Origin of the sequence: Pseudomonas sp. P1.8 (genome assembly GCF_001269805.1) — a bacterium.
Lineage (GTDB): Bacteria > Pseudomonadota > Gammaproteobacteria > Pseudomonadales > Pseudomonadaceae > Aquipseudomonas.
The window spans coordinates 515,526-573,196 of sequence record NZ_LHVM01000016.1; the positions used below are offsets into that span (position 1 = coordinate 515,526).

At 58.8% G+C, this 57,671-nt stretch carries 47 protein-coding genes and 1 pseudogene (2 of these 48 cut by a window edge); 34 read left to right on the forward strand and 14 right to left on the reverse strand.

The genetic code is table 11. The features are described 5' to 3' along the window. Window positions 1-451 carry the start of an acyl-CoA dehydrogenase family protein gene (locus AD668_RS18890; RefSeq protein WP_053161172.1) on the reverse strand. 713 nt of this gene lie to the left of the window's left edge, so only the first 451 of its 1,164 coding nucleotides appear in the window; the start codon lies at window positions 449-451; the stop codon falls past the left edge of the window. A gap of 351 nt (window positions 452-802) precedes the next feature. Here AD668_RS18890 and AD668_RS18895 point away from each other — a divergent pair, with 351 nt between their 5' ends. The 8 genes from AD668_RS18895 to AD668_RS18935 all read left to right on the forward strand — a co-directional run bounded on the left by AD668_RS18895 (window position 803) and on the right by AD668_RS18935 (window position 7,527). Further along, the gene (locus AD668_RS18895; RefSeq protein ID WP_053161174.1) at window positions 803-2,275 is read left to right on the forward strand and encodes a nitrogen regulation protein NR(II); all 1,473 of its coding nucleotides are present in this window, start codon (window positions 803-805) and stop codon (window positions 2,273-2,275) included. 254 nt (window positions 2,276-2,529) lie between these two features. Further along, entirely contained in the window at window positions 2,530-3,678 is a 1,149-nt protein-coding gene (locus AD668_RS18900) for an amine dehydrogenase large subunit (protein ID WP_053161176.1), read from the forward strand. Between the two features lie 11 nt (window positions 3,679-3,689). Continuing rightward, on the forward strand, window positions 3,690-4,229 hold the full coding sequence (locus tag AD668_RS18905; RefSeq protein WP_053161178.1) for a MauE/DoxX family redox-associated membrane protein: 540 nt from the start codon (window positions 3,690-3,692) through the stop codon (window positions 4,227-4,229). A gap of 5 nt (window positions 4,230-4,234) precedes the next feature. Beyond that, window positions 4,235-4,861, forward strand: a complete 627-nt coding sequence (gene mauD, locus AD668_RS18910; RefSeq protein WP_053161180.1) for a methylamine dehydrogenase accessory protein MauD — start codon at window positions 4,235-4,237, stop codon at window positions 4,859-4,861. Between the two features lie 18 nt (window positions 4,862-4,879). Next, window positions 4,880-5,401, forward strand: a complete 522-nt coding sequence (locus AD668_RS18915; RefSeq protein WP_008050506.1) for a methylamine dehydrogenase light chain — start codon at window positions 4,880-4,882, stop codon at window positions 5,399-5,401. A gap of 264 nt (window positions 5,402-5,665) precedes the next feature. Beyond that, window positions 5,666-6,187: a hypothetical protein gene (locus tag AD668_RS18925; protein WP_053161184.1), complete on the forward strand. Its 522-nt coding sequence runs from the start codon at window positions 5,666-5,668 to the stop codon at window positions 6,185-6,187. A gap of 221 nt (window positions 6,188-6,408) precedes the next feature. Beyond that, window positions 6,409-6,882 carry a hemerythrin domain-containing protein gene (locus AD668_RS18930; RefSeq protein ID WP_053161186.1) on the forward strand — a complete coding sequence of 158 codons (474 nt, stop codon included), beginning with the start codon at window positions 6,409-6,411 and terminating at the stop codon, window positions 6,880-6,882. A 126-nt stretch (window positions 6,883-7,008) separates the two neighbouring features. Then, window positions 7,009-7,527: a cupin domain-containing protein gene (locus AD668_RS18935; protein ID WP_053161188.1), complete on the forward strand. Its 519-nt coding sequence runs from the start codon at window positions 7,009-7,011 to the stop codon at window positions 7,525-7,527. Window positions 7,528-7,546: 19 nt separating this feature from the next. Here AD668_RS18935 and AD668_RS18940 read toward each other — a convergent pair whose 3' ends face one another. Continuing rightward, window positions 7,547-8,503 (reverse strand): threonine dehydratase, encoded by a 957-nt coding sequence (locus AD668_RS18940; protein WP_053161190.1) that lies wholly within the window; start codon window positions 8,501-8,503, stop codon window positions 7,547-7,549. A gap of 104 nt (window positions 8,504-8,607) precedes the next feature. On the opposite strand from AD668_RS18940, the gene AD668_RS18945 reads away from it, so the two are divergent. Beyond that, window positions 8,608-9,414, forward strand: a complete 807-nt coding sequence (locus AD668_RS18945; protein ID WP_053161192.1) for a helix-turn-helix transcriptional regulator — start codon at window positions 8,608-8,610, stop codon at window positions 9,412-9,414. A 72-nt stretch (window positions 9,415-9,486) separates the two neighbouring features. On the opposite strand, the gene AD668_RS18950 is transcribed toward AD668_RS18945, so the two are convergent. The 8 genes from AD668_RS18950 to AD668_RS18985 all read right to left on the reverse strand — a co-directional run bounded on the left by AD668_RS18950 (window position 9,487) and on the right by AD668_RS18985 (window position 16,332). Then, entirely contained in the window at window positions 9,487-9,930 is a 444-nt protein-coding gene (locus tag AD668_RS18950) for a hypothetical protein (RefSeq protein ID WP_053161193.1), read from the reverse strand. 107 nt (window positions 9,931-10,037) lie between these two features. Further along, window positions 10,038-11,405 (reverse strand): HAMP domain-containing sensor histidine kinase, encoded by a 1,368-nt coding sequence (locus AD668_RS18955; RefSeq protein ID WP_053161194.1) that lies wholly within the window; start codon window positions 11,403-11,405, stop codon window positions 10,038-10,040. Further along, complete coding sequence (locus AD668_RS18960; protein WP_053161195.1) at window positions 11,402-12,064, reverse strand: response regulator; 663 nt, start codon at window positions 12,062-12,064, stop codon at window positions 11,402-11,404. The genes AD668_RS18955 and AD668_RS18960 overlap by 4 nt, the downstream gene beginning before the upstream one ends. An 11-nt stretch (window positions 12,065-12,075) precedes the next feature. After that, entirely contained in the window at window positions 12,076-12,720 is a 645-nt protein-coding gene (locus AD668_RS18965) for a tetratricopeptide repeat protein (RefSeq protein ID WP_053161196.1), read from the reverse strand. Next, complete coding sequence (locus AD668_RS18970; protein ID WP_053161197.1) at window positions 12,717-13,526, reverse strand: SDR family oxidoreductase; 810 nt, start codon at window positions 13,524-13,526, stop codon at window positions 12,717-12,719. The genes AD668_RS18965 and AD668_RS18970 overlap by 4 nt, the downstream gene beginning before the upstream one ends. Further along, window positions 13,513-14,187, reverse strand: a complete 675-nt coding sequence (locus tag AD668_RS18975; RefSeq protein WP_053161199.1) for a TenA family transcriptional regulator — start codon at window positions 14,185-14,187, stop codon at window positions 13,513-13,515. The genes AD668_RS18970 and AD668_RS18975 overlap by 14 nt, the downstream gene beginning before the upstream one ends. Beyond that, a complete protein-coding gene (locus AD668_RS18980) occupies window positions 14,184-15,665 on the reverse strand; it encodes an AMP-binding protein (RefSeq protein ID WP_053161200.1) in 1,482 nt (493 codons plus the stop codon). The genes AD668_RS18975 and AD668_RS18980 overlap by 4 nt, the downstream gene beginning before the upstream one ends. Beyond that, the gene (locus AD668_RS18985; protein ID WP_053161202.1) at window positions 15,655-16,332 is read right to left on the reverse strand and encodes a thermostable hemolysin; all 678 of its coding nucleotides are present in this window, start codon (window positions 16,330-16,332) and stop codon (window positions 15,655-15,657) included. Before AD668_RS18985 ends, AD668_RS18980 begins: the two co-directional genes overlap by 11 nt. Window positions 16,333-16,587: 255 nt before the next feature. On the opposite strand from AD668_RS18985, the gene pcaQ reads away from it, so the two are divergent. The 3 genes from pcaQ to pcaG all read left to right on the forward strand — a co-directional run bounded on the left by pcaQ (window position 16,588) and on the right by pcaG (window position 18,977). Then, window positions 16,588-17,517 carry a pca operon transcription factor PcaQ gene (gene pcaQ, locus AD668_RS18990; protein WP_053161205.1) on the forward strand — a complete coding sequence of 310 codons (930 nt, stop codon included), beginning with the start codon at window positions 16,588-16,590 and terminating at the stop codon, window positions 17,515-17,517. Window positions 17,518-17,642: 125 nt separating this feature from the next. Continuing rightward, window positions 17,643-18,362, forward strand: coding sequence for a protocatechuate 3,4-dioxygenase subunit beta (pcaH, locus tag AD668_RS18995; protein ID WP_053161206.1), 720 nt, complete (start codon window positions 17,643-17,645; stop codon window positions 18,360-18,362). A gap of 12 nt (window positions 18,363-18,374) precedes the next feature. Beyond that, window positions 18,375-18,977 carry a protocatechuate 3,4-dioxygenase subunit alpha gene (gene pcaG, locus AD668_RS19000; RefSeq protein ID WP_053161209.1) on the forward strand — a complete coding sequence of 201 codons (603 nt, stop codon included), beginning with the start codon at window positions 18,375-18,377 and terminating at the stop codon, window positions 18,975-18,977. A gap of 54 nt (window positions 18,978-19,031) precedes the next feature. Here the strand turns inward: pcaG and AD668_RS19005 are convergent, their stop codons facing one another. Beyond that, on the reverse strand, window positions 19,032-20,423 hold the full coding sequence (locus AD668_RS19005) for an MFS transporter (RefSeq protein ID WP_053161211.1): 1,392 nt from the start codon (window positions 20,421-20,423) through the stop codon (window positions 19,032-19,034). Window positions 20,424-20,500: 77 nt separating this feature from the next. Beyond that, complete coding sequence (locus tag AD668_RS19010; RefSeq protein ID WP_053161213.1) at window positions 20,501-21,385, reverse strand: LysR family transcriptional regulator; 885 nt, start codon at window positions 21,383-21,385, stop codon at window positions 20,501-20,503. A gap of 167 nt (window positions 21,386-21,552) precedes the next feature. Between AD668_RS19010 and AD668_RS19015 the strand changes: the two genes are divergently transcribed. The 8 genes from AD668_RS19015 (at window position 21,553) to AD668_RS19045 (ending at window position 28,004) form a co-directional block, all read left to right on the forward strand. After that, window positions 21,553-22,908, forward strand: coding sequence for an MFS transporter (locus AD668_RS19015; RefSeq protein ID WP_053161215.1), 1,356 nt, complete (start codon window positions 21,553-21,555; stop codon window positions 22,906-22,908). Between the two features lie 15 nt (window positions 22,909-22,923). Beyond that, the gene (locus AD668_RS19020) at window positions 22,924-23,379 is read left to right on the forward strand and encodes a type II 3-dehydroquinate dehydratase (RefSeq protein ID WP_053161217.1); all 456 of its coding nucleotides are present in this window, start codon (window positions 22,924-22,926) and stop codon (window positions 23,377-23,379) included. Window positions 23,380-23,511: 132 nt separating this feature from the next. After that, the gene (locus AD668_RS19025) at window positions 23,512-24,807 is read left to right on the forward strand and encodes an OprD family porin (protein WP_082344516.1); all 1,296 of its coding nucleotides are present in this window, start codon (window positions 23,512-23,514) and stop codon (window positions 24,805-24,807) included. Between the two features lie 133 nt (window positions 24,808-24,940). Beyond that, a complete protein-coding gene (locus AD668_RS19030; RefSeq protein ID WP_053161219.1) occupies window positions 24,941-25,837 on the forward strand; it encodes a serine hydrolase in 897 nt (298 codons plus the stop codon). Between the two features lie 69 nt (window positions 25,838-25,906). Then, a complete protein-coding gene (locus AD668_RS28915; RefSeq protein ID WP_082344517.1) occupies window positions 25,907-26,074 on the forward strand; it encodes a DUF2986 domain-containing protein in 168 nt (55 codons plus the stop codon). Between the two features lie 193 nt (window positions 26,075-26,267). Next, complete coding sequence (locus AD668_RS19035; protein WP_053161220.1) at window positions 26,268-26,570, forward strand: two-component system response regulator; 303 nt, start codon at window positions 26,268-26,270, stop codon at window positions 26,568-26,570. A gap of 68 nt (window positions 26,571-26,638) precedes the next feature. Beyond that, window positions 26,639-27,511 (forward strand): transcriptional regulator, encoded by an 873-nt coding sequence (locus AD668_RS19040; protein WP_053161222.1) that lies wholly within the window; start codon window positions 26,639-26,641, stop codon window positions 27,509-27,511. Beyond that, a complete protein-coding gene (locus tag AD668_RS19045) occupies window positions 27,504-28,004 on the forward strand; it encodes a hypothetical protein (RefSeq protein ID WP_053161223.1) in 501 nt (166 codons plus the stop codon). Before AD668_RS19040 ends, AD668_RS19045 begins: the two co-directional genes overlap by 8 nt. 132 nt (window positions 28,005-28,136) lie before the next feature. On the opposite strand, the gene AD668_RS29555 is transcribed toward AD668_RS19045, so the two are convergent. Then, the gene (locus AD668_RS29555) at window positions 28,137-28,340 is read right to left on the reverse strand and encodes a hypothetical protein (protein WP_156322370.1); all 204 of its coding nucleotides are present in this window, start codon (window positions 28,338-28,340) and stop codon (window positions 28,137-28,139) included. Window positions 28,341-28,730: 390 nt separating this feature from the next. Between AD668_RS29555 and AD668_RS19050 the strand changes: the two genes are divergently transcribed. The 6 genes and pseudogenes from AD668_RS19050 (at window position 28,731) to cysC (ending at window position 37,079) form a co-directional block, all read left to right on the forward strand. Then, the gene (locus AD668_RS19050) at window positions 28,731-29,534 is read left to right on the forward strand and encodes a sulfotransferase (protein WP_053161225.1); all 804 of its coding nucleotides are present in this window, start codon (window positions 28,731-28,733) and stop codon (window positions 29,532-29,534) included. A gap of 43 nt (window positions 29,535-29,577) precedes the next feature. Beyond that, window positions 29,578-29,700: pseudogene (locus AD668_RS30390) on the forward strand (ESPR-type extended signal peptide-containing protein); the annotation flags it as partial. 30 nt (window positions 29,701-29,730) lie between these two features. Continuing rightward, window positions 29,731-33,372 (forward strand): autotransporter outer membrane beta-barrel domain-containing protein, encoded by a 3,642-nt coding sequence (locus AD668_RS30200; RefSeq protein ID WP_305729000.1) that lies wholly within the window; start codon window positions 29,731-29,733, stop codon window positions 33,370-33,372. Window positions 33,373-33,500: 128 nt separating this feature from the next. Further along, entirely contained in the window at window positions 33,501-35,597 is a 2,097-nt protein-coding gene (locus AD668_RS19060) for a sulfotransferase (RefSeq protein ID WP_053161229.1), read from the forward strand. A 44-nt stretch (window positions 35,598-35,641) separates the two neighbouring features. After that, the gene (locus AD668_RS19065; protein WP_053161232.1) at window positions 35,642-36,463 is read left to right on the forward strand and encodes a S9 family peptidase; all 822 of its coding nucleotides are present in this window, start codon (window positions 35,642-35,644) and stop codon (window positions 36,461-36,463) included. Then, complete coding sequence (gene cysC / locus AD668_RS19070) at window positions 36,447-37,079, forward strand: adenylyl-sulfate kinase (RefSeq protein ID WP_371259816.1); 633 nt, start codon at window positions 36,447-36,449, stop codon at window positions 37,077-37,079. The genes AD668_RS19065 and cysC overlap by 17 nt, the downstream gene beginning before the upstream one ends. Window positions 37,080-37,151: 72 nt before the next feature. Here cysC and AD668_RS19075 read toward each other — a convergent pair whose 3' ends face one another. Next, the gene (locus tag AD668_RS19075) at window positions 37,152-39,314 is read right to left on the reverse strand and encodes an ATP-binding protein (RefSeq protein WP_053161236.1); all 2,163 of its coding nucleotides are present in this window, start codon (window positions 39,312-39,314) and stop codon (window positions 37,152-37,154) included. Between the two features lie 405 nt (window positions 39,315-39,719). Between AD668_RS19075 and AD668_RS19080 the strand changes: the two genes are divergently transcribed. The 8 genes from AD668_RS19080 to AD668_RS29560 form a co-directional block, all read left to right on the forward strand. Further along, complete coding sequence (locus tag AD668_RS19080) at window positions 39,720-43,466, forward strand: PAS domain-containing hybrid sensor histidine kinase/response regulator (protein WP_053161238.1); 3,747 nt, start codon at window positions 39,720-39,722, stop codon at window positions 43,464-43,466. 234 nt (window positions 43,467-43,700) lie between these two features. After that, window positions 43,701-44,825, forward strand: a complete 1,125-nt coding sequence (locus AD668_RS19085) for a two-component system response regulator (protein WP_082344520.1) — start codon at window positions 43,701-43,703, stop codon at window positions 44,823-44,825. Window positions 44,826-44,888: 63 nt separating this feature from the next. Continuing rightward, complete coding sequence (locus AD668_RS19090) at window positions 44,889-46,298, forward strand: GGDEF domain-containing protein (RefSeq protein ID WP_053161242.1); 1,410 nt, start codon at window positions 44,889-44,891, stop codon at window positions 46,296-46,298. A 333-nt stretch (window positions 46,299-46,631) separates the two neighbouring features. Continuing rightward, window positions 46,632-47,090: a response regulator gene (locus AD668_RS19095; RefSeq protein ID WP_053161244.1), complete on the forward strand. Its 459-nt coding sequence runs from the start codon at window positions 46,632-46,634 to the stop codon at window positions 47,088-47,090. Window positions 47,091-47,529: 439 nt separating this feature from the next. Beyond that, window positions 47,530-49,179, forward strand: a complete 1,650-nt coding sequence (locus AD668_RS19100; protein ID WP_082344521.1) for an ABC transporter transmembrane domain-containing protein — start codon at window positions 47,530-47,532, stop codon at window positions 49,177-49,179. Continuing rightward, on the forward strand, window positions 49,169-51,391 hold the full coding sequence (locus AD668_RS19105) for an ATP-binding cassette domain-containing protein (RefSeq protein ID WP_053161246.1): 2,223 nt from the start codon (window positions 49,169-49,171) through the stop codon (window positions 51,389-51,391). Before AD668_RS19100 ends, AD668_RS19105 begins: the two co-directional genes overlap by 11 nt. After that, a complete protein-coding gene (locus AD668_RS19110) occupies window positions 51,384-52,730 on the forward strand; it encodes an HlyD family type I secretion periplasmic adaptor subunit (protein WP_053161247.1) in 1,347 nt (448 codons plus the stop codon). Before AD668_RS19105 ends, AD668_RS19110 begins: the two co-directional genes overlap by 8 nt. Before the next feature lie 24 nt (window positions 52,731-52,754). Then, window positions 52,755-57,671, forward strand: partial view of a VCBS domain-containing protein gene (locus tag AD668_RS29560; RefSeq protein WP_053161249.1) — the 5' portion only. The gene runs 7,179 nt beyond the window's last position; the window shows 4,917 of its 12,096 coding nt (coding positions 1-4,917); it begins with the start codon at window positions 52,755-52,757; the stop codon falls past the right edge of the window.

A 57,671-nucleotide genomic window follows, 5' to 3' on the forward strand; every position in this document is an offset into this window, starting at 1 on the left:
TGGCGAATTTCCAGGTGCCGTTGACCTGGTAACCGCCGTCTACAGCCTCGGCGGGTTGCAACGGGAACAGACCGCCTGCGAACACCAGGTCAGGGCTTTCGGCGTAGAGCTCAGCCAGGGTTTCCCGTGGCAAGGCTGCGAGGTAAACACCGGCGCTGCCGAAGCTGGCCACCCAGCCTGCCGAGCCGTCGGCTTCGGAGATGCGTTCGATCATTTCCAGGAACAGCGCCGGTGCCAGGGCGTCGCCGCCGAAGCATTTCGGCGTGGCGGCGCGATAGATGCCGACCTGTTTGAAACGCTCGATCATGTCCCGGGGTACGTGGGAACCTTCGTCGAATTCATTGCGACGCTGGCGAACTTCTTCCAGTACCTGCGCAAAGGCCTGGCTGTCGACGACATTCTCGTCAACGCCAATCAGTGCGTCTTGTTGCGCAACCGCTGAACGCAGCATGGGGCATTCTCCGTTTTGATTATTGTTAGTGGGCTGAACCGGTATCTTCTGTAGGAGCGAGCTTGCTCGCGAAAAAAGTCTGAACAACGCGATCATTCAGACAGGACGCGTTTTCGTTGACGTCCATCGCGAGCAAACTCGCTCCTACAGGTAGCCGTCGCAGCCTTTGCATTGCGGTCCAGTGTAAAAACCGCGTCCGGCCGCAACTATTGGTGCGTGCAGCCCCCCGGCTAAAGAAAACCCCTAGTTCGACGCCGGTTACCTCTGAGCGCATCCCCATGCGCGAGCGGGTATAAAAAGCCATACTTCTGACTTCACCGGTCAGACCCCTCTGCCGCCAAGGGCTGTGCGATGTATTTGCCAAAACCGAACGACTTTTATGCGCTGATCGAAGCCATGCCGCTGTGCATCATTCTTCACGATGCGCACACCAAGGAAATTCTCTGGGCCAACGCTGCCGCCCTGGCGGCGCTGGGCTTTACCCTGGAAGAACTGACGCCGCTCAAGGCTCCCGACATGACCCGCGACGCACCGAAGTACCGGCGTTCGGTGGGTCTGCGCTGGCTGGAGGGCGCTGCACGCACGGGCCAACGGGCCATCGAGTGGTGCTATCGGTCCAAGCAAGGCGTGGAGATTCTTTCCGAGGCGGTGGCGACGCTGGTGCACCTGGACGGTCGCGATGTGTTGATGGTGCAGTTCCGCGACATCTCCAAGGAAGACAAGGTCAAGCGCGACCTCAAACGGTTCGAAAGCCGACTCACGGCCTTCATGCAAGACCTGGCTGAAGGCGTGGCCGTACTCGGGCCCGAGGGCGATATCCGCTTTATCAGCGACTCCGGCGCGCTCCTGCTCAACAGTGAAGTGCGTCAGTTGATGGGTAAAAACTTCCTGGCCTGGTGCGACGATGCTTCGCGCCGGCGCCTGCTGCAACAGCTTGCCAACGAGACACCGGAACACGCGCCGTTCAGCGTCCACTATAAATTGCAGCGACGTGACGGCGAGTGGCGCTGGCATCACGCAACGTGCCGCTATATCGAGATCGAGGACGATCTGGTCGGTCACCTCCTGCTGTTTCGCGATGTCACCGAGCAGGTGCAGGCCGAAGAAGCGCGGCGGGTCAGCGAGCAGAAGATCGAATATCTGGCGCGCTACAACGCCATGGGCGAAATGGCGGTGGCCATCGCCCATGAACTGAGCCAGCCGTTGGCGGCAACCCGTAACTTTATTGAAGGGGCGGTGATTCGCCTGGGCAAATCAGCCGATGCCGATCAAGGCGTGGCCTGGGGTTTGCAGAATGCGGTGCGGCAAATCGAGCACGCCTCCGTGATTATCAAGAGCGTGCGCGATTACGTGGTCAAGCTTGAGCAATCGGAGGAGCTGGTCGATCTCAACGAACTGCTGCGCGAAACCCGTTATTTCATCAGCCTGCGCGCCGATCCGAGCCTGGTGCGCGTGGAAATCGTGCCCTCGCCCGTTCCGCTGCGGGTGAGTTGCGAGAAGGTGCTGATCGGCCAGGTGATTCTCAACCTGGCCTTCAACGCCATTGAAGAAATGGCCGACCTGCCGACCGAACGACGCTTGCTGCGCATTCATGCCTGCGCCGATAACGGCGTGGCGCTGGTGCGGATTGAAGACAGTGGGCGTGGCATTCAGGCTGCGGCGCAGGAAAAGCTGTTCGACGGTTTCTTTTCATCCAAGGTCAGCGGCAACGGCATCGGCCTGGCACTGTGCAAGAACATCATCGGCCGCCACCGCGGTGACATCTGGGCGCAAAACCAGGAGCCGTGCGGCGCGGTGTTCAGCTTCTCCCTTCCCCTCGTCTGACGCACACAAATCCTTCGACCTTACACAACCCCCGTGGCGAGGGGGCAAGCCCCCTCGCCACAAGTGCGCCTTGCTCCACTCTCTCAATCCCCGCTTTTCAGCCCGTGAAGCCACTTTCATGACACTGGCACAGACACACAAACACTTGGCAGGCAGGGCAATTCTCCTGATCCCGGTGCAAGGCAGAATCAAAGGGTAAAAATCTGCCAAAGCACCCGCGATCCGCGTTACCAACAATTCAGGAAGTTCCCCTTATGCGAACAAACAGGATCTCCGTACAGTCAGCGCTTGGCCTGAGCCTGCTTGTACTCGGTTTGAACAGTGCCCGTGCGGACCTGCCCGCCGGTACGATTGGCCAGACCGTTCTGGCGTTTCCACCCGAAGCTCACCGTGCGTTCGTCGTCGACGTCGAGTTCGACAGCTTCGTGGCTGGCCGCGTAACGGTTGTCGATCCGGACCAGAAACGCATTCTCGGTATGGTGCCGACCGGTTTCGCCGCGCCATCGGCCCTGAGCCATGACCAGAAAACCCTCTTCGCCGCCGATATCTGGTATTCGCGCGGTACTCGGGGTACCCGCACCGACGTGCTGACTGCCTGGGATACTTCGACCCTGTCGCCGGCCTGGGAAGTGCTGATCCCGAACAAGCGTGCCGAGTCGCTGACCCAGCGTTACGCACTGAAGACAAGCGGCGACGACAAGTTTGTCTACGTCTATAACTTCACCCCGTCGACGTCGGTGACCGTGGTCGACACCCAGGCCAAGGCCGTTACCACGGAAATCGCCATCCCGGGCTGCGTGCTCAACTACCCGATCGGCAACCGCCGCTTCGCCTCGCTGTGCGGCGACGGCAGCCTGCAGGTGGTGACCCTCAACGATCAGGGCCAGGAAACTGCGCGCAGCCGCACGCCGTTCTTTGATCCAAATGCAGAAAAACTCGTCGAGCGCGCCGTCAATGTCGGCGACACCTACTACTTCACCACCACGACCGGCACTGTGCGCCCGGTGGATTTCGCCGGCGATGCACCGAAGATCCTGCCGTCCTGGTCGCTGGTCAGCGAAGAAGAAAAGAAAGCCGGTTGGGCCCCGGGCGGCTGGCAGCTGATGGCCGTGTCGCCGAAGCTGGACCGCTTGTACGTGCTGATGCACGACGCTCACGAAGCGATGAAGTGGGAAGACCCGAGCCCGCTGATCTGGGCGTTTGATCTCAAGACCCATAAGAAAGTCGCGACCCTCGAAGCACCGGTGCCGGTGTGGAGCATGCAGGCGACCGGCGATGACAAACCGCTGCTGCTCGGTACCGACGTCGAGGGTGGCTTGCAGATCTTCGACCTCAAGACCAACAAGCTGACCGGCAGTATGCCCAAAGTCGCCAAAACCGCGACTCAGGTCATGAGCTACTAAGAGGTTCGGCCATGCACACAGATCCGATCTTCATCATTGCCAGTGCCATCGCCATTGCGGTGCTGCTGGCCAGTGCCGCGACCCACAAGGTACGAGCGCCGGCCCGTTTCAGGAAACAACTGGCGGACTACCAACTGTTGCCCGAGGCACTGGTACGCCCGAGCGCGCGGTTGATTCCATGGGTGGAACTGGCCATCGCGTTTGCCCTGCTGGTACCGGTCAGCCGTGGTTGGGCTGCCGTGAGCGCGGCAGGCCTTTTGGCGCTGTACGCAGCCGCCATCGGCATCAACCTGTGGCGCGGTCGCGCGGACATCGACTGCGGTTGCGCCGGGCCTGATCAGGCTCAGCCACTGCGCCCGGTCCTGCTGCTGCGCAACAGCGCACTGGTGGCGCTGGCGCTGGTGGCCAGCCTCGCGCCGGTCGCCCGCGACCTCAACCTGTTCGATGGTTTCGTGACCCTGGCAGCGGCCGCGGTTGCACTGCTCATCTACGCCGCGGCCGATGGCCTGCTGGCGAACTCCCCTCTTCTGCTCAAATTGATTGGTAGGTAACTCAAATGGAAGGCTTGATCGTTTCCAATGTTCTGCTCTGGGTGCTGCTGGTGGCCGTGGCGTTTGTCGTCATGGGCCTGGTGCGGCAGATTGGCGTACTGCACGGTCGCCTGGCGCCGGCCGGTGCGCTGATGGTCGACAAAGGTGTGGCCGTCAACGAAGCCGCGCCGCAAATCACCGCATCCGACCGTCATGGTCGCCCGGTGAACTTCGGCTATGCCGGTGAGAAATCGCAACTGCTGTTCTTCCTCTCGCCGACCTGCCCGATCTGCAAGTCGCTGCTGCCGGCGATCAAATCCATCGCCAGGGAACAGGCCGGTACGCTCGACGTAGTGTTCGTCAGCGACGGCGACATGGATGCCCAGCAAGCGCTGATCCGCGAGCACAAACTCGAAGACGCCACCTACGTGGTCGGCCCGGAAGTGGGCATGACCTACCAGATCGGCAAACTGCCGTACGCCGCGCTGATCGACAAGTCCGGCACCCTGCGCGCCAAAGGTCTGGTCAACTCTCGCGAGCACCTGGACAGCCTGTTCGAAGTCGAGCATTTGAAGCACGCCACGCTGCAGCAGTACCTCAATGCCCAACCGCACACCCATGACCACGACCACAGCCACGGCCATAGCCACTGATAAGGCAGGGAGACCTTTATGAAACTGCTGGATCTGTTGTTTGAGCGTTCGTCCCGCCGTGTCGCCGACACCACCTCGCGCCGCAAACTGCTGGCGCGCATGGGTTCGCTGATGGTCGCCGGTGCCGCCCTGCCCCTGTTGCTGCCGCTGGATCGCACCAGCAAGGCCCTGGCCGCCGAGCCGGCACAGGCTGGCGACCCGGGTGATCCGAACAGCTGCGACTACTGGCGCTATTGCTCCATCGACGGCTTTCTGTGCAGCTGCTGCGGCGGGTCGGTAACGTCCTGCCCACCGGGTACCGAAGCCTCACAAGTGACCTGGATCGGCACCTGCCGCAACCCGGCCGATGGCAAGGACTACATCATTTCGTACAACGACTGCTGCGGTAAGCAAAGCTGCGCCCAGTGCGCCTGCACCCGCAACGACAGTGAAGAACCGGCCTACCGCCCGTTCAACAACAACGATGTGAACTGGTGCCTGGCCGCCAAATCGCACATCTATCACTGCACTGTTTCGGTCATCCGCGGCGTCGCCGTTTAAACGCGCACTTTCCGCCGGTTGCACAGGCAAACGGCGGTTTTTTTTTCAGGAGCTGGCTTGGCAGCGATGGAGCCGTCAAGGCACGCATCGACCATGCGCACGCCTTCGCTGGCAAGCCAGCTCCTGCGAAAGGCAGATTTTTGTTTGACCTGTAGGAGCCGGCTTGCCGGCGAAGGGGCCTTCAAGGCACGCATAGAGCTTGGGGGTGCCTTCGCTGGCAGTCCGCCTCTACCGATAACTTTGTATGCAGGCAAGGGGATTTTTATGCGCAAGTTGCTACTTCTCGGTCTCATCTGCTCCCTGACCGCCCCGCTCGCTTTCGCCCGCGCCATTCCCAACCCGGCGCAGGGCCATGCACCGGGAAACGAAGAAGTACAGAAACCAATCGCCCAGGCCGGCTACAGCAATAGCGTGAATTACCAGCTGCAATGCGCCGGCTGTCACCTGGGTGACGGCAGCGGTTCCGCCGCCAACGACACGCCGCGTATGAAGGGCTTTGTCGGCAACTTCCTGAAAGTCCCAGGCGGCCGGGAATTCCTCGTGCGAGTCCCCGGCATGTCGCAATCGGCGCTGAACAACGCGCAACTTGCCGACCTGCTCAACTGGCTGATGCGCGAAGACGGCATGGCAGGCAGCAGCCGACCCGCCGACTACCAGCCCTACACCACCGAAGAAGTCACCACATTGCGTGCCAAGACCATGCTTAATCTGCCTGGCACTCGCGGTGAGTTGATCAAAGAAATGCGCGCCCAAGGCATCGTCATCGATGACGGCATGAATTACTGAGCAGCGCTCACGCCCCGTTCGTCGATCAGTCGGCTATCTGCAATGTGGCAACGGGCGTTTCTTGCATCCTGCACGCCCTCGAAGTTTTCCCTTCTGCGCAACCCTCTGATTTTCCGAGAGTCGGTTCACCCATCGGTCTGGCATGTTAAATGCGACGACTGGATGGAATACCCGCACCGACCCATAAGGGTTGTCACTCAGCGAATTCAGAGGTCACCACCATGAACGCCATTGATCTGTTGCAAGCGGACCACGAGAAAGTCAAAGCCATCCTGACCCAGTTGAGTGAATCAACGGATCGCGCCATCAAAAAACGTACCGAGCTGCTCGGCAAACTGGAAATGGAGATCTCCATTCACACCAGGCTCGAGGAAGAAATTCTCTACCCAGCCTTTAAAGAGGCGGGCGCCAAAGAGCAGGACATCCTGTATTTCGAAGCCAAGGAAGAACACCGCACGGTGGACTCGCTGGTGCTCCCCGACCTCAAACTGACCGATCCCGGCACACCGGAGTTTTCTGGACGGGTGAAAGTCGTCAAGGAATTGCTTGAGCACCATATCGAGGAGGAAGAAACCACGATGTTTCCTCAGGCGAAAAAACTCCTCGGTAAAGCCCGGCTCGAAGAGTTGGGTATGCAAATGGAAGCGATGAAAACCAGTTATAAAAAGGAGTGGGCGGCAGGTATGGCGGCTTGATGCCGAACAGTCCACGTGTAGGGGCGAGCGTGCTTCGGGCGGTGAAGGGCTTGAGAGCGCTGCGTTTTTCAACAAACACGCGATCGCGAGCGTGCTCGCTCCTACAGAAAAAAACGGTGATTCTCGATGGCTGCTTCTATGCAAACTCTTCTTCTCTACCGCAACGGTTGGGTGCCGAATAATCCGCGGTTGCCGGTGCTGATTTATCCAAAGGCAATCTCCGTTGAGGGCGACGATCCTGCTGCGTTGTTCGAGCAACGCTTCAGTGCCAATGGCTGGCCGCCGCAATGGCGCTATGGAATCTACGACTATCACCACTATCACACCGAAGGCCATGAAGTACTGGGCGTTGCCAGCGGCAATGCCCGCCTGATGCTTGGTGGGCCGGACGGGCGTGTGGTGGAAGTCAGCGCGGGGGATGTGCTGTTGCTGCCCGCCGGAACCGGGCATTGCAATCTGGGCTCAAGCGACGACTTTCTGGTGGTGGGCGCCTACCCGCCGGGGCAACACGCCGACATCCGGCGCGAGGCACCGAGCACGGCGCAACTGGAACAGATTGCCCATCTGCCGTTTCCCGACGAAGATCCGGTGCAAGGGCTCAAGGGTGCTTTGAGCGAGCACTGGATACCTGAGCAACAGTCGTGAATCGTGGGCACGCGATCCCCTACGCAATGATTTTGGCGTAAACCGTTCTATCAATATTTCCCCCGGACAGAATCACCCCCACCTTTTTGCCCTCCATCGTTTCACGCTCCTGAATAAGCGCAGCCAACGCAGACGCGCCGGCCCCTTCTGCGAGGTTATGGGTGTCGGTGTAATAAACGCGCATGGCCTCGGCAATCTGCGCGTCGCTCACTGTAACGATCCGCGCTGCACCGCCGGCATAGACGACGAAGGCTTCGGGAATGGGTTTGCGCACGGCCAGACCGTCCGCAAAGGTATTGGCCGAGTCGGTTTCGCAGATGACGCCGGCATCAAACGACAACTTTGCCGCCGCCGCTTCAGTGGAAACCACACCCACCACCTGCGTGCTCAAGCCCAGCGCATCGCGGGCGGCGATCACTGCGCAGATCCCCGAGCCGCAGCCGATTGGCACGTAGACCGTATCCAGGTCCGGTGCAGCCGTGAACAGCTCCAGCGCATAGGTGGCCACACCTTTGACCAACTCGGTGTGGAACGGCGGGACCAGAAACAGCCCATGCTGTTGCGCCAGACGTGCGGCCTCTTCACGGGCTTCGTCGAAATCGCGGCCGTACTCCACCACCTCGCCGCCAAAGCCGCGCATGGCATTGTTCTTTTCGACCGAATTACCTTGCGGCACCACGATCAACGCTTTCAATCCCAACGCACTCGCCGCCAATGCGAGGCTCTGACCGTGGTTGCCGCGGGTAGCGGTGACGATGCCTTTCGCCTCAGGGTGCGCACGCTTGAGCCAGTGCATGAAGGTAATGCCGCCGCGCACTTTGAAAGCGCCCGTCGGGGTGTGGTTTTCGTGTTTGACCCACACCGTGCAACCCAACCGCTCAGCCAGCAACGGCCAAGGGTACTGGGCGGTGGCCGGCATCACCTGGTAAACGAGATGGGCAGCTTGTTCGATATCGTCGCGGGTCAGTCTGTGCATGAGTGGCCTTCCTGAGGTTTTGCCCAGTCTAGACTCGGACGCAGCCTGGCGGCTTTCAAAAAACTGACCTGACTTTTGTCCCCGCTCTTCACTACTATGCCGTTATGAGCCCTCGAAACCGTCCACCCCCATCGCTCCCGCCTGAACCGGTGCGTCGCATCGAGGCCGGGCCATGGGCGATCGAATTGCTGCCCGCCAACACCTACGCGACCCGCTATGTGGCGTCCCGATCGGCGATTGGCTTCGCCTTCGACAGCCAGCGGGGCCTTCACGCTATCGGCAGTGACCGGGTGCTGCCCTTCGAGGCTGTCCCGAACGGCCTGGCATTTGTCCCAGTCGGGTGTGACGTTCTGTCCCAATCACCCAAGGGCGGTGAATACCTTCGGATGATTCGCACCGACGACGTTGCGCTCGGGGGCGATCGTGCATTCAACAATCGCATCGATCAGCCAGCGACGATCCTTGCGCTGCACATGCGCAGTGCGCTGTTGCGGGCTTCAGTGGACGACGATTGGGAGGCTTGGGCGGTTGCGTTGTCTGAACGGGTAAAGGGTAACGATGCGCCAGTACCGTCCCATGGCTCGATAACCGGCAGCCGGATGCGCCTGCTCGATGAGTTCATCGACGCCGGCCTCGACGGCCCGCTGGGAGTCCAGGCCATGGCGCAGTTACTGGGATTGTCCGAAGGCTATTTCATTCGGGCCTTCAAGCACGCGACCGGTAAAAGCCCCCACAGCTACCTGATCGACCGCCGCCTCGCCAAAGCCCGCGCCCTGATGCGCGACTCGACAATCAGCTTGTCGGCGATTGCCCATACCTGCGGTTTCAACTCCCAGGCGCACATGGCGACCACTTTCAAGCAACGCCTGGGCGTGAGTCCGGCGCAGTTGCGTGGTGGATGCAGGCACTAACCCTGACGACGTCACCGTGGCCTGGCGGACTTGCGCAGGCCACAGCTGCGAACCGCGTACTTGATGAGCCCCCTAACTCGCGCTGATGTTGCCGCAGAAAAGGGGGCGGCTACCGTCTGCCGGGCTGGTGCGAACGAGCAAGGCATAGTCGCCCTTGGTCAACTCGCTCAGTGCCACCGGTGCCTGGGCCCAATGCTGGGTACGCGGGGCAAGAGATGGATAGTCGACACTGTTGGCCTGACGGGTCTCGTATACCGGCTGGGCACTCAACTGCTGACACGAGCCAGAGTAGATCGCCGTATCGAGACGGCTGGATACCGCCTGGTCGTGAGGAACACCACCGACGCTCAGCCAGATACTGGTTTGGTTACCCACTGGGCTGAGGGTGGCTCGAGCGATATGCTCTGCGTTTTGCGGGGTAGCATTGAGGGGGACATCGACAATCGCGGTTCTGCTTGCGCAACCGGAAATTGCCCCTACTGCCACCACCAACGCCAGCCAAGACTTTCTGTTCATCACAGATCTCCTGATTTGAGGTGCGTTGATTTCATCCCCCCTGTGAAGTCTAGTGGCCTGCTCCGGGCGCGGGATCTGAATGATAGACGGTCATCGACAGGGCAGGGTCAAAAGCGACGAATTTCCAACACAGCGCGCAACCCTGCCGGGATGCGATTTTCCAGTTTGATCTGCCCACCCGAACGATCTGCAATGGCTTGTACTATGGTCAGGCCCAACCCGGCACCCTGGTCATTTCCTCGGCTGTAAAAACGCTCGAAAAGCCGGTCGCGATCCGCCTCATCGATACCCGGCCCCTCATCCTCGACAGACAGTTCGTAGCCATTTTCTTTTTCAGCCAGCCTTACCGTGATCAATCCATTGAGTGGAGAGAAATTCGCCGCGTTGGTAACCAGGTTGTTCAAGGCAATGTCGATGGCCGCCGGGTCAACGCTCACCAGGCTGATGTCGTCGCTGACATCGAACACCAGCTCAAGCCCCTTACTCAATAACCAGGGCGTCAATTGAACCAGGCTGTCGCGCACGGTGGCGGCAAGGTCGATGGGCTCAGGCGGTCGATTTCCCGCTCCCGGCTCGAGACGGGCCATGGTCAGCAACTGGTTAACCAGGCGGCTGGTACGATCCACGCCGGCAATCAGGTGTTCCAGCGATAGGCGACGATCCTCGTCACTCCCCGCCTCCAGCAGATTTTGGGCATGCACTCTGAGCACGGCCAGTGGGGTTCGCATTTCGTGGGCAGCGTCGGCGATAAAGCGCCGTTCACGCCCCATGACTTCCTGAATTTGCGCGAGCATCCGGTTCAGGGCTGCCTGCATGGGCTCAAGCTCAGTCGGTAACGGCGTCAATTGCAGGGGCTCGAGTGAGCCTGGATGCCTTGCCCGCAGTGTTGCAGCCATGTTGACGAGCGGTTTCAACCCCCAGCCGATGGCCAGCCAGATCATTGCGGCCAGCATCAGACTTCCCAGAATATTAGGCCACAACGTGTGGCGCACTATACGGTCCACCAGGTCTGATCGGACGTCGTCCCGTTCGCCTACCCAGATGCGCAGGTTGTTCTGCTTGTCTTCGAGCATGAAGGCGCGCCAGTGCCGTTTTTTCATGTCGACCACGTCGCTGAAACCGGGCGCGCTGGGCGCCGCGTTGAAAGACGGTGAGCTCGCCGTGTGTACCAGCAGTTCGCCCTTGAAGTTCCAGACCTGGAAGGCAATCTTGGTTTCGTAGGGATGCCCGTCGACTCTGGGCTCCGCCTCGCTCAGAGCCTGGTTGAACGCCTGATACAGATCAGCATGTTCCTTGCTGGCCACGGGCATGCGCATGACGCCCTGGAGCAACCGGGCGTTCTGGGCCAACTGGGCATCATAGACCTCGGCAATTTCGTGGTTGCTGTCATGCAGGTTGAGCAGGCTGATGACCGTCAAACCCGCAAGCATCAGTCCGATGATCAGGGTCAGGGTACGACGCCTGATCGAGGTCATCGACGCTCCTCCACCAGGTAACCGATCCCCCGGATGGTACGGATCAGGTCGGCGGAGAACTTCTTGCGCAGGTGATGGATGTGCACCTCCAGGGTGTTGCTTTCGGCTTCCTCGTTCCAGCCATAGAGCAATTGCATCAGGTGATCGCGAGTCATGACGCGACCGGGCGGCGAGAGCAGTTCGTGGAGTAACTGGTACTCCTTGGGTGTCAGGGCGACGGACTCACCCTTGTAGGTGACTTGCTGGGTACCAGGGTTCAGGCTGACTCCGGCGTGTTCGATCAGCGATTGCGCGCGGCCGGCGCTGCGTCGCAACAGCGCACGGATACGGGCTTTCAACTCCGCCAGGTCAAACGGCTTGATCAGGTAGTCATCGGCACCGGCATCCAGCCCGGCGATACGGTCTTCGGTGGCATCGCGCGCGGTCAGGATCAGCACCGGCAGATTGGAACCCACGTCACGCAAGCGTCTGAGTACTTCGAGACCGTGCATGCGTGGCAGCCCAAGGTCGAGTACCGCCAGATCGAAGGCTTCAGTGACCAGCGAGTGCAAAGCGCTGCTGCCGTCCTGCAACCAGTCGACGGTATAACCTTCACGACTCAGGGCCTGATGGATGCCTTTGCCGAGCGCCACGTCATCCTCTATCAGTAATAAACGCACACGGACTCCTGTCAGCCGAGTTTTTTGTTCACGTCCACCAACAGCGTTTCAATCTCTTTGCGGCGCCCGGCATCGGCGGTTTCGCGGCCGGGACGAGGCGCGGCCTTCAGCGCTTTTTGCAGTGCAGCCTTCGCTTCAACGTAACGCTTTTGACGGTAGAGGTGATCGCCCCAGAAGTACAGGCTATCGATGCCATCGGGGTTCATTTGCACCGCTAGCTTGAGTAACTGCTCGGCCTTGTCCGAGTCGCCAAAACCAATCGGCCATCCCGGGACACGGTCGTACAACGCCCCGAGGCTGGTGTAGGCAGAGCCTTGCAGGGCTTTGGGGTCCAGGGCCAGGGCTTGTTCCAGATCAGCCTTGGCATCCTTGACCTTGCTCAGTGCGCCCAAGCCTCCCTGAGCCCCAGCCCAACTGCTGGTCACAATGCCAGACCAGATCCAGGCCTCAGCCACCGTTTGGCGTTCCTGTGTGAAGTTCGTAGCCTGAGCGGCGAGCTTTTCGAAGGCCGCGGTTCGCTGCCCCTCCGGCAATTGGTATTGAATGTGGGCCCAGGATTGCTGAATTCCGTTCAGGCGCTGCTGATCTTGTGCATCCAGTGCCCAGGCACTCTGACTCAAAGCGCCAAGTAGCAGGCAAGCGGCGAGGTTTTTCATGGTTTGAGGCTCTCCTGGTCGGGTTTCTTGCTCAAGCGGCGAATCAACGGCAATTGCTTGCGCAGGCCTCTGTCCACCAGTTGGGGCAGCAGGCTATTGAGACGTACGAAAAAGCGCTCCGGCCAGCCCAGGTACAGATCGCGACGGTCACCGGCAATGGCGTGAATCACCGCGGCCGCCACGGTTTGCGGATCGTCGACGTTGGTCTTGAGCGCATCGTTCAGCGCTTGGGCTGCCGGGCTGTTCATGCTGGTGCGAGTGGCCCGCGGGGCGACGTAGAGTACGCCGACGCGCGTATCTGCCAGCTCCCGGCGCAAGGCTTCGGAAAACCCACGCAGGGCAAACTTGGTGGCGCAATAACTGGCATAGCCGGGATAGCCAATGGAGCCATAGGTCGAACCAACGTTCACCACCATGGCACTGGTGGCCTGCTTGAGCAGTGGCAGCAAGAGTTTGGTCAGGCAGACAGGTGCACTGATGTTCACCGCCAGCATCGCGTTGATCTCGCAGTCATCCAGTTGTTCGAGCATGGAGAAATGATTGACCCCGGCAGCATTGATCAGCAGGTTAATGCCGCCCATGCTTTCGGCCTCGGCCAGCACCTCGCGACGCTCGGCGAGGAGGGTCAGGTCGGCGTCCACCCAGCACAGGTTTTGCGGGTAGCGCTTGAGCAAAGGCTCCAACGGTCCCCGATGCCGCGCCACTGCCAACACATGGGCACCACTGACGCACAGTGCTGTGGCGATTGCCAGACCGATACCACCGCTGGCGCCAGTCAACACGACGCGAGCTTCAGAAAGGCGCATGCAGGCTCTCCCCGTCACGCGGCAAGCCACGGAACATACCGGCGTAGAGCCGATAGACCACTTTTGAAGCCTCAATGACGGTGGCCTGATCATCCGGGTCTTGCAGCTTGTCCATCAGTCGGCGGAAGGTCTGCATGTGTTCTATATCCAGCGAGCCGTGGGAACTGAGATAACTGAAGGCACTTTCCGGCAGGCTCAGGTGTTCGCGAATGCTCCCGGCTGCGCGGGTAGCCAGCGCGATGCTGGTACCTTCGAGCACGTTGACCATGCCGAACAACCCCACCGGGTTGGCCCGGGCAATCAAGTCGTAGAGGTAGCTGACCATCAGTTCGATCGGCAAGGACGGACGTCCCTCGCGCACAGCCTCCTTGTCGCCGCCGCAGGCTTCGATGTCATTGAGTACCCACTGTTCGTGGCCATACTCGTCCTCGATGTATTCACACACCGCTTCGCGCAGCCATTCCAGACGTGATGGCAGGCGTGCCCCGCAGGCCATCATCAACGGAACGGTATGGCGCACGTGGTAATAGGCCTGTTCCAGAAAGGCCCGGTAACTTTGCAGGCTGACGTTGCCCTCCAGCGCATCACGAATGATCGGCACGTTGAACAACTCAAGACGTTCTTGGTGAGTGGCTTCTTGCAGCGCATCAAAAAAACTCATGGCACGTACTCCTCGGCAACGACCGATTCGCTCAGTTGCACCCGATAGTGTTCGACAATGGCATCACGGCGAGGCCGGCCATTGGCGGTGAGCAAACCGTTGGCGGGCGTGAAGGGTTGGTCGAGCCGGGTCCAGTGACGAATCCGCGCGTACTCGGGCAAAGCCTCGTTGGCCTGCGCGACGGTGGCGGCCAGCTGATCGTCGGTACAGTCCTGACGAAGAGGCCAGAGCAGCGCATGGTTGTGCGCCATGGCTTCGCCGTACACGAAGGCCTGGGCAACATGACGGCGCTGGGTCAGTTCGGCCTCCACCCACTCGGGGTTTACGTTGCGACCGAAACTGGTCACGAACTGATGTTTCTTGCGCCCCTTGAGGTAAAGAAAACCTTCGGCGTCGAACTCGCCCAGATCCCCGCTGGGCCACCATTGAGTGGTGTGTGGTGCCTCTCCCAGGTAGCCCAGCAAGGTTGCACCCTTGATGAGCACTTCGCCGTCGTCCGCCAGGCGAATCTCCACATGGGGCAATGGCTGCCCGACACTGCCGGGGCGGCGCGCTTGCGGGCGGTTGAGACACACCACCGAGGCACATTCCGACAGTCCATAACCTTCATAAACCGGGACTCCCACACGCTGTGCACGATGCAGCAAGTCCTCGCAAACCCGGGCGCCGCCCACAGCGGCAAAACGCAGATGCCGCGGGTCGAAGGCTTTCTGTTCGGCAGCGCTGACCAGCACCAGCAGTAACTGAGGCACTAAAATCAGGCTCTGAGGAGATCGGCTGGACAGGCATCTCAACAGCTGCGGTACATCGACACCGCTTGCGCCTTGAACCCCCAGGGTTTTCTGGCTGGGCAGGCTCAATGTCGCGCCGGCAGACAGCGCGGCATAACAACCGATGTTCTCAAGCAAAATGGCCAACGGCAGCAGGGCCAGGTGGTGCTGTGGGTCGGTGGGTTTGCTGGCCAGATCCAGCTCACGGGTGACTCGCAGAATGCTTTGGGCACTCAAACACACACCCTTCGGTGTGCCTGTGGTACCCGAGGTGAACGTCAATTTGGCGGTGCCTTCGGGCATCCGGTCTGTGCCAGCGAATGAGCGACGCCAGAACTCACCGTACTTCTGATACTCGGCCGCTTGCAGTTCGCCGTCCATTCGTGGCTCGGCAATCACCCGTTCGGCCTGACTGTGTTCCAGGCAATGCCTGCGTTGCGCCGGACTGAAAAAGGGCGGCAAGGCCACACAGGTCAGGCCTTCGAAAAGTGCTGCCAGATCCCAGAGCATGGCGTCTACGCCGTTGTCCAGTGCCAGAGCGACAACCTTGACCTGCTCATTGCGCAGGCGCTGCTGGCGATACGTCACTTCGGCATACAGCGTGGCGTAGTCCAGCTTCTGCTGGTCGTCCCACAATGCGGTGGCGTTGGTTTTTCGCTCGGCATGATCGCGCAGGGTCTGTTGGAAACGTTCCAGTTCAGGCGACATGGAAGGCTCCTGCAAGGGTGGTTGGCAACCCCATGCGACTGAACAGACCCATGCTGCATAAATGAATGAATCCGCAACGGATGTTGCCCACGTGAACCCATGGTTTGCTGTCGTAGTAGCTGCCCCAGGCATGGCGGTCCTCACCCAGGCGCGCAGGGTCGGCAGCACATAGCGTCACCGGTTTCAAACCAAGACGATGAAAGCTGTTCACCAGCCCCAGGTTCCCGGTAAAGGCGACCCACTCCAGTCCTCCCATGGCCAGCAGGTAGGTCATCGCGATGATGCTCACTCGGGCGCTTGCGGTGTCGCTGGCCGCCAGATTGCCCACTTCGACGATGGCCGAGCGGTCCACGGTCTGATCGGCGACCGCACTGATCAGCGGATCAATCGCCTCGTCCAGATAAGCCTCCAGAAACAGGGGACCGGCACTGGCCAGACGCACGCCGACCACGGCGCACAACGCCCCCGCCGCATCGTTCATACCAAACAGTTGCGGCATGAAATGGCGAATGTCGGCTCCGTGTGCCTTGCGAAAACGTTGCTGGATGAAGGCTTCGAAGGCGTCCCGTTGCGGGTCGTCCGGCAATGCTCTGACGAGATGCATCTGTGGTGTTTGCGCTTGGCCAAAGCGCAGCGGCAACTGAGTGTTCCAGTTGAAATCGGACATTGAAGACACCTCCAGGGAGCAATCCGGGAGCAGTATCCAAGGCATTTCTTAACGAAGTCTGAAGGCGAGAAAAAGAGTAGCGGACGAAGCTGCGGCCCAAGGTGTGTTTGTCTTTTTACTCAAGATTTGACCGGATGACGCAAGGTGGCTTTGAGTCATTGATGGCAGAAAATGACCAGCGCAGTACAGTTCAACTGCCCGAACGCTTCGCATTCGACAATAATGGATGCCATACCCCATAGGCAGAGCAGCCGATTGAACATCGATACCCGAATCAAATTCCGTCATCTGGTGTGTTTTCTCGAAGTGGCGCGCCAGGGCAGCCTGGCACGTGCTTGCGATAAGTTGGCCATCAGCCAGCCCGCGCTTTCCAAGACGCTCAAAGAACTGGAATCCCTGCTGCAAGCCACTCTGTTTGAACGGAGTAAAAAGGGCTCGACACTGACCGAGGCTGGAGTGGCCTTTTTGCGCTATGCGGGCCCGAGCGTGCAATCGCTGCGTGAAGGGGTCAACAGTTTGCGCTCCGGGGTACATGAACCCATTACCGTGCAGCTCGGTGCGCTGTCCACGGTCGAAAGTCTGTTGGTGCCTGAAATCGTATCCCGTCTACACCAGCGTCATCCGGCATTGGTGGTCAATGTCGTGACCGGGCCGAGCGCCTATTTGCTGTCCCGGCTGCGAGTCGGAGAACTGGATCTGGTGGTGGGCAGAATGACCGATAGCCCTTTGATTCTCGGGCTGACGTTCGAACACCTCTACAGCGAATCCATGACCCTGGTGGTCCGTAACGGCCATCCATTGCTCGCTGATCCGCTGGGGCATAAAAACCTCGAAGACTATCCGCTGGTATTACCCTCGGCAGGGACGACGATCCGCAAGTTCGCCGACAGCCTGTTTGTGCAGCACGGCATAACACCATCACGTCAACGCCTGGAAACCCTTTCGGTGGCGCTGAGCCGGCGCTACGTGCAATGCAGTCAGGCCATCTGGGTCGCGCCATTCGATGCGGTCAGACAGGATTTGCGGCAAGGCGATCTGGTAGAGCTGGATCTTGGAATGCGCGAACCAGGGGGCTCTGTAGGGCTGTGCACCAATCCTGTATTGCCCGTGACAACGGCGGCTCAGTGGTGCGTGGAGGCGTTGCGTGAGGTCGGAGAAGAATATCGTGAGGGAAAATATCCATAACCATTTGGACATGCATCAAGTCGTTTTTTTCAATTTCTGGTTGGGTCGCACAAGCGGAAACTGGGGCCACGTCGCTGCCAACGCAGTGCCCGCCTCCGTCCAACCATAACAACAGGAAAAACGACATGTCTGATGCGCACGACAGCCGCTTCGTCATTCGTGACCGTAATTGGCATCCAAAAGCCCTGACACCCGACTACAAGACGTCCATCCTGCGATCTCCCCGCCAGGCATTGGTGAGCATCCCTCAGTCTTTATCCGAAACCAGCGGTCCGGACTTTTCCCACCTGCAGATGGGTCGGCACGATAACGATCTGCTGTTGAATTTCAATCACGGTGGCCTGCCCATCGGCGAACGCATCATCGTCGCCGGTCGTGTCTGTGATCAGTACGGCAAGCCGATCCCCCACACCCTGGTGGAGATGTGGCAAGCCAATGCCGGTGGCCGTTACCGGCATAAGAAAGACAGTTATCTGGCCCCCCTTGATCCGAACTTCGGTGGCGTCGGCCGAGCATTGACCGACCGCGATGGCAACTATAGCTTCCGCACCGTCAAACCCGGCCCATACCCATGGCGCAACGGTCCCAACGATTGGCGTCCCGCGCATATCCATGTCTCCATCAGTGGCCCGTCCATTGCCACGCGCCTGATTACCCAGTTGTATTTCGAAGGCGATCCGCTGATCCCCATGTGCCCGATCGTCAAGTCGATCGCCAATCAGGATGCGGTGCAGAGTCTGATCGCCAAGCTTGATATGAGCATGGCCAATCCTATGGATTGCCTGGCTTATCGCTTTGATATCGTCCTGCGCGGCCAGCGCAAGACCCACTTCGAAAACTGCTGAGGAGGCCTGCACATGCCCGTTGAACTTCTGCCTGAAACGCCGTCGCAAACCGCCGGCCCTTATGTCCATATCGGACTGGCACTGGAAGCAGCCGGAAACGCGCCGCGCGAACAGGAAATCTGGAACCTGATGGCAAAACCTGGCGCGCCAGGTGAGCACATTCTGTTGATGGGTCACGTTTACGACGGTAACGGCCACTTGATTCGTGACGCGTTTCTGGAGTTTTGGCAGGCCAATCACGATGGCCTCTACGACAGCGCTTTCGATCTGGAAAAGCCCTTCAACTGCTTTGGCCGTACCGCCACGACCGATGTGGGCGAATGGACGATCAACACCGTCAAGCCGGGCGTAGTGAAAAACGCCTCGGGCGTTCCCATGGCTTCGCACATCAACGTGGCGCTGTTTGCCCGAGGCATCAACATCCACCTGCAGACCCGCCTGTATTTCGACGACGAACCCCAGGCGAATGCCGTCGATCCGGTCTTGAACCTGATTGAACAACCTCATCGGCGCGAATCCCTGATCGCCCGGCGCTGCACGGTTGACGGCAAGCTGGCCTACCGATTCGATATTCATGTTCAAGGCGAAGCGGAAACCGTGTTCTTCGACTTCTAATCACGCCGGCCGGGTGTTGAGACGCCATCGCTCAACACCGGCTCAGCGCTTTTCTCATGCCCGCTGCAAGACCGACTCACCTGCCTTGGGTGGCAAGCGCAGGTTGTCCAGCAATGCAATCCCCCCAATCGCCGCAACACAAAGGAACGTCAGCTGAAAGTCGAGTGTTTCTGCGTGCCCGGTATTGCCGTGGATGCTCATGGCAAGACGCAACAGCAATGCGCCTGCGGCAACACCCATCGCCATGCTGAGCTGGAAGAACATACTGAACAAGGTTGAAGCATCGCTCATCTGCTCCTTGGGAACGTCTGCAAACCCCAACGTGTTGAACGCGGTGAACTGCATGGAGCGTGACAACCCCCCGACGAACAGAATCAACAAGACAAGCACCCTGCTCATGTGTTCATCGAGCAAGGCACAGGCCGCTATCGCCAGCACGCCGAGCACGCCATTGACCATCAACACCGGGCGAAAGCCCCAGCGTTGCATCACCGCCGAGGTGAACGGTTTCATGGCCAGATTGCCCGCAAAGACGGCCAGCACCAACAGCCCCGCATCCAGCGCAGAAAGGCCGAAGGCCAGTTGAAACATCAGCGGCAGGAGAAACGGCAAGGCGCTGATGGCGATCCGGAAAATCGATCCACCACACAAGCAGACGCTGAATGTGCGGATGCCCAGAACCCCCAGTGCCAGCAATGGCTGTGCATGCCGGCGCATATGTCGCCAGGCCAGGATCGCGAGCACCACACCTGCCCCACTGAGCAACAGTGCGTGAAGCAAATTGGCCTGGCCTTGCCCCAGCATCTCGACGCCAAACAGCAGTGCAGCGCTGGCAGTGCCCGCCAGCAGAAAACCACTGAAATCAAAGGTTCGGTTAACGACGTGTTCTTGCCTGGGAATCAGCAGGAGCGCGGCCACCAAGGCCAACACGCCTAATGGAAGATTGAGGTAGAAAATCCATGGCCAGGAGGCGTGGGTGACGATCAAGCCGCCCAAGGGCGGTCCAAGCACCGGAGCAACCAGACCGGGCCAGGTAATAAAGGATATCGCCCGCACGAGGTCTTTCTTTTCGGTGGTGCGCAGCACCGCCAGGCGCCCGACCGGGACCATCATCGCGCCGCTGATGCCTTGCAGCACGCGCGAGGCAACAAAAGTTTCCAGGCTGCCACTCAATGCACACATCAGCGAAGACAGGCTGAACAGCACGATTGCCGAACTGAATACCAGCCTTGAGCCAAAGCGATCGGCCAACCAGCCGCTGATGGGGATGAACACCGCCACCGCGAGCATGTAGACGCTCATCCCGATGTTCACATCCACCACCGGCACACCAAACGTCCTGGCCATGTCCGGCAGCGCAGTGGCGATCACCGTGGCGTCGAGGTTCTCCATGAAGAAGGTGACCGCGACCAACAGGGCAATCCACATCGAACGGCGTTGAGACATAGGTCATCCCTGTTGAATCAAGACATTGGTTGCCACTTTACTATCGACAGTGGGGTATATCACCAAACGCATAGCGGTCATCCCCATCCCTGAGCCTCCTCAATAAAGTGCAGCACCGCACTGGAACGCTCATCGATGCGGGAAATCAGCGACAGTTCGCTGACCATTTCCGGTTGCGCCAGCGGCACGATCCGAATGCCTGGCATGGTCAACCGGGTCATGGTTTCAGGCACGATGCTCAAGCCGATACCCGCCGCCACCAATCCGGGGATGCTCATCAGTGACGGCACAGACATGATGTTCTCGGGGTGCAGCTGGTTTTGCCGGCACGCCTGGAGGGTGTGCGAGGTCAGGCCGATGCCGGCACTGTCCTGCAAAAACACAAATTTCTCGTGCCGCAACGTCGCCAGTTCTCCGCTAAAGCTGTCCGCCAGTTCATGGTTGTCCGGGATCAGCAAAACCAGCCGGGATTGACTGAAATGATGGGTGCGCAGACGATCAGGCAGGTGATCCTTAAACACCCTGGCAAAGGCCAGGTCGAGTGTGTGGTCCAGCAAACTGTCGAACTGCGCGCGGATCCCCGCGTCCACCAGCGACACTTTGACTTCGGGGAACGTGCTGAAGTAATGCCGCAGCAATTGCGGAAGGTTGGCCTCGAACAACGCCGAGTGGTAGCCGATGTTGATCTCCCCCACTTCACCGCGTCGGGCACGCCGTGCAGCGGCAGTCGCCAGTTCGCTGGACTCGATGGACTGCCGCGCATGGGGCAAAAACGCCTCGCCGGCAGCGGTCAACGCGACGCCCCGGTTTTCCCGGCGGAACAGTGCCAGCCCCAGCTCGGACTCAAGCGTGCGCATCAATTGACTCAGCGCCGGTTGCGCAATACCCAGTTGTTCTGCCGCCCGGCTGAAGTGCTGCAAGTCGGCGGCGACCACAAAGGCTTTCAGATGACGCAGTTCCATGATCCTCACCCATAAGGCCAGCTTATCTATTTGTCGTGATTTTGATAATTATTCTGTAGGGACGATGCGTTAATGTCTACCCACTGCAAACGCTTCCTGCAAAGGCCTCTGCCCGAACGGAATCGTATGGGTATCCCGTAACCATAAAAACAATGACGAGCACCTCAATGAGCACAACCAGTCACGAGACTCATGATTCGCGCATGCCTCGCAAAGCGGTGACCGCCGCGACCGTTGGTACCGCTTTGGAGTGGTTTGACTTCACCCTGTATGGCGCGGTGTCGGCGACCATTCTGCCCAAGCTGTTTTTCCCGGCCATGGAGCCGACCGCCGGCCTGCTCGCCTCGCTGGCAACGTTTGGCGTTGGCCTGGCCGCTCGTCCATTGGGCGCGATTACCTGTGGCTACCTCGGCGACAAACTGGGCCGCCGCAATCTGATGCTGGCCACCGTGACCCTGATGGGTCTGGCCTCTGTGCTGATGGGCCTGTTGCCTACTTATGCTCAGATCGGCATTTGGGCACCGATCCTTCTCGTTCTGCTGCGAATCATTCAAGGCTTCGCGCTGGGCGGTGAGTCCACCGGGGCACAACTGATGGCGCTGGAGCACGCCTCCCCAGACCGACGCGGACGTTATTCCGGCTTGCTCGGCTTGTGCTCGCCCCTCAGTCAGATATTAGCCAACGGCGTACTGATGGGCCTGGCTGCGACACTTTCCAGCGAACAATTCGAAAGCTTTGGCTGGCGGATCCCCTTCCTCCTGAGTTTCGTACTGGTGGTGGTCGCGATCTTCATCCGCCTGAAAGTCGATGAAACCCCAGCCTTCGTCGCCTTGAAAAAGACCCCGATCAAGCAGGAAAAAAGCCCGCTCAAGTCCGCTGTTGGTAGCCACTACAAAACCATCCTGCGCTTGATGTTTTTCTTTTGCTCGCCCGCTGCGCTGTTCTATCTGATCGTGATTTTCTCCCTCAGCTACCTGACCAAGCACCTGGGCTTTAGCCAGTCGACAGGCTTCATGTCGCTGATGGTGGCAAACATGTGTGCGATCTTCGGTGCGCTGGCCGGTGGTTATCTGTCCGATCGTTGGGGCCGTAAAAAGGCGCTGGCATTCGGTTCGTGCATGACCTTGCTGATCCTGTTCGTCTATTTCCCGATCCTCAACACGCTGAACGTTGCCGCCATCATGGCAATCATGGGGCTGTTTTTGGGCTTCACCCAGTTTCAAAGCGGCATCCAGCCGGTGGCATTCGCCGAAGCATTCCCGACCCAGGTTCGTTACTCGGGCTCGGCACTGGCCTACACCGGCGCCAACCTGGTCATCGGTGGCCCGATGCCAATGATCGCGGTCTATCTGATGAGCCAGTCGAACAACTCGCCCTGGCCGCTGGTGACGCTGTGCGCCGTGATCAACCTGATCTCGCTGGCCATGATCCTCATCGGCCCTGAAACCCGCGGCATCGACCTGAACGCCGTCGCGGCACCTGACGCGGACACGACTGCCGCTCCAGCCCTTCTTTCCAAATAACGCAGCAGGACGACCATGAACCGCACCGTCTTCATCCTTAACGGCCCGAACTTGAACCTGCTGGGTCGTCGTGAGCCGCACATCTATGGCCACACCACGCTCGATCAGATTCGCCAACGCAGTGAACGGCTGGCCGAGGAACTTGACCTGGTCTGCGACTTTCGCCAGACCAACCACGAAGGCGTGATGGTCGACTGGATTCAAGAAGCCTTCGAGCAAGGCGCAGCGGTGATCATCAACCCGGCCGGCTTATCGTTTCATTCGATTCCGGTGCTCGATGCCCTGAAGCTGCTCAACACACCGCTGATTGAACTGCATCTGTCGAACATCCATGCACGGGATGAACTGCATCGCCACTCCATCATGTCCGGCGCGGTGAATGCGGTGATCTGCGGCATGGGGGCCGACGGTTACCCCCTGGCAATCCGGGCCATTGACGACCTGCTGCGTCGTCAGGTGGCCAACAGCTGACACCCCTCTTCGCTTAACGCTTACCCGGCGGTCTCCCGGCAGATGGTTGCCAGGGCCGCCTGCGCCTGAAATTCAGTCGCCGACTGCAAAAAACTGCCAAAAAAATAATAATTCACTGCGAGAGAACCCCTCATGCATCACTCTGTTTTTCGCCGTAACGTGCCTGCACATTACACATTGATCGGCCTGACCCTGGCACTCGGTGCGGGCGTGGCGACTGCTGCTCATGCCGATGAAAATAGCGGTTTCATCGAGGGCGCTACCAGCACGCTCAACCTGCGCAACGCTTACATCAATCGCAACTTCGTCAACCCCGCCTACCCGCGTCCAGCCGCACCACAGAACAAGGCTGAAGAGTGGACGCAAAACTTTATACTCGACGCCCGCTCCGGCTACACCCAAGGTCCGGTAGGGTTCGGCGTGGATGTTCTGGGACTGTATTCGCAGAAGCTCGACGGGGGCAAAGGCACGGCCGGCACGCAACTGTTGCCTGTCCATGACGATGGGCGTCCAGCGGACAACTTTGGACGGTTGGGCATTGCCGCCAAGGCCAAGGTTTCCAAAACGGTGGTGAAAGTAGGCGAATGGGTCAGTTCGCTGCCGATTCTGCGTTCAGATGACGGCCGTTCGTTGCCGCAGACCTTTCAAGGCGCCCAGATCACCTCCCAGGAAATCAACGGGTTGACGTTGTACGGCGGTCAGATCAGGCAGAACAGCCCGCGTAACGACGCCAGCATGGAAGATATGTCCATGAACGGCAAAGCGGCGTTCACGTCCGACCGGTTCAACTTCGGCGGCGGCGAATACACGTTCAACGAGAAACGCACGACGGTTGGACTCTGGTACGACGAACTTCAAGACATCTACCAACAACAGTACATCAGCCTCAACCACAGCCAACCGGTAGGTGACTGGACACTGGGCGCCAACATGGGCTACTTCATTGGCAAGGAAGACGGTGCCAGCCTGGCCGGCGATATGGACAACAAGACCGCTTTCGGTCTGTTCTCCGCCAAACTGGGCGGCAACACCTTTTATGTCGGCTTGCAAAAGCTCACCGGTGATACAGCGTGGATGCGGGTCAACGGCGCCAGTGGCGGCACACTGGCGAACGACAGCTACAACTCCAGTTTCGATAACGCGCAGGAACGCTCCTGGCAGGTTCGTCACGACTTCAACTTCACAACCGTCGGTGTCCCTGGACTGACGCTGATGAACCGTTACTTGAGTGGCGACAACGTGCACACAGGCGCTATCACGGATGGCAAGGAATGGGGCCGCGAATCTGAATTGGCTTATGTGATCCAGTCCGGCGCCCTGAAAAACCTGAGCGTCAAATGGCGCAACTCCAGTATTCGCAGAGACTTCAGCACCAACGAATTCGACGAAAACCGGCTCTTTGTCAGCTACCCGATTTCGTTGCTGTAGTGCGACGGCCCTGAACACGGTAGAGAACAGGCGAAACGCTTTGTCAGCTCAACGGGACGTTGCTGTCTCATGAACAAGGATGAATGAGATATCTTGTCGAGCTGTCGATCTGTTCAACACTCCAGGGAAGCCAATGCTGAGTTCACTTGTATCCAGAGGTCAGTCATTGGCACCTGACCGGTCAGAACCGTTGGTCCCCTGGTGGAGTTTTACCAAGACAGTTCTGGCCGTGACGGCACTTTCACTGGTTCGCGATGGCCGGGTCGGATTGGACGACCCGGTTCTTGATCAACCGTTCACGTTGCGCCAACTACTGCGGCATGAGGCGGGTCTGGCCGACTATGGCGAACTGGCGGAGTATCACAGCGCGGTTGCGAACCATGAGAGCGCCTGGCCGGCAGGTGAAATGATGCAACGTCTTGAGGGCACTCGACTGCGATACAGCCCCGGAACCGCGTGGCGCTACTCGAATGTCGGTTACTGGCTCATCGGCAGGCTGATTGAACGAGTGACTGATCTGGCGCTTGAAGAGGCCGTGAGTTGTCGTGCATTCACGCCCTTGGGTCTGTCGGGCGTTCACTTCGCCAAAACGCGAGCAGATTTACAAGCAACCTGTCTGGGTAAATCGTCCCGCTATGACCCTGCCTGGGTTTATCACGGCCTGCTGATCGGCCCCCTTTCGCACGCAGCGCTATGGCTCGACCGCCTGCTCGGCGCAGACCTTCTCTCTACGGATTTGCTCCAGCAAATGCAGACCGCTCGAACATTGGGCGGTCCGATTCCCGGACGACCATGGATTGCACCGGGATATGGTCTTGGGGTGATGCAGGGTCCGATTGAAGGTGGCCTGACCCTGTGCGGGCATACCGGGTGTGGCCCTGGCAGTGTCATTGCGGTGTATCGCTGCTCCGACGCAGAGGCATCCGCGTGTTGTGCCGCGTATGACGCAAGCGCCAATGAAGGTGCCGTCGAAGCCCACGTGGTTCATCAGTTGAAAAAAGTCTTGGGTACAGGGCATAAAAACGTATGAGGCCGATCAGGAGCCGGTCAAATAGTTAAGCTGATATCATGCGAGCCCTTACCAGCCGAGCCAAAAAACATGAACCGTCAAAAAAAATTAAAACAGCTATTCAAGGCTAAAGCCAAAAAAGCGAGTGCGAAACTGGCACCGGTCAACAAGAACAAATACATCAGTAAAGCTGACCGATTGAAGCTGGCGGCGGCTGAATCCAGTCACGACCCGGTCGTTTCTTGCGAGTCCGAATAACGGGTTCACGCTCGGTATGGTCAATGGCGCAAGCGCATCGCTCAGTGACTGGATACCTCACGCCACGACGCGTGAATGGGGAATTGACCCGCGCTAAGCCCCGGCTCGTTGTGCATATTTTTGGCGTCACGTGCAGCATCGACGTCACCGCCTGGCAAAGCCCCGAAGAGTCCTTACAGTCCCTTCTCCCGACATGGACGGCTTCGAGTTGCTCAGGCACCTGCGCAGCCATCCGCGAGCCAAGCGGATTCCGGTGATTTTCATTACTGCCAAACCCATCAACCCCGAACTTCTACAGTTGAAGGTCAGCAACCAGTTACGTCAGATCGAGCAGCGCAAACAGCTAAAGACCGACTACGATAACCTGTTGAACCTGGCGGATTTGCGCGAGGACATCGAGCAGCAAGTTGAACTTCTCGCCTCTCGACAACCGACTGAACAACGTCGGTCAAGAAGCGTCAATCGGTACACGCGTATGTTTTACGGTATCGCCTGAATGAGACTACACACGACTGTTGAGCACCGGCGTTCGACTCGCCTTCCTGCCACGCATAGAAGGTCGCCATGGGCCTAGTACTGATCGATGAACAGTTGGTGTTTGACGAAGACAACTTCTTGTTGTTTCGAGCCGATTGTGCAGACGAGGAGCCTTTACGCGTGGGCGCAATCGCCAGTCGATGCCTGGCCATGCTCTTGAGATCCGGTGGCACGGTAGTGCGTAAGCGCGAACTGATGGAGGGGGCGTGGGGCCAGTTCGGCCTGGAAGTAACCGACAACAGTTTGGCTCAGGTGGTCCGACAATTACGCCTGGCGCTGGAAAAGCTGCAACCCGATAGAGAGTTCATTCAGACGTTGCCGCGCATAGGCTACAAGCTCGCGGACAGTGTACGGGTCGAGGAAGTATCCAGCGTATCGAAAGCCGTGCCCGTTGCGGGTGAAGCCGTCGTTGACCGCGAACGCCCCATCCTTGCTCCAGCCATGCCTGATACGGGGAGCCAGGATGCCGAACCGCCTTCGATCATGGCAATGCCGGCAGCAATGGAAAGTGCTTGCGATTCTCTGCCTGTATCACCGGTAACCTCGCCCGTACGTTGGGGGCTTTGGGTGGCATTACTCCTGTGGGGTGCCCTTGCATTTTTGCTGGGAAGAATCGGGCTGCCCGCCTCGCCAGAGGTCATACCTCCAACGTTCGCTACGCCGGTAACAATAAGTGAGGTACAGGTCCATCTGTCCGCTCGAGACATACAACCCATGGCGCCGTCCTTCCTGCAACCCCTGGTGCTGCGCAGTCGTAAATTGGCGGAACTTGAGGGACTGTCACTGGACAATCTGCACCTTTATCTGTTGCCCGCCCGTCGTGGCGCCGATCAGATTCTCTGTGAGGGTGAACTTGAAAAAGTAGGTAGTCGCTGCATAGGTGTACAACAACATGACTAGATCTGGCGCAAACGCAGTCTGGTGCCTGGCCTTCCTTTTCGCCGGCCTGCTGGGCGTGGGGCTTGGGCGCCTGTCGGCAGAGCACGCTACCGGCCGGGATTTCTGGTGCGAAGGGGAAAGTGCGCATCAAACGCATTCTGAAGCGCGGCCGGGTTGGTTGACGATACGTTACAGATTGGATTTGCAGCGCACCGGCCTGAGCCATATGCGCATGGTGGCCAAATTGATTGATGCCAACACCGGCACAGAACTGGGAACCGCACGTCGCAATAGCGCCTTTGAGGTGCAACAACAAGGACATCGTTTGCAAGTCAATGTTGTGAGTAATGCCCAAGGCGAAGCCGACAGCAAGAATCCTGAGTTGACGAGTACATTGGGCCTGTTTATTTTTCGGCCAAACAGTAACTTGAGTTACTGGATACGGCCACTGACTGAAACTCGCTATCTCATTGATGATGGTAATGACATGTTCATTTTGTGCAGCCGGCGATAACACTGTTTAAACTTTCTTCGCGCCTTCCCCCGTTACCTTTGACACGGCTCATAACTTCTATGGATCGTGTATCACGGCGTTAACTGCCCCGCGTTCAGCGTTACTTAAAGTTTAGTAAACGGGCGTCATGCTTCAACCAATAATGAAACGCGGGGTCTGAGCGGCTCTGCGCCACTGCAATACGCCGATATCCCCCGCGCCAGTCCGCACGACTTTGGAGGTGCGACCGACTCCGGCGTTGTTGACCCGCAGATTGGCCTCTAGCCGCTGGAGGATACTTTGCAACGTAGCGGACGCCGGCCTGTCCGAGCGTGGCACTTGAAGGGTGCCTTTCATAAGTTTTCAGCGTTTTTCAGTGTTTTTCATCGTTCAGCGGCAGGCGGTTCAACCTATTTCAGAGCGGTTTTGTCGAGGGGATGTATTACTACGGCAGGACTTGGGAATGCCGACGCAGAACGGTGAAAAGAGCACGAGAATATTACTTGGCAGGTTGTGTCCTGCCGCATCGCCTGCCTTACGTTTGATGAACGTCATCTTGTTGGCCAACTGGGTCAATGCGTTTATCTATTTTAATTTTTAGTACCTGTTTCTGGCTCGTAGGGATTAACGAACTGCCTGCTCAGGTCACTAGGCCAGTCAACTTGAGAAACGCCGCAACAGGATTTTCAAATGTTCAGTGATACTTCTGTCAGGGACCAAGGCGTTATGACCTGCCCCGAGCACGCAATGCATTTCATTTCTGGCTTGCCCCGTTCGGGTTCGACTTTGCTGTCGGCCCTGCTACGCCAGAACCCGCGTTTTCACGCGCATATAAGCAGCCCTGTGGCCGGCCTGGTCAATGAGCTGCTCAATGGTATGAGTGGCCAAAACGAGTTTTCGCTGTTTATTTCCGATCAGCAACGCCAACGCATTCTGCGCGGCTTGTTTGAGCAGTTCTATGGCAAGGAATACTCGGCTTCGGTGATCTTCGACAGTAACCGCGCCTGGTGCTCACGCATGGCCTTGCTGCACAGCCTTTTTCCAAACAACAAGGTGATTGCCTGCGTACGTGAGGTGCCGTGGATCGTCGATAGCATCGAACGTTTGATTCAACGCAATACGTTCTCGCCTTCAGCCATTTTCAACTATCAGGCCGGTGGCACGGTGTATAGCCGCGCCGATGCCGTGGCCAACGCCGACGGCATGCTCGGTTACCCCTACAACGCCCTCAAAGAGGCGTTTTACGGCGCACACGCCAGCCGTTTGCTGTTGGTGCGCTACGAGAGTCTGGTCGACAACCCGCAGGCGGTCCTCGACGGCATCTATGCCTTTATCGGTGAGCCTGCCTTCAAGCACGACATGGACAACGTTCAGTTCGACGCGAGCGAGTTCGATCAACGGGCGGGCACACCCGGGCTACACGACGTCAGGCCCAGCGTACGGGCCCTCAGCCGGCCGACCATTCTGCCCCCCGATGTATTTGCTCGTTTTAGCAATGACGCTTTCTGGCAACACCCGCAACACAACCCGCACGGGGTCAAGATTCTTTGAATCCCCTTAGCCAAAAAAAATCAACAAAGCATAGGTTACATGCATGAACAAGGCGATTTACCGGTTGGTATGGAACAGCACATTGGGGGCGCCGCAAGTCGTTTCTGAAGTAGCCAAGTCAAAAACGTGTGGCAGCTCTTTAGCCGTTACCGGTTCGGGCACTCGCTCGTCGAAACGATGCGCTAAAACAGCCGTCTTGCCACTGGCCTTGCTGTCGTTGGGTGTTGCCTCTTCAGTGTGGGCGACGTCCTATGATGTCGATACGGGTGTGAATTTCGGTTCAGGGTCCCTGCGCGAACAATTGTCCACCAGTGGGGCAGTGAATATCGATCCGGGGATAAGCACGATTACCCTGACCTCGGACATCTTGCTACGTAACCTCGCAACGACGCTGAACGCTTATGCTCCCCTGACCATTAATGGTGGCAACCTGATTGGTAGCGGCAATTCGTTGAGATTGAACGGCCCAGGTACAGGAGCGATCACCACCGCGATTTCGGGCCAGTTCTCCGGCGATGCGGGTAGCGGTGGGTCTGCAACGAATGGCAGTACAGGGGCGAATGGCGCGAACTCCATTAGTGGTAACGTCGCTGGAGGTGCCGGTACCTCGGGCTCGAATGGCCAATACTCTTCCCCGACCAATGGTTCGGCGGCAATCAGTGGCAGTGCTTTCACGCTCATGAACACGGCCACCGTAACCGGTGGCGCTGGTGTTTCCACTCTATCAGCGGGCTCTGGGGGCAATGGCGGTAAAGGGGGTAATAATCCTGCTGTCTTTCCTGCCGCTGGTGCCGCTGGTGGCGCTGGTGGCAACGGCGGTGCCGGTGCCAGTGCAGGGGAGGGCTCCGTCGGTGGAGATGGCGTCGAGGGCAACAATTTTACGCTGATCAACAATGCCAGCATTACTGGGGGCAATGGTGCCACGGGCGTTACCGGTGGTGCCGGCGGTAAGGGCGGTGCTGGTGGAGCTGGTGGTGGATATTTTGGCCGCGGTGGCAACGGGGGCACTGGTGGCAATGGTGGCGACGGTGGCACTGGCGGCGCTGGCGGCGCTGGCGTCTCGGGTTCCAACATGGTGGTGGTCAACACCGGGACTATTCGAGGCGGTATGGGCGGGGTCAGGGGCTTGGGTGGTGCAGGAGGTACAGGAGGTGCAGCAGGTGCAGGCGGCTACCAAGGCGGTTTCGGCAATAGTGGCCAAAACGGCCTAAACGGCAGCCAAGGCGCAGATGGCAGAGAAGGCATTGACGGCTCCGGTATTTTTGCAGCGGGTGATTCAACCATCACCAACAGCGGTACTGTCAGCGGTTTTAACGGCATTCTTAACTTAGGTATCCTCAGCCTGAACAATGATGCGGATGGCCATATTGCGGGCAACGTGCTTGAACGTTCCGCCGCGGGGATTGCTAACAATGACACCATCGGTACGCTGAGCAACGAAGGTATCATCGAGGGTTTTACTGGTATTTCCAACGACGGCACAATCACCGCCCTGAGCAACAATGGCACTATCTTTGGCGCCGGATCAGGCATTCGTAACGATGGCACCATCTCTACGCTCAGCAACAGTGGCAGCATCTCCAGCAGCGGCTCCTCAGGCATTTATATGAGTAGAGGCAGCATTGGAACACTAAGCAATCATGGCACCATCAGCGGCACGACCGGTATTGCGATTAGTTCCGGGAGCATTGATTTACTTAGCAACGAAACGGATGGCGTTATCTCCGGTGGTTACTTCGGTATTATCAATGGTGGCAGTATCGGTGCACTGAACAACAGTGGCCTCATCAGCGCTCAATACGCCATTTTAAATGGCCCAATCAACGTGCTCGGCTCCATTGCCAACACCGGTACCATCGCCGGTACGATCTACAATATTGCTTCGCAGGACCTGATGATCAATGGCGGCAATGGTTCGGTGTTTGGCACACTGACAGGCAGCTCAGGCACAGGCGTCGGGGCAGACAACATCGGCCTGATCACCAGCACCTACTCGAACGTGGTGTTCGGCCCTGGCAACCAGTTGCTCAATGACCACATCGACGTGGGCACTCATAACGTCACCAATGATGCGACCGGCGTCCTGCAGGTCAACAATACGATCAATATCACCGGTAATTACTACCAGGGTGCCGATGCCAGTCTGATTTCCGGTGTGGCCAGCAACGCCGTGACCACTGGCGATGTCAGCACCGACAGCGGCTATGGTCGCCTGGTAGTATCCGGGACTGCCAACATCGCTTCGGGCTCCACGATTGGGTTGCAGCAGCTGGGCAGCTACGGCTTTGCTCAAGGACAACGCTACCTGGTGGTTCAGGCGGCCACCCCTGGCACCGAATATAACGCCAGCAGCCTTCACTATAATGTCGCCGGGTACAACGCTTCCGGTACCAGCGTAGACAACGGCGGCAATAGCGGTTTGTTGGTCACAGTGGGCAGCGCTACGCCACCTGACGTGACACCGCTGCCACCTGCCGTGACGCCGCCACCTGACGTGACACCGCTGCCACCTGCCGTGACACCGCTGCCACCTGCCGTGACGCCGCCACCTGACGTGACACCGCTGCCACCTGCCGTGACGCCGCCGCCACCTGACGTGACGCTACCGCCACCTGACGTGACGCTACCGCCACCTGACGTGACACCGCCGCCACCTGCCGTGACGCCGCCGCATGACGGGCCATCCAGCGGTCCGATCAACCGCGCGACCACCACTACCGGGATCGCAACGCTCTCCGGGCTGTTCAACTACACCGCCTACGATGCTCCGTTGATGAACCTGTTCAACGCCACCGCGGCCCTTGGCTCTTCGGCCGCGGGTAACAAGGCCGGTGCGCAGTTGAGCCCGGCGGCGACCGCGTCTGCCGCGACTCAGGCGTCCATGGCGTCCACGGTGCAAGTGCTCAATGTCACGGCGGCGCACCTGGACGGGATGCGCATCGCGCAGAACGACAAGACCCGCGGCGGTATCGCCACGGGTGAGGGAACCAGCAATTCCGGGCTTTGGGGCCAGGCTTTCGGCGGTACTTCGCGTCTGAGCGAGAGCGATAATATCGCCGGTTATCACAGCCATTACGGCGGAATGCTGATAGGTGCCGACGGTGCGGTCAACGACAGCTGGCAGGCCGGTGGTCTGTTCAGCTACACCCAGACCACGGTCAATAGCGACGGCGACAACACCGGCAGTTCTGCCGACGTGAAGTCCTATGGTCTGTTCGGCTATGCCAGCTACACGGCCAACCCGTGGTACCTGGACCTGTCGATGGGGGCGATCCAGCATCAATTCGACACCCGGCGTGACGTTAACTTCCCTGGCTTCAACGGCGAAGCCAAGGGCGACCATGACGCCATGCAGTACATCGCCGCGGCCCAGGTCGGTTACCCGATCGACCTCGGTTCCCATACGGTGCTGACGCCGATTGGCGGTTTGACCTACAGTACTCTTGACGAAGACAGCTACACCGAAAAAGGCGGCAATGGTGCGGCACTGCATGTGAACTCTACCAGCACCCACTCGCTGAAAAGCGACCTGGGCACCAAGCTGGAACGTTCCTACGCTACTGAGTACGGCAATGTCGTGCCATCGGCGCAGTTGACCTGGCGTCATGAGTACCAGGACACGCGTCTGCAGTCGGTCGCCAACTTTGCCGCTGACACGGCCGGGGCCACCAGCTTCAGCAGCCTGGGCGCCAAGCCGGTGGATGACACTGGCGTACTGACGATGGGCGTGACTCTGCTCAAAAGCAGTGCCCTGAGTGTGTCGGCGAAGTACACCCTGGAAGCGGCCAGTGGTTACACGGCCAATACCGGTGATGTGCAGGTGCGTTGGAACTTCTGATCGGCTAGCCACGGTTAACCTGATAACGCCCATTGTTGGTGATAGACAATGGGCGTTCAGGCCTGCCGAAGCCGGAGAACCAACGCCTTTTGCACAACTGTCCTTACTCCCGACTCAAAGGTTCCCCCATGAGCGGCACACCGACAACGACCGACCCTCCACAACTGACACTCGCCGAGGCCTTGAATCTGGCCCACGCACACTGGAACGCAGGCCAGGCCCAGCAGGCCGAGCAGTTGTGCCAACGAATATTGGAAAAATGGCCACGACAGGCCGATGCTTCGCATTTGCTTGGGCTGATGGCCCACGCCTATGGCCGTATGGATCTGGCCATCTCTTTCGTGCGCCAGGCGTGCCAGACGCCGAGCGCGCCGGCGATCTACTTCAGCAACCTGGCCGAGATGTGTCGGCAACAAGGCTTGCTGGAGGAGGCCGAACAGGCAGGGCAGCAGGCCGTCGCCCTGGCCCCCACGCTGGTGGATGCCTGGAACAATCTGGGTATCATCCAGCAGGAAATGGGCAAGCTGGAGGAAAGCCTTGAGTGTCTGCTGCGTGTGGTGAACTTGCGTCCTGAAACGGCACAAGTACACAACAACCTGGGCAACACCTACCGCCGGCTGGATCGCCCTGAGCGCGCCGAGTGGCATTACAAACAGGCGCTGACCCTCGACCCGAATTACGCCGAGGCCTACAGTAACCTGTCTTTTTTATTGAGTTCACAAGGCCATTTCGATGAGGCGGTAGCTATCGGGCGACGGGCCATCGAACTCAACCCGCGGCTGATCGATGCTTACCTGAATATCGCTGAAGCCGAAACGCAACGCCTTCAAGATGGCGAGGCGTTACGCTGGCTGAATGCCTTGTACGCGTTCGCCCCCAAGCATGTCGGCGGCCTTACGGCGCGAGCCCAGGTCCTGAAAAAGGGCGGGCTGCTCGATGAGGCACTGCACTGCGCGCGGCAAGCGCTGGCCCTGGCCCCTCACGACGCCAATACCCACAACGCCATGGGCATTACGCTGCAGGCCATCGGTATGCATGAAGAGGCGCTGGAGCATTTCCTTCAAGCGGCGACATTGCCCGGCTCGGTGACCGAAGAGGCGATGATCGCGCAAGGATCATTGCTGCTGGAGATGGGACGCAAGGAAGCCGCCGCCGAGGCCTTCGAACAGGCATTGGCGGCGTTCCCGGGTTCGATTCGTGTGCTGGCAGGGCGCTCGGACAGCAAAACTTTCACAGCCGATGATGCCGACATCGCGGCCATGGAAGCTGGCTTGCTGCATTCAGAAGGCCTGCTGCTGGTCGACAAACTGTCGACCCATTTTGCCTTGGGCAAGGCTTACCTGGACGCGGGTGATTCGGTGCGCGCGTTCCAGCATCTGGATGCGGGCAATCGGCTCAAGCGCGCCACCTTCAGTTATGACCCGCAAGCGACGCAGCAATGGATGCACGGCATTGCCGAGGTCTTGAGTGAAGAGTTCATGGCCGCACATCAGGGGATGGGCGCGCAGTCGTCGATGCCTGTGTTTATCGTCGGCATGCCGCGCTCGGGCACGACCTTGGTCGAGCAGATTCTCGCTTCCCATCCGCGGGTGCAGGGTGCCGGTGAGCTGGATTCGTTGCGTCTCGCGGTGGAAAGCCTGGGCGCTTTTCCGCAGAGTCTGGTCAATTGTTCGGTCGAGGATCTGGCCAGGCTCGGTCAGGACTATCTTCAGCGCATCACGCCACTGCTCGACGGTTGTGATCGTCTGGTTGACAAGATGCCGGCCAACTTTATGTATGCCGGCCTGATCCCCTTGATCCTGCCAGGGGCGCGCATCCTTCACTGTCGTCGCAACCCGGTCGACACCTGCCTTTCCTGCTACAGCAAGCTGTTCGGTGGCGAGCAACTGTTCACCTACGATCAGGCCGAACTGGGCCAGTTTCATCGTAACTACCAGGCGTTGATGGCTCACTGGCGAGCGTTATTGCCCGTCGAGTCGTTTATTGAAGTGGACTACGAAGCGGTGGTGGATGACCTGGAAGGGCAAGCCCGGCGTCTGATCGACTTCATTGGCCTGCCGTGGAACGACGCCTGCCTTGAGTTCCACAAGACTCGGCGCGTGGTGCGTACCGCGAGTGTCAATCAGGTGCGCCAGCCGATCTACAAAACCTCTAAAGACCGCTGGCGAGCGCATGCCCCACAGCTCGGGCCGTTGTTGCGGGCGCTGGATACAGGTGAAGCGTGAAAAGCTCGAGTGCGTCGTTGTTGCGCTGTCTAGGGGGGGCACTCATGTGCGTGAGTTTGGCGTCAGGGGGATTGACCGGTTGTGCCGATCCAAACAGGCATGCCGAGAGCCTGGCGCTCAGCGGCCACTTGTACCGTGACCGGGTCGACACCGACGGTTTCGTGTTGACCGGTTTTCATCGGATCAGCCGCCCGGATCTGCCATTGACCGTCTATATCGAGGGTGATGGTAAAGCCTGGCGTACGCGCACGTTGCCCTCGGACAATCCGTCGCCGCATCAGGCCCTGGGTTTGACACTGGCAGCGGTGGACCCCGCGGCCAACGTCGTGTACCTGGCACGCCCTTGCCAATTCACGCCGTTGGTGCAAAGCCCGCGTTGCGACCAAGCCTATTGGACCGACAAGCGCTTTGCCGAGGAAGTCGTCGTGGCCATGAACCAGGCGGTGAGCCATTACGCCGCGCGGGTGCCAGGGCAACGCATCCACTTGGTCGGCTATTCGGGTGGCGGCGCGCTGGCGGTTTTGATTGCCGCCAGGCGCCAGGACATAGCCTCGCTGCGCACCGTGGCCGGTAACCTTGATCATGCCGAAGTCAATCGCCTGCATCAGGTGCCGGCGATGCCGGAGTCGCTCAATGCCATCGACGTTGCCGATCAGATCGCCGCCATACCGCAGATCCACTTCAGTGGCGCGGATGACAGCGTCGTGCCCCCCGTGATAGCGCAGCATTTTGTCAGTGCGACAGACAATCGATGCGCGCGCAGCTTTATCGTGGCGGGCATGAACCATGAAAGCGATTGGGCTAGACGCTGGCCTGAACTTCTCGCTATCTTTTTACCGTGCTCGACGAGTGCAAAGCATGAATAACAACCTGACAAGCGTACCGCACGCCCTGAGTGCGTCGGACCGAAAAGCGCATTATGGCCACAGCGGCGCGGTTCTGTGGCTTACCGGGCTGTCCGCTTCGGGCAAGTCGTCCTTGTCCATGGCATTGGAACTGGCGCTGACGAAAATGGGCTACAGCTGCTATGTGCTCGATGGCGACAACGTGCGCAATGGCCTGAATGCGAATCTGGGTTTCAGTGCCGAAGACCGGACCGAGAACATTCGCCGCGTGGGGGAGGTGGCCGCCTTGTTTTCACATGCCGGGTTGATATGCATCACCGCCCTCATTTCCCCCTACTGCAAAGACCGTAAGCGTGCACGTAAGGCGGTCGGGCCGATGTTTCACGAAATACATATCGCCGCAGACCTGGCGACCTGCGAAGCCCGTGACCCCAAAGGGCTATACAAAAAGGCACATGCCGGTGAGCTGCTTGAGTTCACGGGGGTAAGTGCGCCGTACGAAGCGCCGCAGTGTCCTGAATTGGCGATCGATACTGGAACAATATCGGTTGAGGAAAGTTTGAAGATACTGCTCGATTATGTGGTGCGACATATTCCGCTTAGACCGGAACGACTGACGGCATCGGAGGGTGAGTGATCGTGCCTGGCATACCGGCGAAATAGATCGTTAACCGGTAGCGACGCATCGGCGGTAGGGACAGGGGCAGTCTCATGCGCCTGTAGAGGGAGGGCGCGAACCGGTAGGCTCGATCCAGCGCAGCAGGGTACGGAATAGCGTTTCGGGGTCGATCGGCTTGGCGACGAAGTCCACCATGCCCGCCTCTATGCAGCGCTCTTGATCGGCCTGCATGGCGTTGGCAGTCATGGCGACAATGGGCAGGTTAGCTTTGCCCGGCAAGGCACGAATGGCACGCGTCGCACCCAGGCCATCGAGTATTGGCATCTGCATGTCCATCAGCACCAGATCGTAGGCAACCGCTTGTACCTTGTCGATGGCAATCTGGCCATTATCAGCGAAATCGACAAGCAATCCGGCATCGCTCAGCAGTTCGCTCGCCAACAGTTGGTTCAGTGCGTTGTCTTCCACTAAAAGTACCCGCGCACCGGAAATTGTCGCCATGATCCTGGCAATTGGGCCACTCGCCACCAACACCCGACCACCTTGCGGTTCTTTGCATTCGACTTGCACGGTGCCAAGTTGAACGGTGAACCAGAAGGTAGAGCCTTGGCCGACGACGCTGTTGACCCCGACCGCACCTCCCATCAACTCCGCGAGGTTCTTTGCAATCGCCAGGCCCAGACCGGTGCCACCGTATTGGCGTGTTGTCGATGCATCTGCCTGGTGGAAACTTTGGAACAGATGCCCCATTTGCTCTTCGCAAATACCGATGCCTGTGTCCCTGACTGCAAAATACAGCAGCACATCGGACTCGCTGCGTCCACGCAAGCGAATCTCGATAGTGATCTGTCCCTGTTCGGTGAACTTGACTGCGTTGCTGGCAAAGTTGACCAACACTTGCCCCACGCGCAGCGCATCGCCAACCAGCGTGGCCGGGACGTCGCTGGCTACATCAAGGGTCAATTCCAGGTTGCGTTGCGCGGCTCCCGTACCGACCAGATTCACGACGTTGTTGAGCACTTCCTCAAGGGTAAATGCGCGCCGCTCAACGCTCAGCATGCCAGCCTCGATCTTTGAAAAATCAAGCACGTCGTTGATGATGCCCAGCAAATGCTTTGCCGATTGCTGGATCTTCTCTATGTAATCCGCTTGGCGTGGACTCAATTCGGTTTTCAACGCCAGGTAACTCATGCCGATGATGGTGTTCATCGGCGTGCGAATTTCGTGACTCATATTGGCCACGAATTCGCTTTTATGCTGATCGGCGATTTCAAGCTGATGATTTTTTTTCTCGATAGCGACGAGGGCAGCATGCAATTGCTGATTGCTCTTGGTTGTCGCTTCCATCAACGATCTCAGTTTTTCGGCCATTATCCGCACGCGATCGAGAGCGCTGTTTTGAGACGCTTCGGGAATTGATATCTCCAGATTGCCGTTAGCCAGCTCATGTAACACCCATTTAAGCTCGACGGGAGTCCCGCCCAGCATCTCCTGGGTCTGCTTGCGACCCAGGTAAATCAACAAGCTGATCTCGCCTATCAACATCAGCAAAATAGTCACGAATACGTTCTGGGAAAAATCCAGCGTGTTGTTCGCCAGGGCGACTTCTTGTGAAGTGCGCATCTCCATCTCGCCATAAAACTCGTCCAGCGGTTTCATGATCTGTGCCTTGAGAGCATGGTATTGCCGGCTATACAGCAGTGCTCGGGCCAAGGCGAGATCAGGCTCGGCATTTACCGAGTAGTTACCTTGGGCATCTTCAAATTTGCCCTTGACCGCGTTCATCGCTTTGACTTCAAGTTTGACCAGGTTGTCGGAACTGACCTGGGCCTCATTGAGTTTGGCGAACTCTTCATCCGTAAATCCTTCCTGTTCCATCAATACTTTCAGCGCCACAGCTTCCCCGTCGGGTCGAGGCTGAGCTTGGCCCGCCGCAACATAGTCCCAGTAAATGCGGTGATAGTCTTTCGGGCGTGGTGCCTTGCCGTTGCGAATTTCGATGATCTTCAGGTATTCGCGTTCAAATTCCGGGTTTGCGGTCACTACATAAGTACGCGCCAGACGCGTCAGTTCATCAGAACTGCGACGTAATTCATCAGCAAGTAAAAACGAGCGGTAGCGCTTCTCACTGGCCTCACGTGCGTCGTATGCCGCTTGCTTGATGGTCAAAAAGGTATAGAGCAGACTTGCGAACGTTGCAGCAATCGCAATCAGGACGTACCGGACGAATCTCGAACTATTGACTGTTTTCATGTTTGTCCTGTTCCTGAAATCGCCATTGTCTTATGAGCGAGATTGGCCGACGTGGAGCAGCATTTAACATGGTCGCGGTGCACTGGCAACTGTGCAGTTCTCATTGTCGAAGGTTTGAAGAGTCATGGTTTTCCGTGCGTTACGATCAGCAGCTTTGCCCAATAGGCTCCAAGCCTACTGTTGCCGCACTGGCTGGTAACGCCCTTGAACGAGAGGGCATTCTTTCAGTACCGTCAGTGGGCTCGTGCGGCAGGCTTTCATAATGCATTTCATATTTTTTCAGCGTTTTTCATCGAGTTGGTTCCAATGAATCATGGTTTTTCACAACGGCGCTGACGGTGTGCAGGTTTACTGGGTGGGCTAGCTGCCGGCATGGGTCGCAGTAGTGTCCGCAGGAGAGCAGGTGTGAGCCTTGAGCGTCTGAGTAAACTCATTTCGGTAGGATTTGGTTTGGTGCTGGTTGCCTGCCTGATTAGCGTGACGCTGGATGAGTATTACGGTGACCAAGCCGCGCAGGCCACTGAACGACGTCACCAGACCATTATCGTCGTTGCTCAGATGGCAACGCTCAATAGCGAACTTACTCAGCTCGCTCGCTTGTACGTAGGCACGGGCGAACAGCTATTGCTGACCCAATATGACCTGAAGTGGAAAGAAGGCCGTGCATTCCAGGACGCCGCGACGAACCTTCGAGCGATTGGCCTGACTGAAAGAGAAGGCAAATTGCTGGACGCGGTCGAAGTCATGGACCGCAAACAGACGGGCATGGAACGCTCAGCCATGAAAGAGCTTTGGCGATCAGGCGCATCATCGCTGCTGGCTAGCACCACTTACATCACCTCCGAGTGGAACTTCGCCAGTGCGCTTAATCAACTTAGAAGTTCCATCAGTAAGCGTCTGAACGCCGACTTCGAGGCGGCCTGGGAGAAGGCCGAGCTGGCTGCTCACATCAGTATTTTGATGCAATTGATTACCCTAGGGGCAGGCTTGCTGGTCTTTTGGGTCGTATTGCGTCGCCAATTGATGGTTCCACTGTTGGCGCTTTCCGATCGCATGCGCCGCCTGCATACCGGGGAAACCATCGGGGAATTGGGACCGATGCGGGGGCTCGCGGAAGTCGTGAGCCTGGCTGAGGCTCTGGATGCGTATGTCGATCTTAATGAAGAGCTACTTCGACAGCATTGGGTCAAAGGGCACCTCGGCGAGTTGATGCAAGCGTTGCAGTCGTGCAGCGATCGAGAATTATTTGTTGAGACGCTGCAACAGCATCTAAGCGCTTGCCTGGACTGTGAAGTCGACTTGTTGTTCGATACTTCATGTGTGGTGCGTACTGATCAAGTTCACTACAGCTTGCCGTTGTTTCAAGATGGCCAACAATTGGCCAGCCTTGAACTTTATTTCAGTCATCGACTGGACCCTGCCCAACGGGATTTGCTCGATGCCATGGTCGATCCGCTCAGTGGGCTGTTGAGCCTTTTGCAACAACGCACGCGCAATCAGCAGTTGTTGGGCCAGGCCTGCCAGCAGGCAACGCAACTGGAGAGCCAGGCACTCGTATTACAACAGCGACAGGAATCCCTGGAGCTCACCGAGAGTTGGTATCGCGGTATCGTTGAGTTCGCACCTAAAGCGCTGCTGGTGTTTGATGAGCACAGCGTGATCCTGGCCAACCAGGAAAGTGAGGTGACCTTTGGCTATACGCATGGCAACTTGTTAGGCAAAACCTATCGGATGCTGCTGCCGGAAAGTCAACTCCCATTGGTTGATCGCATGATCGAGCGGGCTTGCGCCAGCAAGGGGCTGGAAACAGCCCAAGTGATTGCCCGACGAGCCGATGGCAGCGATTTCCCGGTCGAGTTGCGTCTGTGTTTGCTGCCCGCGCGTCAAGGGCAAGGCAAATGTCTGTGCGTTGCAATCCGTGATCTCACTCAGCGCGAGGCTGACGAGCGCCTGTTGCGTGAAGCGCACGAACAGCAGCAAGCCATTGTGTCCGCGGCACCCTATGGACTTGCCATGGTGCGCGGCATGTTGATTCTACAGGTCAATTCGCGGCTGGATGAGTTGCTCGGTTATGCACCGGGCGAACAGTTGCAGCGCACTCCGCTGATCTGGATGGATCACATCATGCCCGCCGAGGCAATGCTCACATTCGAAGCCGAAGTTCGCCAAACACTGGACCGCGGCGAGGTCTATCACCAACAGATGCAACTGTGCCGCAAGGACGGAAGCAGTTTCTGGGCAAGCGTGAGTGCCCGAGCGGTCGCGCCCGGACAGCTGTCGTCGCGAGGCTCGATCTGGATCATTGAAGATGTTACTGCCCAGCACGCGGCCGCGGACGAGATGCGGCAGGCGCGGCAACTGGCGGAGGACAGTTCACGTATCAAGGCTGAGTTTCTTGCCAACATGAGTCACGAGATACGAACGCCGATGAACGCCATCATCGGTATGACCTACCTCACCTTGAGAACAGATCTGAGCGAGCGACAGCGTGATTACCTGAGCAAGGTACAGAGTTCCAGCCGACACCTTCTGGGCGTGCTTGACGATATTCTGGATTTTTCCAAGATCGAGGCCGGCAAGCTTCAATTGGAGGTTCGCGACTTCAGCCTGACTCAGATGCTGGAGGAGGTGCTCGACCAGGTGCGTCCTCGCATTGACGATAAGCGCCTGGGAATGCAGTTCAATGTCGGCGCAAATGTGCCGGAACGCCTGTGCGGGGATCCACTGCGCCTACGGCAAATATTGCTGAATTACTTGAGTAACGCAGTTAAGTTCACCGAACGTGGGCACATCCGGCTTGAAGTGAGCTTGCGTGAGGCTGGCGTGGATGATGCCTTGCTGCGCTTTAGTGTCATCGATAGCGGTATCGGTCTTTCTGCCGAACAGTTGAAACACATCTTCCAGAGTTTTTTGCAGGCAGATGCCTCCACGACAAGATGCTTTGGTGGCACGGGGCTGGGGCTGGCAATCGCCAAACAACTGGCCGAAATGATGGGCGGCCAAGTCGGCGTTCAGAGTGTCCTGGGTGAGGGCAGCAACTTCTGGTTCGAGGTCCGATTGAACCTGGCTCAGAGTGATGTCCTGGAGGGGCTGTTCGAAGAAGAGGGCCTCAGCGACTGGAGGGTGGCCGAAGGCACACGCATTTTGCTGGTGGAAGATAATGAACTGAATCAGCAAGTGGCCGCCGAATTACTGCAGGCAGTTGGTTGTGTTGTCGAGATTGCGGCAAATGGTAGCGACGCCCTGAGGAGGTTGGTCGAAGAGCGCTATGACCTGGTGTTCATGGACATGCAGATGCCGGTACTCGATGGCCTGACGGCCACCCGGCGACTGCGGCAGTTGCCCGGATTGAGCACATTACCCGTCGTCGCGATGACCGCTAACGCCAGGCAGTGTGATCATGACGCTTGCCTGGCAGCAGGAATGACCGATTTTATCAGTAAGCCCTTCGAACCGCAGATGCTCTATTCGGTATTGCAACGATTGCTCACTGAGACGCAAGACAATCAGGAGCGCACTGTGCCGTTGGCGTCAAACAGCTGCGATGTAGGCTTTAACCTCGATGGCGTGGATATGGCTGCCGGGCTGCGCCGTGTGTTGGGAAAGCACAGCCTGTATCTGGAATTATTGCAACGGTATCTGATCGACCAGGGTCCCTCTATAGAAAAGTTGAGCGCGGCGATGGCATCGGGCGAGTTGGCACAAGCCGAACTGTTGGCGCATAGCTGCAAAGGCGTCTCGGCGACCATCGGCGCGGACGCCGTCGCTCAGGCAGCAGATTCGCTGGAACAGGCTCTGCAAGCAAAGCGACCCGAGGATCAATTGCAGGTTTGCCTGGACGTTTTGACGCAACCCTTGACGGCATTGTTGGAGCAGTTACGTCAGAGGTTACCCCGTGAGACCGAGGCATCTTTGACAGAGGTCAGCTGGGTCGAGTTGCTGCAGGTAAGCCGAGATCTCGATGTGCTGCTAGCGGACTTTGACGCGCAGACGGTGCTTTATTTTTCCATTCATGCCGGCATGCTTCGCAGCGCGTTCGCGAACCGCTTCCCGCCACTGGAGGCCGCCGTGAAACGTTTTGACTTCGAGCGCGCTCGAGTCTGCCTGAGTGAGGCCCTGCAGGCCTGTGAAGCCGTCGCAGTGAGCGGATAGAAATATATGGGGCACAAGTCTTCATGACTCTCAAAAGACCTTAATTCAGAAGTTTTCATCGTTTTTCATCGTTCGGCGAGGCAAAACTCAAGGCATTTCAGAGCAGATTTTTACAGTGCATGCGTTACTGCACGCTCATGGTCGAGGCGACGATCGGGGACAACCGTCTCGTGCTGCCAGGACAGTAGCGTTTGTTTACCCGCGTATCGGTGAACTCGTCTTGAGGAACTCTAGTTGAACCGTCCAACCCACAGGCCCACCGTATTAGTAGTCGATGATATGCCGGCCAATCTGCAGCTGATCAGTGAACTGCTTGGTGAGCGTTATCACGTGCGCGTGGCTAGCAGCGGGGCGCAGGCGTTGAAAAGCGTCGAACGGTCGATGCCCGATCTGATCCTGCTGGATGTGGTGATGCCCGAGATGGATGGCCATGATGTCTGCCGTACGCTTAAGAGCGATCCGAAGCTCTGTGACGTGCCGGTGTTGTTTCTTTCCGCCAGGAATCAGGACGAAGACGAATGCCTGGGCTTCGAGCTGGGAGCGGCCGATTACCTGAACAAACCGATCAACCCGCCAATACTGCTGGCACGAGTGCAGACACAGATACGCTTGAAGGCGACAACGGACCTGTTGCGCTTGCATAACGACTATCTCGATAAGGAAGTAGTGGCGCGCACCCGTGAGTTACAAGCCACCCATGATGTGACCATTCTGGCCCTTGCGTCATTGGCCGAGACGCGTGACAACGAGACCGGCAATCACTTGCGCCGAACGCAGCATTATGTTCGAGCGCTGGCTGAGAAACTGCGTAATCACCCGCGATTCAGGCCTTATCTAGATCAACAAACTATCGAGCTGATGTTCAAATCAGCACCGCTGCATGACATCGGCAAGGTCGGAATAGCTGATCAGATCCTGCTCAAACCAGGGCGCTTTGAGCCCGCCGAATTCGAGATCATGAAAACGCATGCCCGATTGGGGTATCAGGCTCTGGTGCATGCTGAGGAGCTTTTGGGAGCGCAAGTGCCCTTCCTGCGCATCGCCAAGGAAATTGCCCTGTGCCACCACGAAAAATGGGATGGCAGCGGTTACCCCAGCGGTCTGGCCGGTGAGGCCATTCCCGTGAGCGCCCGCCTGATGGCGGTCGCCGATGTCTACGACGCGGTCATCAGCCGGCGGGTGTACAAATCGGAAATGACCCACCAGACGGCAGTTGCGATCATCCGTGATGGTGCCGGCCGGCATTTTGATCCGGCAGTCGCGGCGGCGTTCATGGCGCTGGAAAAAGAGTTTGAGCAAATCGCCGAGCGCTACGCCGACACTGCTGCAGAAGAGCCCCTTGAGGCCATGTTCGGTTAACGGTTGCCTTGCAATGACAGACACAAAACAAAAGGTGCCTGAATTCACCCCGGAGTAAGCCTCATGAGTTGGGTCGTTGAGAACGCGCGCACGATCAAGCGCGTTTGCTGGGTGTTTGTGGTCATATTGTCGTTGCTGACGGTCATAGGGATCGCCGACCGTTTTCAGCGCCAACGCGTAATGTTTCTGGAAGGGCAGCAGGCGCTGCTCACTCAGCGAAGCGCCTGGAATTATTCCAACCTGGTGCGTCAGCAGCAGACCCATAAACTGCAACAAACGCTGCTTGAGGCCGATCCACCTCCGCCTGGGTGCTTATCAGATGAATACATTGCCATGCAACAGCGCACCACGGAGATCCAGTCGGCGGGTGTGGACGAACTGAAACAGTTCACATTACGGGTGCCGATACACCAGGTGGCGCCTCTGCCTTCCCCTCAGAGGCCACGCCTGAGTTTACAAGAGGGCCAGATTCAGATGACCAGCCGGCAGCTCTTGGGCTATAGCTGCGGCGGCGGGGACGTGGTGATTCAGGAAACGCAAACCCGGTTACAGGCACAGCCGCTGCCGCCTCGCACGGCGGCAGGTCCGGCATTTGTCGATAGGCTCGTCGTGCATGTGGCGGTGACAGACGATCAGATGCCAACCTGGTACTTTGACATCCACTTCACCCCCAATAACGCGGAATATATCCCCGCCACAGGCGCTGGTTGGCCGGCCTCGCTCCCGACTGAGGGGCCAGATCAGGAACGGTTTGTCCGGCAGTTTTCGAACCTGCACCAAGGGCTGCAGATGCGCTATTACAGCGAGCCACTGGTCGAGAATTTTTTGCCCCAGTTTCTTAAATGGAACAGCTTCGGGATGTTACTGCTGGTGGGGATAATCATGTGTTTACTGATGATTAACTGGCTGGTGATGCATCTTGTCGATTCCAGTGTGGTGCAATATAGAGCAGCTACCCGCGACTACCTTACCGGGTTGTACAACCGTCGGGCAGCTATATCCATAGCAGAGGCGGAGTTGGCCCGCGCCACACGCAAGCCCAGTTCTTTGTGCGTATTGATGGTGGATATCGACCACTTCAAGCTGGTTAACGATACGTATGGTCATGACGGCGGAGATGAGGTACTGAAGTTTTTCGCGCAGTTGCTCAATCAAACGCTGCGCCAACCGGACCTGGTGGCCCGCTTCGGCGGCGAAGAATTCCTCATCGTGCTCCCCGATACCGATCTGACCGGTGCGCAGACGATGGCTGAGCGTCTGTTGCAAACCTTGCACAATTCAATGCTCGAATATGGCGGAAGGAGTTTTGGTGTCACTTGCAGCATGGGAGTCGCCGCTTGGCGAGGCCCGGAGGAAAACTTTTCGACCCTGCTGGTGCGTGCAGATCTGCTGCTTTATCAAGCCAAGCAACAAGGCCGCGATCGCTACGTGAGTGAGTACTGTCGTACTCCCTCGTTGCATACGCACGTCTGAACCCGACCTTTAACCTGGACCATCCTCACAGGAATTTCGATGATCACCGCCACTGCAGTCTTTATTTTCGACAGCCATTCAGCCGAGGGGGAGGGCGGTCGTTGAGTGAGTCGCGTTATCTCATCGAGGATGGTAATGACATGTTCATCTTGTGCAGCAGGCGATAACACGATCAACACTTTGCCAAGCGGCCCCAAGCCTTGCCCAAGTGCGTTGAACATCCGGGTCGGTCCCCGAGTACATGGCTGATCAACACTTACCAGACGTTTTCAATTCTCATCTGAAGGCGGCAAACAAGCAGCCAGCGGCTCCTACCTAAGTGGTTCGAAGACTATGCCTTATAACAATATTCTGACTGCCGACGAACTCGTGGCCATCAATACCGTGTTCCAAGAGGCTGCGCTGGAACCTCAAAAAATCCTGATAGTCGAGGACGACCCATGCACACGCGAGATGTTGACTGAGATTCTTCAAGTCAATGGCCTTTTGTGCCTGCAGGCTAGAAGTGCAGTTGAAGCCATGCGTGCATTGAGTAACGACAACTCGGTTGAATTGATCATTACGGATTTACGCATGTATCCGCACGATGGTCTGCAATTGATTCGAATGATCCGTGAGTCTGAGTGGGCTGACCTGCCCATTTTGATCATCTCTGGAGATGCCGGTGTTCGAGACGCTATCGAGGCCATGCGCTTGAATGTCGTCGACTTTCTGCTCAAGCCGATCAATCCAGACGAACTGATCTCCTTGGTTCACCTTGAACTTGGTTTCAGGCCTGAAAATCTTCCTTAGCCATCATCAAGCCATCGAGGACCTGGCAATGCATCCTTGAGTCAACCGTCTATTGCTCTGCATGAAGAGCGGTATATCGAAGGCTCCACGCGCTTGGCCAGCGATTCGATCGGTGGTCTGTCAACGTGGGCCGACAGTGTGAAGGTTGTATAAGCGCTTATCTGAAGCGTTTGTACCAAGCGCTTTGCCTCCACATCTGGCCAGTGCCAGCGTTCAGTCTCCAGCACCTGGGCGTAAGTCCTCTTCAGAGTTCCCCCCAGGAGGCTGTTCAGAAGTTTTCAGCGTTTTTCAGCGTTTTTCATCGCCCGGCGGAAACGGTTTCAGTCCATTTCAGAGCAGGCGGGTGGGTGGCGTGCGTTACTGCACGCACTTGGCAGAAGTGATTGCTCCCCCTGCTGCTTTACCTACACATCTGTGACCTGTTCACGAGGAAGTCCTGTTGTACAGCTCAACCCCGAAACCCACCGTGCGGGTCGGCGACGATAATTCTCGCTTTCATCGACTGGACATAGCAGCAGTCTCATTTGTGATTCATCTGCTGGCCCTGGCCTTACCTTTGGCATTGCTGCAGATATACGACCGCATTTTGCCAAGCCAGTCCTACGGCACGGCGGTGTTCCTGGTGGTCGGTGTCGGTGTCGCCATCATGCTCGAGGCCATCCTGCGTTACGGCCGCACTGCGTTGTTTGCGCACATCGCCGCGCAATACGAAAGCGAAACAACCACGCGTATTTTCGACCGGCTGCTGAAGGCGGATATCAATGTCGTAGAGGGCATGGGTACCGCCAGTGTGATCGACGGCATTCGTTCGGTGGCGCAGGTGCGCGATCATTGGTCCGGCAATGCCACGGTGGCGCTTTACGAGGTGCCGTTCATCGCCGTTTACATCGGTCTGGTGGCTTACATCGGTGGCTGGCTGGCTTTTATTCCGCTGGTGTTGTTCGCGGTCACCCTAGGCATGACGCTGCTGGTCAAGACAGCCACCGAGCGGACCTTGGGCCGCGTCGAGGCAGCCGATAGCCGCCGCCGTAACTTGTTGTGGGCGTCCTTTGCCGGTCTGACCGAGGTCAAATCGCGCGGAGCCGAGCCCGGTCTCAGCCGCAACTACGCCGCAATGAATGCACACTACATGGAAGCGTCGGCGCGCCTGGAAATGCTTGTCGCCTGGGTTCGCGAGAACGCTACGCTGTTGGGCCAGTTGTCCACAGTACTCATTGTGATCTTTGGTGCGATTGACGTGATGAAGGGCGAACTGAGCACTGGCGGACTTACCGCTTGTACATTGCTCGCCGGTCGCTCCATTGGGCCGGCAATGCTCGGATTAGGTTACCTGGCGCGTTTGGCGCAGGCACGGGATGCACAGGCGAAAGTCCATCACCTGCTTGAGTTGCCGGTCGGCGATGCGGTGCTGTATCCGCAGACGCATGAGCAGACCCGGACATCGCTCATCGTCACCCAAGGCTGTATTGAGCTGCTCAGGGAGAACAACCCCGAGCTAACCATCAACATTGCCTCCGGCGAACTGGTTCATCTGGATGCCTGCGATGCGGCACTGGCGTCAAAACTGCTGGCGCTGGTGGCCGGTACCGGGCGGCAGCAGGGGCTGGAAGTGCGCCTGGACGGTCATTCGGTGCGTGAATATTCGGCCGCCAGCCTGCGTCATAGCGTGAGCCTGGTACCGCGTCATCCGGCTTTGGTGGCAGGTTCGATACTCAACAACCTGACCCTGTTCGACCCTCGGTACAACGAGCGGGCGCGCGATTATGCGGACGCATTAGGCCTGCTGCCATTTCTCGGCCGTTTGCGCAGTGGCGCGTTGACGCAAATAGGTGCCCTGGGCGCTGAACAGTTCGATGAAGGGGTTTACCAGCGCATCGCGCTGATTCGGGCGTTGGTGCGCGAGCCCAAGATCTTACTGCTGGATCATGCTGGCAGCGGCCTTGATCTGGACGGGCAAAAACGCCTTGCCGAGTTGCTGCAAAACATGGCCGGACGCCCCACGGTGCTGGTGGCCAGTAACAAGCCGATCATGATTGGCGCGTGCGATCGCAGCATCCACATTGGCAGGAGTCATCAACATGCAGGCTGAAAATATCAGTTCCGACCGGTCGCAAAGCGACAGCAGACTGCAGGTGTTCTGGAGTGAACGCGCGCGCATGCAGCGTATCGCCACACTGCTGGGCGAGGCGCGTCTCGGCGCCTCGGCGATCGCCCGCTGCCTGCCCGCACTGCTGGTGACGCTGGACTGGTTCGGTGCGCCGCGCAATCTGGTGCCCAGCCTTCCGCCTCAAGGCGCCGGTTTTACCGTAGAAGACTTGCGCACACTGTTGGTGGACATCGGATTCCGCTCTGATTACTTACCCCATGGCAACCGCGACAACCTGATGGAAAGCCTGCCGGTCGGCACCCTGGCACTCACCGATGAGCATTGCATGCTCTATCTCGGGCGCCTTGAGAGCAATGACTGGTGGCATGACGGAGTCAGCCCGGTCGAAGGCTGGCAGCCGTCGAGTGGCACCGAGTTTCTGATGATCCAGCGCAAAGCCGGGTTCATCCCCCTCGACGCTCCCCAGCCCGACTGGTTTGCGCGGCTGATGGCGAAGGCCCGGCGCGAGCTGGTCGGGATTGGGCTTATCAGCCTGGTCACCAACCTCCTGGCATTGTCGGTGTCGTTGTTCACCATGACCGTCTACAACTCAGTGATCCCCAGTGGCGCCACTGGCACGCTGACCACTCTGGGATTGGGGGCGATCATCGCCATCATCAGTGGTTGGGGGCTGCGCCTCGGGCGCGCTTCACTGCTTGCGCGCATGGGTGCATGGGCCGGCGCAAGCATTGGTACCGCGGCGTTTCGCAAAACTCTCGGCCTGCCGTTGGAATACTCATCGCGGCTGGGCCTGAACAACAACCTCAACCGCATGCGCTCGCTGGAAGGCGTGCGTCAGTACCTTAGCGGTGCCGGCGGTGTGGCGCTGGTCGACTATCCGTTCGTGTTGGTGTTCATCGTGGTAATCGCGTTGCTTGGCGGATGGATCGTTTTCGTGCCAATCATCGGGCTGCTGCTGTTCTTGCTCGCTGCCTGGTTAGTACAGCCCTATGTACAGCGCAAAGCCGTTCACGCAAGCCGCGTTGGCAACCGACTGCTGGAGGAATACTCCAGCGGTATCCAGCGACTTCGCTCCCTTCAGGGCATCAGTGGCAACCACCACTGGTTGCGGCGCATGCGCGATATGTCCAGCCAGGCGGCAAAGGCCAATCGTGATCTGGCCCTGGCCCAGGCGCTGGTGCAGAGCATCGGCCAGGCGCTGGGCATGTTCACTGTGCTTGGCACCATGGCCGCCGGCATCGCGCTGGTCCTGGCTCAAGGTATGACGGCGGGCGGGCTGATCGCCACGATGATGCTGGTCTGGCACGTTACCACCCCGGCCCAGCAATTCTTTTCCCTCAGCCTGCGCATGAGCCAGATCAGAGAATCGCGCCTGCAACTGGAGCGGCTGATGCAGTCCGCTGGCGAGGCGCAACACCCGCAAATGTATTCGCCGATCGAACCGCTGGCGCCTCGTATCGCCGTGGACCATTTGTACTATCGCTATACCGCCGAGCAGGAACCTGCACTCAACGGCATCAGTTTTGAGTTGCAGCCGGGCCAGCGTGTGGTGGTGGTCGGGCCCAACGGCGCCGGCAAAAGCACTCTGTTGCAGTGCCTGTCCGGCGTGCGCCTGCCACAGAGTGGCCGCGTGGTGCTCGATGGGCGGGACATCCGCCAGTTCGATCCAGCGGATTACCGCGTCTGGGTCGGCTTTCATGCGCAGACCCTGCAGAACCTCCCGTTATCGGTGCGTGATTTCCTCCAGCTGTCCCATCCGTCTGCCTGTGACGAGCGCATCGTTGCCTGTTTCTCCCGTGTAGCGGGCGAAACCTGGTGGAGTTTGCTCGGCTGCACGACTGAGGAAGAGGCGCTGAGCCTGCAGCTCGATCCTTGGCGCGAAGACCCCGACGCCCTGCGCATACGTCACGTGGTGGGAATGGTCGAAGCCGTACTGGACGATCCACCCTTGCTTTTGCTGGATGACCCGTTGCGCGACGGCGATCCGGTACTGGACGGCATGTTCAAGCGCCTGCTCGACAACCTGCGTGGCATCAGCACCGTGGTGATTGCTACTCACCGTGCGGACCTGATCGAAACCGCAGACCAGATCGTGATTCTCGATCAGGGCAAATTGATTCATATCGGGCCAGTCGCCCTTCAGAGCCCGAAAGCGGCGGCGCAGGACAGTTTAAAAGGACCGATTCATGCTTAAGATCGACCCACTTCCAAAAATCATTACCATCACTGGGGCCGACGACCGTGCCAGCGCCAATATTGCCAACTTGCTTAACGATGGCCGCAGTTCGCGGCAATTGCGACGCATGCTGTTGGCCATTGTTGCCCTTGTGGTGCTGTTCCTGCTCTGGACGCTGATCGCTCAGGTTGATGAGCTGGCCAAGGCGCGTGGAGAGGTTCAGCCGGTGTCGCGTATTCAGCTCGTGCAGTCGAAGGAGGGCGGCATCCTCACTGAACTGCTGGTCGAGGCGAACGAACATGTCAAGGCGGGGCAGGTCATCGCCCGGTTTGCCACGACCGATGTGCAGAAAGATCTCGATCAGGTCGGTGTGCGGCGCTCCGCCCTGCAGATCGATCTCGAACTGTGGGGAGCTGTCATCGAGACACGTCAGCCGATTTTTTCCGCTTTCGCCGATCAGCCGGTTCTGGTGGCGGATGCGATCAAGCGTTACCTCAATGAGCTGGCCCTTAACTCTTCACTCGCCGATTCCAAGCGTACCGTCTTCGAACAACAGAAGGCGGCGCTTACCGGTGCACAGGGCGAATTGCCTGCGATGCGCAATCAATTGAACCTGGCCCTTGGCGTCCAGGCCCGCTACCAGGACGGCTTCGCCAGGGGGGCTATTTCTGCTGTGCGCATGGCCGAGGCGCAGGAGCATGCGGCGGAGGTCGAACGCAACCTGGCCCAGTTGCAATCGCGTATCGCCGAACTGCAAAAGACCATCGCCGTGGCCCAGGCGGCGCTGCAGCAGGTGCTGGACGAGGTCAATCAGAAGGCTGGGGCCAGGCGCAGCGAGCTGATCGAGAAAATTAAAGAGCTGGATGCCGAGATAGTTGCCCTCAAAGATCGCCATAAGCGCACCGACGTTGTGGCGCCAGTGGCCGGTTTTATCAAGCAACTGCCCGATACCCGCGCTGGCGCGGTGATTGCACCTGGCGGTACGGTGGCGGAGCTGGTGCCTAGCGAAGGCGGCGTGGTGATGGAAGTACTGGTCTCGCCACGCGATATCGGGTTCGTACGGATCGGGCAAAACACACTGGTCAAGGTCGATGCCTTCGACTTCAGCCGCTTCGGTTCAGTGCCGGGCAAGGTCAAACGCATCTCGCCATCGGCGTTTCGTCAGGAGCAAACCGGCGCGACTTATTACAAGGTTGATATCCAGCTCGACAAGGCCTTCGTCGGGACCGACGCGGACCGCCAACTGATCCCGGGCATGACCGGTGAAGCGGATATCGTCACTGGCCGCAAGTCGGTGTTCCAGTATCTGGCCAAACCCGTTTTCCTCGGTGCCGATATGGCATTCCACGAACGCTAGGTGCAGGTGCAAAAGTAATTGACCATGACCAATAATTTTGACGGTTCGACATTTGGCGCACACCCGGGGATGAGCCCGGACGAAGCCGCCAAGCGCCTGCGTGCGCATGAGCAGCCACTGGGCAAGCAAGATCCGGTTGAGGAAAAGAGCCCGCTGGGCTGGACCGAAGACAAGCAAGGGGAAACACTGCCTGGCGAGCAACCCCACGCCGGCGGTGCCCCCGAGCAACCGCATGGCAGTGCCCCGGCGTATGCCAGCGCCGAGCAGCCATTGCCCGAGCCTGGCCAGGTGCCAGTCGTTGCGACACCTGCATACAGCCCGACTGGCTTCGATGCCGATGCTGGCGGCAATATGCCTTCGCCGAGCATCAACACTGCGGCCCGGGCTTTTGTGACAGCTGACCTGGGTTCAGCAGCGTTACCGGCTACCGACCTGGTGCCTGTCGGAGGCGATGCCAGCGCACTGCTTACTCCGCACGCATCGGGCCGCGACGAAGGCTCGTCGCCATTGTTGGCTGCCGGTGATCTCGCCGGCAGTGTGATTGAAGATAGTCAACATCAGATCAGCGGCCATCTGAGTGTAAGCGGTGGCGAGGCCGGCGCGGCTGTCCAATGGCAGGCGCTGGCGCCGGATGGCGTGTACGGACAGTTGCAAGTCGCGCCCGATGGCCGCTGGCTTTACACCCCGAACGAAACCAGCCCGGCGTTTCAGGGGCTGAACGAAGGCCAGCATGTCATCGAGGAGTTTCTGGTGCGCGCCAGTTCGGGCCATAGTGCGCCCGTCGATCTGCTGATTCGCATTGACCTGCAAGGCACCAACGACCGCCCGCAAATCACTCAAGGTTCGGTACTCACCGGCAGCAGTCGCGAAGACGGGCAAACATTCGCCAGCGGTCAGCTTGAGGCTCAGGACGCAGACCAGGGCGCCCAGCTGCACTGGCAGGTCGACACCGTGCACGGCCAATACGGCGAATTGACGCTCGATGCGGCCACCGGCCAGTGGCAGTATCACCTCGACAACGACCGAGGCGCGACTCAGGGGCTCGCCGAGGGCGAGTTGGCTACTGAGTCATTCCTCGCCAGTGTGGTCGACGAGTACGGTGCGACATCCTCCGCGCGCCTGAACATCACCATCATCGGACTCAATGATGACCCGATCATTGGTCGCATCGACTCGCTCCAGGCGACGCAAGATGGCGACAGTATTCAGGGGCTAGTCACTGCCACCGATGTCGACACGCTCGACCAGCTCAGTTTCAACACCACTGCCGATGTACCTGGCTTCATCCTGGCAGCGGATGGCAGCTATCGTTTCGACCCAAGCAACTCCGCCTACCGGTACCTGGCCGAAGGCGACACGCGGCAATTGGTCATCCCGGTAACGGTCAGCGATGGCCATGGCGGCACCGCCACGCAGAACCTGGTGATCAATCTCACCGGCAGCAACGACCTGCCAGTGCTCAACACCCTCGTTGCGCGTACAGCCGCTGAAGGCGACCCGCTGTTGACGGGACAACTCAATGCCAGCGACGTGGATGATGGCCACAGTTTGACCTTTGGCACCGCAGCCGAGGTCGACGGCTTCACCCTCAATCCGGATGGCAGCTACAGCTTCGACCCGGCCCACAGCACCTATCGATCGTTACCCGCCGGGGCTCAGCAAACGCTGGTTATCCCGCTGACAGTCACCGACGAACATGGTGGTTCGGCCACGCAAAATCTGGTCATTACCGTAACCGGGACTAACCAGGGAGCCGTCATCAGTGGCGCGCTCAGCGGAACGGTCTCCGACGACAACACCAGCAGCACGGACCTGCTGGAAACGGGCGGGCAGCTGACCATCAGCGATCCAGACAGCGGCGAAACCCGGTTCTCGCCCCACGGCGCCAGCGACGCCCTGGCCGGCCGATACGGGGTGCTGACCCTTGACGCGTCCGGTGCCTGGCATTACGCGGCTGATAGCAAACAGGCAGCTGTGCGGCGACTGGGGCAAGGCGACACGCTGACCGATCACTTCACGATTACCAGCGTCGATGGCACCCAGCAGAACATCGATGTCACCCTGACCGGTACCAACGATGTGCCGGTTATTAGTCACGACTCCATCACTAGCGGATCGATCCTGGAGGACGTTACGCAGAACACGGTGACGGGTGTGCTGGTCGCGAACGACGTCGATATCGGCAGCCAGCTCAGCTGGAGCCTGGAGCCGATAGAGGGAACCTTTGGTACATTGTCCATCGACTCGCTCAGTGGCGAGTGGATTTACACCCTGGACAACAGTCGTCCCGTCACCCAGGCCCTGGCAGAGGGTCAGCAGGTCACAGAGCACTTCACTGCGCTGGTCACCGATGAGCATGGCGCAGTAGCGCAACAGCACATCGATATCAGTGTGCGCGGAACCAATGACAACCCTGTGCTGCTGCAGATCCCGGCGCAGAATCTCACCGAAGACGACACCGTCGTGTACGGCCAGCTTGTCGGTACCGACGTGGATACTGGCGACACGCTAAGCTACGCCACAACCTCGTTCACCCCCGGCTTCAACCTCAATGCCGACGGCAGCTACAGCTTTGACCCCGGCGATGCGGCTTACCAACACCTGGCCGAAGGGGCCCAACAGATCCTGACGATCCCGGTGACGGTGACCGACAGCCACGGCGCCACGGCGACGCAGAACCTGCTCATCACGCTCACCGGCAGCAACGACCTGCCGGTGATGAACGTGCATGCGGGCGAGAACGCCGCCGAAGGCGACGGGCCCATCACCGGTTATGCCACGGCAACCGACATCGACACCGGCGACGTGCTCACCTACAGCACGTCGGCCAATGTCGACGGTTTCAGTATCGACCCCGATGGCACCTACCATTTCGACCCGAGCAATGCGGCCTATCAAAGCCTGAACGCCGGTGCGACGCTGACCCTGAGTATCGCGCTGACGGTGACCGACAATCATGGCGGCACGGCAACGCAGATGCTGACCATCACGCTGACCGGTACCAACCAGGGTGCCGTGATCGCCGGGGTGAATAGCGCCAGCGTCATTGAGGATCAGTGTGCCACCGGCCAACTGGAAACCGGGGGCCAGCTGAGCATCAGCGACCCTGACCGCGACGAAGCTCAATTCGTCGCGCACGACGGCACCAGTCCGCTCTTGGGCACCTATGGCAGTCTGACCCTCGATGCGAGCGGCGCCTGGCACTACACGGCGGACAACAACCAGATTGCCATTCAACGGCTGGGCGAGGGCGCCCAGGTCAGCGACCACTTTACCGTTACCAGCACTGACGGCACTCAGCACCAGATCAGCGTGACGCTGATCGGCACCAATGATGTGCCGGTACTCAATGCTATCGCCGCACAAAGTGCCGACGAGGATGGTGCGAGGGTCTTCGGGCAGCTCGTCGGCACCGACGTGGATACCGGCGACACGCTGATTTACAGCAGCACCGCGAGCGTGGCCGGATTAACCTTGAACGCCGATGGCAGCTACAGCTTTAACCCCGGCGATGCGGCTTACCAACACCTGGCCGAAGGGGCCCGGCAGGTCCTGACGATCCCGCTGACGGTGACCGACAGCCACGGCGCCACCGCCACGCAGAACCTGGTGATTACCATCACCGGCAGCAACGACCTGCCGGTGATGAGCGTACTGACCGCACGCACGTCCACCGAAGACGACGCGGCCATCACCGGTTATGCCACGGCGACCGACATCGACACCGGCGACGTGCTCACCTACAGCACGTCGGCCGATGTCGACGGTTTCAGCATCGACCCCGATGGCACCTACCATTTCGACCCGAGCAACGCGGCCTATCAAAGCCTGAACGCCGGTGCGACGCTGACCCTGAGCATCCCGCTGACGGTCACCGACAACCATGGCGGCAGCGTCACGCAGACCCTGATCATCAGCCTGAGCGGCACCAACGATGTGCCGGTGATCAGCCAGAGTTCGATTACCACCGGTGCGATCACCGAGGACGCCACGGCGAACACGGTAGTCGGCGCGCTGAGCGCCAGTGACGTCGATAACGGCAGCCAGCTCAACTGGAGCCTGGTGTCTGCGTCTGGTGTCTACGGCTCATTGGCCATCGACGAGGACAGCGGCCAGTGGACCTACACCCTGGACAATAGTCGTCCAGCCACCCAAGGTCTGGCGCAGGGGCAACAGGTCAGCGAGCACTTCAGTGTGCTGGTCACCGACGAACATGGCGCGTCGGCTCGTCAGGACGTCGTCATCAGTGTACGGGGTACCAATGACAACCCGGTGCTGCTGAATGTACCGTCCCAGAACGTGCTGGAAGGCGGTGCCGTGGTACACGGACAGCTCAATGCCACCGATGTCGATACTCGCGACATCCTGAGCTTTAGCACTTCGGCGCAGGTACCGGGCTTCACCCTGAGCGCCAATGGCGCTTATTCGTTCGACCCGTCGAACGCCGCGTACCAGCACTTGGTTGACGGTGCCACGCAGACCCTGAACATCCCGGTGAGCGTCAACGACGGCAACGGCGGTACGGCGACGCAGATTTTGAGCATTACCCTGATCGGCACCAACCAGGGTGCCGTCATCGCCGGGCGGGATACCGGTGGCGTCACCGAGGACTTTGACTCCCCGGGCACGCATCTGTTGGAGGCGGCTGGCCAGTTGACCATCAGCGATCCGGACAGCGACCAAGCGGTATTTACCGAGTATTCGGGTGCCGCGGCACTGACCGGTAGCTACGGCAGCTTGAGTATCGACGCCAGCGGCGCCTGGCACTACAGCGCCGACAACAACCAGGCGGCGGTGCAGCAACTGGGGCAGGGCGCCACGTTGAGCGAACACTTCACCATTACCAGCGTCGACGGCACCCCGCATACCGTGACGATCACGTTGAACGGTACCAACGATGTGCCGGTACTCAACGCCATCACCGCGCAGAACGCGGTGGAA

Coding starts and splice junctions, on each gene's coding strand:
- AD668_RS18895 (WP_053161174.1), top strand. CDS start 803: ATGTATTTGCCAAAACCGAACGACTTTTATGCGCTGATCGAAGCCATG.
- AD668_RS18900 (WP_053161176.1), top strand. CDS start 2,530: ATGCGAACAAACAGGATCTCCGTACAGTCAGCGCTTGGCCTGAGCCTG.
- AD668_RS18905 (WP_053161178.1), top strand. CDS start 3,690: ATGCACACAGATCCGATCTTCATCATTGCCAGTGCCATCGCCATTGCG.
- mauD (WP_053161180.1), top strand. CDS start 4,235: ATGGAAGGCTTGATCGTTTCCAATGTTCTGCTCTGGGTGCTGCTGGTG.
- AD668_RS18915 (WP_008050506.1), top strand. CDS start 4,880: ATGAAACTGCTGGATCTGTTGTTTGAGCGTTCGTCCCGCCGTGTCGCC.
- AD668_RS18925 (WP_053161184.1), top strand. CDS start 5,666: ATGCGCAAGTTGCTACTTCTCGGTCTCATCTGCTCCCTGACCGCCCCG.
- AD668_RS18930 (WP_053161186.1), top strand. CDS start 6,409: ATGAACGCCATTGATCTGTTGCAAGCGGACCACGAGAAAGTCAAAGCC.
- AD668_RS18935 (WP_053161188.1), top strand. CDS start 7,009: ATGGCTGCTTCTATGCAAACTCTTCTTCTCTACCGCAACGGTTGGGTG.
- AD668_RS18940 (WP_053161190.1), bottom strand. CDS start 8,503: ATGCACAGACTGACCCGCGACGATATCGAACAAGCTGCCCATCTCGTT.
- AD668_RS18945 (WP_053161192.1), top strand. CDS start 8,608: ATGAGCCCTCGAAACCGTCCACCCCCATCGCTCCCGCCTGAACCGGTG.
- AD668_RS18950 (WP_053161193.1), bottom strand. CDS start 9,930: ATGAACAGAAAGTCTTGGCTGGCGTTGGTGGTGGCAGTAGGGGCAATT.
- AD668_RS18955 (WP_053161194.1), bottom strand. CDS start 11,405: ATGACCTCGATCAGGCGTCGTACCCTGACCCTGATCATCGGACTGATG.
- AD668_RS18965 (WP_053161196.1), bottom strand. CDS start 12,720: ATGAAAAACCTCGCCGCTTGCCTGCTACTTGGCGCTTTGAGTCAGAGT.
- AD668_RS18970 (WP_053161197.1), bottom strand. CDS start 13,526: ATGCGCCTTTCTGAAGCTCGCGTCGTGTTGACTGGCGCCAGCGGTGGT.
- AD668_RS18975 (WP_053161199.1), bottom strand. CDS start 14,187: ATGAGTTTTTTTGATGCGCTGCAAGAAGCCACTCACCAAGAACGTCTT.
- AD668_RS18980 (WP_053161200.1), bottom strand. CDS start 15,665: ATGTCGCCTGAACTGGAACGTTTCCAACAGACCCTGCGCGATCATGCC.
- AD668_RS18985 (WP_053161202.1), bottom strand. CDS start 16,332: ATGTCCGATTTCAACTGGAACACTCAGTTGCCGCTGCGCTTTGGCCAA.
- pcaH (WP_053161206.1), top strand. CDS start 17,643: ATGTCTGATGCGCACGACAGCCGCTTCGTCATTCGTGACCGTAATTGG.
- pcaG (WP_053161209.1), top strand. CDS start 18,375: ATGCCCGTTGAACTTCTGCCTGAAACGCCGTCGCAAACCGCCGGCCCT.
- AD668_RS19005 (WP_053161211.1), bottom strand. CDS start 20,423: ATGTCTCAACGCCGTTCGATGTGGATTGCCCTGTTGGTCGCGGTCACC.
- AD668_RS19010 (WP_053161213.1), bottom strand. CDS start 21,385: ATGGAACTGCGTCATCTGAAAGCCTTTGTGGTCGCCGCCGACTTGCAG.
- AD668_RS19015 (WP_053161215.1), top strand. CDS start 21,553: ATGAGCACAACCAGTCACGAGACTCATGATTCGCGCATGCCTCGCAAA.
- AD668_RS19020 (WP_053161217.1), top strand. CDS start 22,924: ATGAACCGCACCGTCTTCATCCTTAACGGCCCGAACTTGAACCTGCTG.
- AD668_RS19025 (WP_082344516.1), top strand. CDS start 23,512: ATGCATCACTCTGTTTTTCGCCGTAACGTGCCTGCACATTACACATTG.
- AD668_RS19030 (WP_053161219.1), top strand. CDS start 24,941: ATGCTGAGTTCACTTGTATCCAGAGGTCAGTCATTGGCACCTGACCGG.
- AD668_RS28915 (WP_082344517.1), top strand. CDS start 25,907: ATGAACCGTCAAAAAAAATTAAAACAGCTATTCAAGGCTAAAGCCAAA.
- AD668_RS19035 (WP_053161220.1), top strand. CDS start 26,268: ATGGACGGCTTCGAGTTGCTCAGGCACCTGCGCAGCCATCCGCGAGCC.
- AD668_RS19040 (WP_053161222.1), top strand. CDS start 26,639: ATGGGCCTAGTACTGATCGATGAACAGTTGGTGTTTGACGAAGACAAC.
- AD668_RS19045 (WP_053161223.1), top strand. CDS start 27,504: ATGACTAGATCTGGCGCAAACGCAGTCTGGTGCCTGGCCTTCCTTTTC.
- AD668_RS29555 (WP_156322370.1), bottom strand. CDS start 28,340: ATGAAAGGCACCCTTCAAGTGCCACGCTCGGACAGGCCGGCGTCCGCT.
- AD668_RS19050 (WP_053161225.1), top strand. CDS start 28,731: ATGCATTTCATTTCTGGCTTGCCCCGTTCGGGTTCGACTTTGCTGTCG.
- AD668_RS19060 (WP_053161229.1), top strand. CDS start 33,501: ATGAGCGGCACACCGACAACGACCGACCCTCCACAACTGACACTCGCC.
- AD668_RS19065 (WP_053161232.1), top strand. CDS start 35,642: ATGTGCGTGAGTTTGGCGTCAGGGGGATTGACCGGTTGTGCCGATCCA.
- AD668_RS19075 (WP_053161236.1), bottom strand. CDS start 39,314: ATGAAAACAGTCAATAGTTCGAGATTCGTCCGGTACGTCCTGATTGCG.
- AD668_RS19090 (WP_053161242.1), top strand. CDS start 44,889: ATGAGTTGGGTCGTTGAGAACGCGCGCACGATCAAGCGCGTTTGCTGG.
- AD668_RS19095 (WP_053161244.1), top strand. CDS start 46,632: ATGCCTTATAACAATATTCTGACTGCCGACGAACTCGTGGCCATCAAT.
- AD668_RS19105 (WP_053161246.1), top strand. CDS start 49,169: ATGCAGGCTGAAAATATCAGTTCCGACCGGTCGCAAAGCGACAGCAGA.
- AD668_RS19110 (WP_053161247.1), top strand. CDS start 51,384: ATGCTTAAGATCGACCCACTTCCAAAAATCATTACCATCACTGGGGCC.